At 59.0% G+C, this 56,495-nt stretch carries 53 protein-coding genes, 1 other RNA gene and 3 pseudogenes (1 of these 57 running past the window's edge); 37 read left to right on the top strand and 20 right to left on the bottom strand.

Annotation, left to right across the window (positions count from 1 at the left end):
- Positions 1 to 424: the start of an NADPH:quinone oxidoreductase family protein gene (locus BK658_RS03095; RefSeq protein WP_123581014.1), read on the bottom strand. It extends 554 nt beyond the left edge of the window; 424 of the gene's 978 nt are visible here — the first part of the coding sequence; it begins with the start codon at positions 422 to 424; its stop codon lies beyond the left edge, outside the window.
- Positions 425 to 575: 151 nt separating this feature from the next.
- On the opposite strand from BK658_RS03095, the gene BK658_RS03090 reads away from it, so the two are divergent.
- Positions 576 to 983, top strand: coding sequence for a flagellar basal body-associated protein FliL (locus BK658_RS03090; RefSeq protein ID WP_054594575.1), 408 nt, complete (start codon positions 576 to 578; stop codon positions 981 to 983).
- 143 nt (positions 984 to 1,126) lie between these two features.
- Here the strand turns inward: BK658_RS03090 and BK658_RS03085 are convergent, their stop codons facing one another.
- Positions 1,127 to 1,579 (bottom strand): EVE domain-containing protein, encoded by a 453-nt coding sequence (locus BK658_RS03085; protein ID WP_123581013.1) that lies wholly within the window; start codon positions 1,577 to 1,579, stop codon positions 1,127 to 1,129.
- A gap of 195 nt (positions 1,580 to 1,774) precedes the next feature.
- On the opposite strand from BK658_RS03085, the gene BK658_RS29910 reads away from it, so the two are divergent.
- Positions 1,775 to 1,933, top strand: coding sequence for a hypothetical protein (locus tag BK658_RS29910; RefSeq protein WP_178098566.1), 159 nt, complete (start codon positions 1,775 to 1,777; stop codon positions 1,931 to 1,933).
- 42 nt (positions 1,934 to 1,975) lie between these two features.
- Here the strand turns inward: BK658_RS29910 and BK658_RS03080 are convergent, their stop codons facing one another.
- The 4 genes from BK658_RS03080 to BK658_RS03065 form a co-directional block, all read right to left on the bottom strand.
- On the bottom strand, positions 1,976 to 2,581 hold the full coding sequence (locus BK658_RS03080; protein ID WP_054598197.1) for a 5-formyltetrahydrofolate cyclo-ligase: 606 nt from the start codon (positions 2,579 to 2,581) through the stop codon (positions 1,976 to 1,978).
- Between the two features lie 87 nt (positions 2,582 to 2,668).
- Positions 2,669 to 2,847, bottom strand: a non-coding RNA gene (ssrS, locus tag BK658_RS03075) — 6S RNA.
- A gap of 30 nt (positions 2,848 to 2,877) precedes the next feature.
- Entirely contained in the window at positions 2,878 to 3,195 is a 318-nt protein-coding gene (locus BK658_RS03070) for a cell division protein ZapA (protein WP_123581012.1), read from the bottom strand.
- The gene (locus BK658_RS03065) at positions 3,192 to 3,401 is read right to left on the bottom strand and encodes a TIGR02449 family protein (RefSeq protein ID WP_007982902.1); all 210 of its coding nucleotides are present in this window, start codon (positions 3,399 to 3,401) and stop codon (positions 3,192 to 3,194) included. Before BK658_RS03065 ends, BK658_RS03070 begins: the two co-directional genes overlap by 4 nt.
- 128 nt (positions 3,402 to 3,529) lie before the next feature.
- Between BK658_RS03065 and BK658_RS03060 the strand changes: the two genes are divergently transcribed.
- The 9 genes and pseudogenes from BK658_RS03060 to gcvH all read left to right on the top strand — a co-directional run bounded on the left by BK658_RS03060 (position 3,530) and on the right by gcvH (position 12,627).
- The gene (locus BK658_RS03060; RefSeq protein WP_123581011.1) at positions 3,530 to 4,090 is read left to right on the top strand and encodes a YecA/YgfB family protein; all 561 of its coding nucleotides are present in this window, start codon (positions 3,530 to 3,532) and stop codon (positions 4,088 to 4,090) included.
- 27 nt (positions 4,091 to 4,117) lie between these two features.
- On the top strand, positions 4,118 to 5,452 hold the full coding sequence (pepP, locus tag BK658_RS03055) for a Xaa-Pro aminopeptidase (RefSeq protein ID WP_123581010.1): 1,335 nt from the start codon (positions 4,118 to 4,120) through the stop codon (positions 5,450 to 5,452).
- The gene (gene ubiH / locus BK658_RS03050; protein WP_123581009.1) at positions 5,449 to 6,636 is read left to right on the top strand and encodes a 2-octaprenyl-6-methoxyphenyl hydroxylase; all 1,188 of its coding nucleotides are present in this window, start codon (positions 5,449 to 5,451) and stop codon (positions 6,634 to 6,636) included. The genes pepP and ubiH overlap by 4 nt, the downstream gene beginning before the upstream one ends.
- Positions 6,635 to 6,733, top strand: a pseudogene (locus BK658_RS30235) (tetrameric acyl-CoA thioesterase); the annotation flags it as partial. The gene ubiH and the pseudogene BK658_RS30235, both read left to right, overlap by 2 nt.
- Before the next feature lie 9 nt (positions 6,734 to 6,742).
- Positions 6,743 to 7,960, top strand: a complete 1,218-nt coding sequence (locus BK658_RS03040; protein ID WP_185019773.1) for a 2-octaprenyl-3-methyl-6-methoxy-1,4-benzoquinol hydroxylase — start codon at positions 6,743 to 6,745, stop codon at positions 7,958 to 7,960.
- Positions 7,961 to 8,180: 220 nt separating this feature from the next.
- Complete coding sequence (locus tag BK658_RS03035) at positions 8,181 to 9,182, top strand: extracellular solute-binding protein (RefSeq protein WP_123581007.1); 1,002 nt, start codon at positions 8,181 to 8,183, stop codon at positions 9,180 to 9,182.
- A 155-nt stretch (positions 9,183 to 9,337) separates the two neighbouring features.
- On the top strand, positions 9,338 to 10,954 hold the full coding sequence (locus BK658_RS03030; RefSeq protein ID WP_123581006.1) for an ABC transporter permease: 1,617 nt from the start codon (positions 9,338 to 9,340) through the stop codon (positions 10,952 to 10,954).
- A gap of 155 nt (positions 10,955 to 11,109) precedes the next feature.
- Entirely contained in the window at positions 11,110 to 12,192 is a 1,083-nt protein-coding gene (gene gcvT, locus BK658_RS03025) for a glycine cleavage system aminomethyltransferase GcvT (RefSeq protein ID WP_123581005.1), read from the top strand.
- A gap of 51 nt (positions 12,193 to 12,243) precedes the next feature.
- Positions 12,244 to 12,627, top strand: coding sequence for a glycine cleavage system protein GcvH (gcvH, locus tag BK658_RS03020; RefSeq protein ID WP_123581004.1), 384 nt, complete (start codon positions 12,244 to 12,246; stop codon positions 12,625 to 12,627).
- Between the two features lie 97 nt (positions 12,628 to 12,724).
- On the opposite strand, the gene BK658_RS03015 is transcribed toward gcvH, so the two are convergent.
- The 3 genes from BK658_RS03015 to BK658_RS03005 all read right to left on the bottom strand — a co-directional run bounded on the left by BK658_RS03015 (position 12,725) and on the right by BK658_RS03005 (position 15,833).
- Positions 12,725 to 13,444 (bottom strand): hypothetical protein, encoded by a 720-nt coding sequence (locus tag BK658_RS03015; protein ID WP_123581157.1) that lies wholly within the window; start codon positions 13,442 to 13,444, stop codon positions 12,725 to 12,727.
- A 179-nt stretch (positions 13,445 to 13,623) separates the two neighbouring features.
- On the bottom strand, positions 13,624 to 14,313 hold the full coding sequence (locus tag BK658_RS03010) for a hypothetical protein (RefSeq protein WP_123581003.1): 690 nt from the start codon (positions 14,311 to 14,313) through the stop codon (positions 13,624 to 13,626).
- A 377-nt stretch (positions 14,314 to 14,690) separates the two neighbouring features.
- Positions 14,691 to 15,833, bottom strand: coding sequence for a DegT/DnrJ/EryC1/StrS family aminotransferase (locus tag BK658_RS03005; protein WP_123581002.1), 1,143 nt, complete (start codon positions 15,831 to 15,833; stop codon positions 14,691 to 14,693).
- Between the two features lie 154 nt (positions 15,834 to 15,987).
- Here BK658_RS03005 and gcvP point away from each other — a divergent pair, with 154 nt between their 5' ends.
- A complete protein-coding gene (gene gcvP, locus BK658_RS03000) occupies positions 15,988 to 18,861 on the top strand; it encodes an aminomethyl-transferring glycine dehydrogenase (RefSeq protein WP_123581001.1) in 2,874 nt (957 codons plus the stop codon).
- Between the two features lie 173 nt (positions 18,862 to 19,034).
- Here gcvP and BK658_RS02995 read toward each other — a convergent pair whose 3' ends face one another.
- The 3 genes from BK658_RS02995 to BK658_RS02985 all read right to left on the bottom strand — a co-directional run bounded on the left by BK658_RS02995 (position 19,035) and on the right by BK658_RS02985 (position 21,725).
- Positions 19,035 to 19,367 carry a DUF2388 domain-containing protein gene (locus BK658_RS02995; protein WP_123581000.1) on the bottom strand — a complete coding sequence of 111 codons (333 nt, stop codon included), beginning with the start codon at positions 19,365 to 19,367 and terminating at the stop codon, positions 19,035 to 19,037.
- Positions 19,368 to 19,464: 97 nt separating this feature from the next.
- Entirely contained in the window at positions 19,465 to 21,246 is a 1,782-nt protein-coding gene (gene tfpB, locus BK658_RS02990) for a type IV pilus assembly ATPase TfpB (RefSeq protein ID WP_123580999.1), read from the bottom strand.
- A 140-nt stretch (positions 21,247 to 21,386) separates the two neighbouring features.
- A complete protein-coding gene (locus BK658_RS02985) occupies positions 21,387 to 21,725 on the bottom strand; it encodes a hypothetical protein (protein ID WP_123580998.1) in 339 nt (112 codons plus the stop codon).
- A gap of 125 nt (positions 21,726 to 21,850) precedes the next feature.
- Here BK658_RS02985 and BK658_RS02980 point away from each other — a divergent pair, with 125 nt between their 5' ends.
- The gene (locus tag BK658_RS02980) at positions 21,851 to 22,321 is read left to right on the top strand and encodes an Lrp/AsnC family transcriptional regulator (RefSeq protein ID WP_123580997.1); all 471 of its coding nucleotides are present in this window, start codon (positions 21,851 to 21,853) and stop codon (positions 22,319 to 22,321) included.
- Between the two features lie 126 nt (positions 22,322 to 22,447).
- On the opposite strand, the gene BK658_RS02975 is transcribed toward BK658_RS02980, so the two are convergent.
- Positions 22,448 to 23,815: a CYTH domain-containing protein gene (locus tag BK658_RS02975; protein ID WP_123580996.1), complete on the bottom strand. Its 1,368-nt coding sequence runs from the start codon at positions 23,813 to 23,815 to the stop codon at positions 22,448 to 22,450.
- A gap of 158 nt (positions 23,816 to 23,973) precedes the next feature.
- Between BK658_RS02975 and argE the strand changes: the two genes are divergently transcribed.
- The 10 genes from argE (at position 23,974) to BK658_RS02925 (ending at position 34,440) form a co-directional block, all read left to right on the top strand.
- Complete coding sequence (gene argE, locus BK658_RS02970) at positions 23,974 to 25,122, top strand: acetylornithine deacetylase (RefSeq protein ID WP_123580995.1); 1,149 nt, start codon at positions 23,974 to 23,976, stop codon at positions 25,120 to 25,122.
- Between the two features lie 138 nt (positions 25,123 to 25,260).
- Complete coding sequence (gene argA / locus BK658_RS02965; RefSeq protein ID WP_123580994.1) at positions 25,261 to 26,559, top strand: amino-acid N-acetyltransferase; 1,299 nt, start codon at positions 25,261 to 25,263, stop codon at positions 26,557 to 26,559.
- 533 nt (positions 26,560 to 27,092) lie between these two features.
- Positions 27,093 to 28,481, top strand: a complete 1,389-nt coding sequence (locus tag BK658_RS02960) for an OprD family porin (protein WP_123580993.1) — start codon at positions 27,093 to 27,095, stop codon at positions 28,479 to 28,481.
- Between the two features lie 290 nt (positions 28,482 to 28,771).
- Entirely contained in the window at positions 28,772 to 29,410 is a 639-nt protein-coding gene (locus tag BK658_RS02955) for a peroxiredoxin (protein WP_123580992.1), read from the top strand.
- A 355-nt stretch (positions 29,411 to 29,765) separates the two neighbouring features.
- Positions 29,766 to 30,359, top strand: a complete 594-nt coding sequence (gene ssuE / locus BK658_RS02950) for an NADPH-dependent FMN reductase (RefSeq protein WP_054594551.1) — start codon at positions 29,766 to 29,768, stop codon at positions 30,357 to 30,359.
- Positions 30,360 to 30,448: 89 nt separating this feature from the next.
- A complete protein-coding gene (locus BK658_RS02945) occupies positions 30,449 to 31,417 on the top strand; it encodes a sulfonate ABC transporter substrate-binding protein (protein ID WP_123580991.1) in 969 nt (322 codons plus the stop codon).
- A 25-nt stretch (positions 31,418 to 31,442) separates the two neighbouring features.
- Entirely contained in the window at positions 31,443 to 32,591 is a 1,149-nt protein-coding gene (gene ssuD, locus BK658_RS02940) for an FMNH2-dependent alkanesulfonate monooxygenase (RefSeq protein ID WP_123580990.1), read from the top strand.
- Positions 32,592 to 32,599: 8 nt separating this feature from the next.
- Entirely contained in the window at positions 32,600 to 33,388 is a 789-nt protein-coding gene (gene ssuC / locus BK658_RS02935; protein WP_123580989.1) for an aliphatic sulfonate ABC transporter permease SsuC, read from the top strand.
- Positions 33,385 to 34,191 carry an aliphatic sulfonates ABC transporter ATP-binding protein gene (ssuB, locus tag BK658_RS02930; protein WP_123580988.1) on the top strand — a complete coding sequence of 269 codons (807 nt, stop codon included), beginning with the start codon at positions 33,385 to 33,387 and terminating at the stop codon, positions 34,189 to 34,191. The genes ssuC and ssuB overlap by 4 nt, the downstream gene beginning before the upstream one ends.
- A 33-nt stretch (positions 34,192 to 34,224) precedes the next feature.
- Positions 34,225 to 34,440 (top strand): TOBE domain-containing protein, encoded by a 216-nt coding sequence (locus tag BK658_RS02925; protein ID WP_003177394.1) that lies wholly within the window; start codon positions 34,225 to 34,227, stop codon positions 34,438 to 34,440.
- 144 nt (positions 34,441 to 34,584) lie between these two features.
- Here BK658_RS02925 and BK658_RS02915 read toward each other — a convergent pair whose 3' ends face one another.
- Together BK658_RS02915 and BK658_RS02910 are read right to left on the bottom strand one after the other, a co-directional pair.
- Positions 34,585 to 35,223 (bottom strand): TetR/AcrR family transcriptional regulator, encoded by a 639-nt coding sequence (locus BK658_RS02915; protein WP_123580986.1) that lies wholly within the window; start codon positions 35,221 to 35,223, stop codon positions 34,585 to 34,587.
- A gap of 227 nt (positions 35,224 to 35,450) precedes the next feature.
- A complete protein-coding gene (locus BK658_RS02910) occupies positions 35,451 to 36,827 on the bottom strand; it encodes a glutamine synthetase family protein (protein ID WP_010466681.1) in 1,377 nt (458 codons plus the stop codon).
- Between the two features lie 278 nt (positions 36,828 to 37,105).
- On the opposite strand from BK658_RS02910, the pseudogene BK658_RS02905 reads away from it, so the two are divergent.
- The 8 genes and pseudogenes from BK658_RS02905 to BK658_RS02870 form a co-directional block, all read left to right on the top strand.
- Positions 37,106 to 37,420: pseudogene (locus BK658_RS02905) on the top strand (gamma-glutamyl-gamma-aminobutyrate hydrolase family protein); the annotation flags it as partial.
- 74 nt (positions 37,421 to 37,494) lie between these two features.
- Complete coding sequence (locus BK658_RS02900; protein WP_123580984.1) at positions 37,495 to 38,853, top strand: glutamine synthetase family protein; 1,359 nt, start codon at positions 37,495 to 37,497, stop codon at positions 38,851 to 38,853.
- A gap of 53 nt (positions 38,854 to 38,906) precedes the next feature.
- Positions 38,907 to 40,271, top strand: coding sequence for an aspartate aminotransferase family protein (locus tag BK658_RS02895; protein WP_123580983.1), 1,365 nt, complete (start codon positions 38,907 to 38,909; stop codon positions 40,269 to 40,271).
- A 200-nt stretch (positions 40,272 to 40,471) separates the two neighbouring features.
- Positions 40,472 to 41,566 carry a polyamine ABC transporter substrate-binding protein gene (locus BK658_RS02890; RefSeq protein ID WP_123581156.1) on the top strand — a complete coding sequence of 365 codons (1,095 nt, stop codon included), beginning with the start codon at positions 40,472 to 40,474 and terminating at the stop codon, positions 41,564 to 41,566.
- Positions 41,567 to 41,753: 187 nt separating this feature from the next.
- On the top strand, positions 41,754 to 42,848 hold the full coding sequence (locus tag BK658_RS02885) for a polyamine ABC transporter substrate-binding protein (protein ID WP_123580982.1): 1,095 nt from the start codon (positions 41,754 to 41,756) through the stop codon (positions 42,846 to 42,848).
- Between the two features lie 71 nt (positions 42,849 to 42,919).
- Entirely contained in the window at positions 42,920 to 44,062 is a 1,143-nt protein-coding gene (locus BK658_RS02880) for an ABC transporter ATP-binding protein (RefSeq protein WP_123580981.1), read from the top strand.
- A 35-nt stretch (positions 44,063 to 44,097) separates the two neighbouring features.
- Entirely contained in the window at positions 44,098 to 44,979 is an 882-nt protein-coding gene (locus tag BK658_RS02875; protein WP_185019772.1) for an ABC transporter permease subunit, read from the top strand.
- The gene (locus BK658_RS02870; protein ID WP_123580979.1) at positions 44,976 to 45,866 is read left to right on the top strand and encodes an ABC transporter permease subunit; all 891 of its coding nucleotides are present in this window, start codon (positions 44,976 to 44,978) and stop codon (positions 45,864 to 45,866) included. Before BK658_RS02875 ends, BK658_RS02870 begins: the two co-directional genes overlap by 4 nt.
- 123 nt (positions 45,867 to 45,989) lie before the next feature.
- Here the strand turns inward: BK658_RS02870 and BK658_RS02860 are convergent, their stop codons facing one another.
- Positions 45,990 to 46,631, bottom strand: a complete 642-nt coding sequence (locus tag BK658_RS02860) for an HD domain-containing protein (protein ID WP_123580978.1) — start codon at positions 46,629 to 46,631, stop codon at positions 45,990 to 45,992.
- Positions 46,632 to 46,845: 214 nt separating this feature from the next.
- Between BK658_RS02860 and BK658_RS02855 the strand changes: the two are divergent.
- Positions 46,846 to 47,805, top strand: a pseudogene (locus BK658_RS02855) (GlxA family transcriptional regulator); the annotation flags it as partial.
- 40 nt (positions 47,806 to 47,845) lie between these two features.
- Here BK658_RS02855 and BK658_RS02850 read toward each other — a convergent pair.
- Both BK658_RS02850 and BK658_RS02845 read right to left on the bottom strand, forming a co-directional pair.
- Positions 47,846 to 50,257 carry a penicillin acylase family protein gene (locus tag BK658_RS02850; protein WP_123580976.1) on the bottom strand — a complete coding sequence of 804 codons (2,412 nt, stop codon included), beginning with the start codon at positions 50,255 to 50,257 and terminating at the stop codon, positions 47,846 to 47,848.
- Positions 50,258 to 50,360: 103 nt separating this feature from the next.
- Complete coding sequence (locus BK658_RS02845) at positions 50,361 to 50,945, bottom strand: DUF6436 domain-containing protein (protein WP_123580975.1); 585 nt, start codon at positions 50,943 to 50,945, stop codon at positions 50,361 to 50,363.
- A 109-nt stretch (positions 50,946 to 51,054) separates the two neighbouring features.
- On the opposite strand from BK658_RS02845, the gene bipL reads away from it, so the two are divergent.
- Positions 51,055 to 52,008 carry a phospholipase BipL gene (gene bipL / locus BK658_RS02840; RefSeq protein WP_123580974.1) on the top strand — a complete coding sequence of 318 codons (954 nt, stop codon included), beginning with the start codon at positions 51,055 to 51,057 and terminating at the stop codon, positions 52,006 to 52,008.
- A gap of 128 nt (positions 52,009 to 52,136) precedes the next feature.
- On the opposite strand, the gene BK658_RS02835 is transcribed toward bipL, so the two are convergent.
- Complete coding sequence (locus tag BK658_RS02835; protein ID WP_123580973.1) at positions 52,137 to 52,889, bottom strand: DUF2059 domain-containing protein; 753 nt, start codon at positions 52,887 to 52,889, stop codon at positions 52,137 to 52,139.
- A 132-nt stretch (positions 52,890 to 53,021) separates the two neighbouring features.
- Here BK658_RS02835 and BK658_RS02830 point away from each other — a divergent pair, with 132 nt between their 5' ends.
- Positions 53,022 to 53,654 (top strand): 2OG-Fe(II) oxygenase, encoded by a 633-nt coding sequence (locus BK658_RS02830; RefSeq protein WP_123580972.1) that lies wholly within the window; start codon positions 53,022 to 53,024, stop codon positions 53,652 to 53,654.
- Between the two features lie 2 nt (positions 53,655 to 53,656).
- Positions 53,657 to 54,160 (top strand): 2-thiouracil desulfurase family protein, encoded by a 504-nt coding sequence (locus tag BK658_RS02825; RefSeq protein WP_123580971.1) that lies wholly within the window; start codon positions 53,657 to 53,659, stop codon positions 54,158 to 54,160.
- Positions 54,161 to 54,266: 106 nt separating this feature from the next.
- Here BK658_RS02825 and BK658_RS02820 read toward each other — a convergent pair whose 3' ends face one another.
- A complete protein-coding gene (locus BK658_RS02820; protein ID WP_123580970.1) occupies positions 54,267 to 55,040 on the bottom strand; it encodes a transporter substrate-binding domain-containing protein in 774 nt (257 codons plus the stop codon).
- Positions 55,041 to 55,172: 132 nt separating this feature from the next.
- Between BK658_RS02820 and BK658_RS02815 the strand changes: the two genes are divergently transcribed.
- Together BK658_RS02815 and BK658_RS02810 are read left to right on the top strand one after the other, a co-directional pair.
- Positions 55,173 to 55,610, top strand: coding sequence for a DUF4399 domain-containing protein (locus BK658_RS02815; protein ID WP_123580969.1), 438 nt, complete (start codon positions 55,173 to 55,175; stop codon positions 55,608 to 55,610).
- A 270-nt stretch (positions 55,611 to 55,880) separates the two neighbouring features.
- Positions 55,881 to 56,348, top strand: coding sequence for a hypothetical protein (locus BK658_RS02810; RefSeq protein WP_123580968.1), 468 nt, complete (start codon positions 55,881 to 55,883; stop codon positions 56,346 to 56,348).
- Positions 56,349 to 56,495: the final 147 nt, after the last annotated feature.

The following is a 56,495-nucleotide window of genomic DNA, read 5'->3' as shown; positions in this document are numbered from 1 at the left end:
TTTCCCCCGGTTGCAGGTTGCCGCGCTGTTTCAGCGCGTGCATCGAAGTGCCGTAGGTCATGCTGAAGGCTGCGGCGGTGTTGAAGTCCATCGACGGCGGGATAGGCAGCACGTTGTAGCCCGGCACCGCGACTTGCTCGGCAAAACTGCCCCATCCGGTCAGTGCCATGACCCGGTCACCCACCTTGAGGTGGCTGACTTTTTCGCCCACCGCGCTCACCACTCCGGCCGCTTCACCGCCCGGCGAAAACGGGAAGGGCGGCTTGAACTGGTATTTGCCCTCGATGATCAGCGTGTCCGGGAAGTTCACCCCGGCCGCATGCACGTCCAGCAGGATTTCGTTCTTCTTGGCGACAGGACTCGCGACTTCTTCCAGCACCAGCGATTCGGCAGGGCCGAAGGCTTTGCACAGCACGGCTTTCATCAGGGCTATTCCTTTGGGAGTGATGGCCGATAAGTGTAGGTGTGTGAGTCAACGGGTCAACGAGCATGCCCGACCCTGATAGGCAGCCATAAGCTTTGTGCTTGGGCTGCGGGTCGTTATGCTAGGCCGCAAACCGGATGAGGAGCGAATTGTGAAAGCGTGGATCATGTTGATGCTGGCCCTGTCTCTGCCTGTGGCAGCGATGGCCGAAGAAGCCAAAGAAGGCGAAGCGCCGAAAGTCAGCTATATCAGCTTGAGCCCACCGTTCGTGGGTAACTATGGGCTCGATGGCACCCAGAAGCTCAAGGTCTACAAGGCTGATGTGGCGTTGCGGGTCACCGGCGAGGACGCGGTCAAGGCTGTGAAGGCCAATGAACCATTGATTCGCAATCAGCTGGTGGCGCTGTTTTCTCAGCAGACCACTGAGGCCATGAACAACGTCGAAGCGAAAGAGAAGCTGCGTCAGGAAGCCTTGAAGCAGACCCAGCAAGTGATGAATGACGAGACCGGCAAGCCGATGGTTGACGATCTGTTGTTCAATAACCTGATTATTCAATAAACCTTCCGTTATCCGGGCGGGCCTCATCGCGAGCAAGCTCGCTCCCACAGGGGTTAGTGCCGTTCACGATTATTGTGGACGGACACCGATTCAGTGTGGGAGCGAGCTTGCTCGCGATAGCATTCGTGCAGTAGCCGCATTGCTCACGAGCGTAAGGCGATCACCGCGGCCCACTGCTCAGCCGTCACCGGCATCACCGACAGTCGCGAGCCTTTCTGTACCAGTGGCATCTCTGCCAGCGCCGTCTGTTGTTTCAGATAGTCGAGCTTCAGCACGTTGGGAAATGTCTCGACGTGACCAACGTTGATCGCGCTCCAGGCATTTTTCTCAGGCGTGGCCTTCGGGTCGAAGTAAACACTCTCGGGTTCCAGCGCCGTCGGGTCCGGGTACGCCGCTTCGATGATTCGGCCGATCCCGGCGATGCCCGGTTCAGGGCAGCTGGAGTGGTAAAAGAAAAACTCGTCGCCGACTGCCATGGCCCGCAGGAAGTTGCGTGCCTGATAGTTGCGAACGCCGTCCCAGCGGGCTTCGCCGAGCTTCTCCAGGCCTTTGATCGAGAGCTCGTCGGGCTCGGATTTCATAAGCCAGTAGGCCATCTTTTTTGCTCCGAAAGCGGTGGTCGGGAACGTTGTCCGGCGATTTTATGACAAACCGACGGTCGGTTGACGCCAGCGTTTGCGTGTCGCTTCACGTTACCGCAAAATGCCGGACTTTTAAGCGAGACGCGGCAAGCACGGCCTATTTCGGCCGTTGCTGTCATCGTGTGCGACATGCCTTGAGGGGGGCAATCGATGAAACGCAAACCGGATTTACTGTGGATTTTAGTGATTGTGTTCGGCCTGGGCGTCGTAACCACGGGTTATGCGCAAAGCCTGTGGGCGAACAAGACTGATGCACCGATCGAAGTCGCGCAACAACAGAAACAACCTCTAAAGCCGCACAAGCGCTAAAACCGCTGCAAGCGACGCCGCTGATGGCAGTGGCGTCCAGATCTAGTCCGCGAAATACCACTTCCTGTCAGTCACCGTTCCCTGCATCGGCACATCCCAGCTCGCTTGATCCAGCTTTTCGACTTTCTGGCATTCATGGGCCAGTCCCAGCAGCGTCGGCTTGCGCCAGGTCTTGCGGCGCGCCAGATAGGCCAGGCTGCGATCGTAGAAGCCGCCCCCCATCCCCAGGCGTCCGCCGTGTTCGTCAAAACCGACCAGCGGCAACAACACCAGATCCAGTGCCCAGACCTTGCGTTGCTTAGCCTGGTTGACCCGTGGTTCGAGAATGCGAAAGCGGTTAGGCCGCAGCTTTTCACCGGGGTGAATGCGCTGAAAGACCATCTTGGTTCGCGGCCAGGCGCTGAGTACGGGCAGGTAAGTCGCCTTGCCCCGGCGTTGAGCGGCGCGCAGCAACAGGCGCGGATCGATTTCACCGTCAGTAGGCAGGTACAGGGAGATGTGTTTTGCGCGGCGGAACAACGGATGTTGCGCCAATTGCCGATACAGCCCGCGAGCGGCCTGGCGCTGCTCACTGTTGCTCAGTGCGCGACGGGCCTGGCGCAGCATGCGTCGAAGTTGCGGGCGGGATAGCGGCGCAGGTTCGGTCATCGTCATGGGCTGTTCGAGTGTCGAGGGCACCAGGGCGGTGACGTCGTAAAAAGCCGATGCCGGCAAAAACCGGCATCGGCTTGAATCAGGCTCCCCGGATGAACCGCTGTCGACTTAGCCCTTGAACCCGAAAGTTCAAGGTGGAAGATGCAGTAGGCTTTAAGGCTTTCCGTCTAGCGGACATGCACACCAGCCCAACGTGCAACTTCCAGGGTAGTGCGAATCGGCTCAGGGACATCGTCAACTGGCAAGCACCCCAGGGAGTGGCGCGAGTATACCGCAACCACCTTCGGGAATCAGCCCTTGCTGACATCCGGATCGGTGGCAAGCACCAGATCAACGCGATCAAGCAGGTCACGCACCTGCTCGCGGGTCGAGCCACTGGCCTGCACATCAGGACGTTCCCGTGTGTGCAGCAGATCGTGGGTGATGTTCAGCGCGGCCATCACGGCGATGCGATCGGCGCCGATGACTTTGCCGCTGCTGCGAATTTCGCGCATTTTGCTGTCCAGGTAACGGGCGGCGCTCACCAGATTGCTGCGCTCTTCCTGGGGGCAAATGATCGAGTACTCTTTATCGAGGATCTGCACGGTAACGCTATTGCTTGAACTCATGAGTCTTGCTCCAGGGCCTTGAGGCGCGAAATCATCGATTCGACCTTACGCCGGGCGATTTCGTTTTTTTCAATGAGGTGCGCGCGTTCCTCGCGCCAGGTCTTTTCCTGAGCTAATAAGAGTCCGTTTTGGCTCTTAAGTTGCTCGACTCGGGTAATTAGCAGTTCGAGTCTGGCCATCAGCGCTTGCAAGTCGGTGTCTTCCATACGTGTTCCACAGGATTTGTCTGATGGGCGGTAACTGGCGGAAAGCCTTTAATAGTCTTGGCGAGTCTGTCGATGTAGGATACAAGGCCTTCATTCTAGACATAGCGCCGTCTGGCGCCTAGCTGCCCATGCCCATTCAGAATTCTCCGTATCAAGCCTTCGCCACCCTGCTGAGCACCAGCGGCCATCCTGTCTCGCCTGCCGAACTGCACGGCCTGCTGCTCGGCCGCAGCTGCGCTGGCGCAGGCTTTGAAGTCGACGGCTGGCTGGTCGACGCCGCCGAGCTGCTCGAAGGCGAGCCACAAGACAACGTCCGCAATGCCCTGATCGGCCTGCAAGAGATGGTCAAGGGCGAGCTGACCAGCGACGACATGACCGTCGTTCTACTGCTGCCGACCGATGACGCGCCGCTGACCGAACGTGCTGTCGCACTGGGCCAGTGGTGTCAGGGCTTCCTCAGCGGTTTCGGCCTGAACTGCCGTGACAGCAGCATGTTGAGCACTGAAGCCACCGAAGTCCTGCAGGATCTCGCGGCTATCGCTCAGGTGCAAGATGCGCTGGAAGAATCCGACGACGGCGAAAGTGACTATATGGAAGTCATGGAGTACCTGCGGGTCGCGCCATTGCTGCTGTTCACCGAGACCAAAAAACCGGCGCAAGCCGCAGCTGCCAAACCTTCTCTGCACTGATCGTTTGCAAGGGACTTCCATCTGCCCATGATTCATATCCCTAAATCGGAATACACCCGCCGCCGAAAGGCGTTGATGGCGCAGATGGAACCCAACAGCATTGCAATCCTGCCGGCCGCCGCCGTGGCGATCCGCAATCGCGACGTCGAGCACGTTTACCGACAGGAGAGTAACTTCCAGTACCTCAGCGGTTTCCCCGAGCCTCAGGCCGTCATCGTGCTGATACCCGGTCGTGAGCATGGTGAATACATCCTGTTCTGCCGTGAACGCAATGCCGAACGTGAACTGTGGGACGGCCTGCGTGCCGGGCAGGAAGGTGCGATCCGAGATTTCGGTGCTGACGATGCCTTTCCGATCACCGACATCGACGACATCCTGCCGGGCCTGATCGAAGGCCGTGACCGGGTGTATTCAGCCATGGGCAGCAACCCGGAGTTCGACCGCCACCTGATGGACTGGATCAACGTGATTCGTTCCAAGGCGAACCTGGGCGCCCAGCCGCCGAACGAATTCGTTGCGCTGGATCATTTGCTGCACGACATGCGCCTGTATAAATCGGCGGCAGAAGTGAAGGTGATGCGCGAAGCCGCACGGATCTCCGCGCAGGCTCACATTCGTGCGATGCAGGCCTGCCGTGTCGGCTTGCATGAGTTCAGCCTGGAAGCCGAGCTCGATTACGAGTTCCGCAAAGGCGGGGCGAAAATGCCGGCTTATGGTTCGATCGTCGCCGCCGGACGCAACAGCTGCATCCTGCATTACCAGCAGAATGACGCGCAGCTCAAGGACGGCGATCTGGTGCTGATCGACGCCGGTTGCGAAATCGACTGCTACGCCAGTGACATCACCCGCACCTGGCCGGTCAATGGCAAGTATTCGCCGGAACAGAAGGCGATCTACGAATTGGTGCTGGAATCGCAAGCTGCCGCGTTTGCCCAGATCGCTCCCAACAAGCACTGGAACCAGGCGCACGAGGCGACGGTTCAAGTGATTACTGCCGGTCTGGTGAAGCTCGGTTTGTTGCAGGGCGATGTCGATGAGTTGATCGCCAGCGAAGCCTACAAGGCGTTTTACATGCACCGTGCCGGTCATTGGCTGGGCATGGATGTGCATGACGTCGGCGAGTACAAGGTCGGCGGTGAATGGCGGGTGCTGGAAGTCGGCATGACGCTGACCGTCGAGCCGGGTATCTACATTGCCCCGGGCAATCTGAACGTGGCGAAGAAATGGCGCGGCATTGGCGTGCGCATCGAGGATGACGTGGTGGTAACCAAGCAGGGCTGTGAAATTCTGACCAACGGTGTGCCGAGAACGGTCGCCGAGATCGAGGCCTTGATGGCCGCTGCACGGACCCAGGCGGCATGAGTCGAGTCAATCTGGCAATCATCGGTGGCGGTCTGGTGGGCGCCAGTCTGGCGTTGGCGTTGCAAGCCGGTGCCCGCGCCCGTGGCTGGAAAATCGTGCTGATCGAACCGTTCGCCCCCGGCGAAAGCTACCAGCCAAGCTACGACGCGCGCTCTTCGGCGCTGTCCTTCGGCGCTCGGCAGATTTATCAGCGGTTGGGCCTGTGGCAGGAAATTTCCCGCCGCGCTGAGCCGATCAAACAGATTCATGTTTCCGACCGTGGGCGTTTCTCTACCGCGCGTCTATCGGCCATGGAAGAGGGCGTTCCTGCCCTGGGTTACGTGGTGGAAAACGCCTGGCTGGGTCAATGCCTCTGGCAGGGCCTGGACAAGGACGTGATCAGCTGGCGCTGCCCGGCCGAAGTCACGCGCATGGAACCGTTGGAAGACGGCTACCGCCTGACCCTCAACGACGAAACCAGCCTTGAATGCGACCTTGCGGTGCTGGCCGATGGCGGCCGTTCGGGCTTGCGCGAGCAGTTGGGGATCGGCATCAAAAAGCGTCCGTACAATCAAAGTGCATTGATCGCCAACATCACCCCGAGCGAAGCCCACAACGGCATGGCGTTCGAGCGTTTCACCGATGACGGCCCGATGGCTTTGCTGCCGCTACCGGAAAACCGCTGCGCGCTGGTCTGGACTCGCTTAGGCATGGACGCGCAGCGTCTGGCGGCACTCGATGAGCGCAGCTTCCTCAGCGAGTTGCAGGGGGTGTTCGGCTATCGTCTCGGCACCCTCAAGCAGGTGGGCGCGCGCAATCTATACCCGTTGTCGTTGATCGAAGCCGAAGAGCAGGTACGTCCGCATCTGGTCGTGCTGGGCAACGCTGCCCACAGCTTGCACCCGATTGCCGGTCAGGGCTTCAACCTGTCGCTACGCGACGCCCAGGCCTTGGCCGAAGCGCTGCTCGCCAGTCCTAGTGCGCCGGGCGACTTCGCCACTTTGCAGGCTTACCGCGAACGCCAGCGTCTGGATCAAAGCCTCACCGTGGGCTTCTCCGATCAGGTCACCCGATTGTTCGGCAGTACCCAGCCACTGGTTTCGCTGGGACGCAACATCGGCCTGTTGGGCCTCGATCTGTTGCCGCCGGCCAAACGCTGGTTCGCCCGGCAAGCCATGGGGTTGGGAACACGCTCCGATGGTTGAGTGGTTACCCCAGCGTTTCGATACTCACGACGGCGCTGGCAGCGTGGTCGATAAAACCCTTTACGTGCGGCTTAAGCCGCAAGCGAGACAGGCTTAAAGCATGGAAATGCGCGCAGATCTGCTGATTGTCGGGGCCGGAATGGTCGGGAGCGCGTTGGCGCTGGCGTTACAGAACAGCGGGCTGGAAGTCCTGCTGCTCGACGGCAGCCCCATGAGCGTCAAACCCTTCGATGCGCAGTCGGCATTCGAGCCTCGAGTGAGCGCCTTGTCGGCCGCCAGTCAGCGGATTCTGGAGCGCCTGGGGGTGTGGGAAGGCGTTGTCAGCCGGCGTAGCAGCCCTTATTCCGACATGCATGTCTGGGACGGCAGCGGTACCGGGCAGGTTCATTTCTCGGCCACCAGCGTCCACGCCGAGGCACTCGGGCACATCGTCGAAAACCGGGTGGTGCAGGATGCATTGCTCGATCGCCTGCATGATTGCGACCTCGGCCTGCTGGCCAACGCGCGTCTGGAGCAGATGCGCCGTTCCGGCGATGACTGGTTGTTGACCCTGGCCGATGGCCGCACGTTGCGCGCACCGCTGGTGATCGCGGCGGACGGCGCCAACTCGGCGGTGCGTCGCCTCACCGGTGTCGCGACTCGTGAGTGGGATTATCTGCATCACGCCATCGTCACCAGCGTTCGCAGCTCTCTGCCACATCAAATGACCGCCTGGCAGCGTTTTACCGACCACGGCCCGCTGGCATTCCTGCCCTTGGAGCGGGATGGTCAGCAGGACTGGTGCTCGATCGTCTGGTCGACCACCCCGAGCGAAGCCGAACGCCTGATGGCGCTGGATGACGAAGGTTTCTGCCGTGAGCTGGAGCGCGCCTTCGAAGGGCGTTTGGGCAAGGTGCTGAGTGTCGACCCGCGACTTTGCGTGCCGTTGCGTCAGCGCCACGCCAAGCGCTATGTGGCCGAAGGCCTGGCCCTGATCGGCGATGCGGCTCATACCATTCACCCGTTGGCCGGGCAGGGCGTCAACCTCGGTTTCCTCGATGCCGCAGTGTTGGCTGAAGTGCTGCTGCAGGCGGCCAGCCGTGGTGAGCGCCTGGCGGACGTGAAAGTCCTCAGCCGCTACGAGCGTCGGCGCATGCCGCACAACCTGGTGTTGATGGCGGCGATGGAAGGCTTTGAGCGCTTGTTCCAGGCCGATCCGTTGCCACTGCGCTGGTTGCGTAATACCGGGTTGAAAATGGTCGACCAAATGCCCGAAGCCAAGGCGTTGTTCATACGCGAAGCACTTGGATTGATCGGGGATCTGCCGGAGCTGGCCAAGGCCTGAAGTCTTTGGTGAGGCTGATGACCTCTTCGCGAGCAGGCTCGCTCCCACATTGGAATGCAACCCCTTGTGGGAGCAAGCCTGCTCGCGATGGCGGCGGCACATCCACCATCAATCCCCGGTGGTGCAACATCTCGTAACTCCTCCAGGGCGGGATCGGTTGAGAAGCTAAATGTGAGTCCTTATCATTTCGACTCATTTTTGATTTCGAGAGACCGCTCCCATGTTGGCACCGAAGCGTCTACTGACAGCCCTCGCCCTGATCCTGATCGGCACCACTGCCCAGGCCGCTGACGAGGTGGTGGTCTACTCCTCGCGTATCGACGAGCTGATCAAACCGGTCTTCGATGCCTACACCCAAAAAACCGGCGTAAAGGTGAAATTCATCACCGACAAGGAAGCGCCGCTGATGCAGCGCATCAAGGCCGAAGGCGAAAACGCCACCGCCGACCTGCTGCTGACCGTCGATGCGGGCAACCTTTGGCAGGCCGAGCAAATGGGCATCCTGCAGCCGTTCACCTCCAAGGTGATCGACACCAATATCCCGCTGCAATACCGCGCCGCGTCTCACGCCTGGACCGGCCTGAGCCTGCGGGCGCGGACCATCGCCTATTCCACCGACCGGGTAAAACCCTCGGACCTGAGCACTTACGAAGCGCTGGCTGACAAGCAGTGGGAAGGCCGGTTGTGCCTGCGTACCGCGAGAAAGGTCTATAACCAGTCGTTGACTGCAACCCTGATTGAAACCCACGGTGCCGAAAAAACCGAAGATATCCTCAAGGGTTGGGTGCGCAACCTGTCCACTGACGTGTTCTCTGACGACATCGCCGTACTGCAAGCGATCAGCGCCGGGCAATGCGACGTCGGTATCGTCAACACGTACTACTACGGCCGTCTGCACCAGCAGAAGCCGGACCTGCCGGTCAAACTGTTCTGGCCGAACCAGGCTGACCGAGGCGTACACGTGAACCTGTCGGGCATTGGCCTGACCAAACACGCCCCGCACCCGGAAGCCGCCAAGGCTCTGGTGGAATGGATGACCACACCTGAAGCGCAAAAGATCTTCGCCGACGCTAACCAGGAATTCCCGGCCAACCCGGCGGTGAAACCGTCTGCTGAAGTCGAGGCCTGGGGCACGTTTATCCCGGACACCCTGCCGGTTGAAGTGGCGGGTCTGCGTCAGGCTGAAGCCATTCGCCTGATGGACCGCGCCGGCTGGAACTGACTCACCGGTATGCCGCACCCCGCTGATCGTTCCCATGCTCTGCGTGGGAATGCAGCCCCAGACGCTCCGCGTCTGACCCTTTCAAGCGTGACGCGGAGCGTCACAGGCTATGTGCCCACGCAGAGCGTGGGCACAATCATTTGAGAGAGATTTTTTTGGCCCATCCCGCCCAACGCCGCTGGTATCCGCTGGTTTTCGTCGTTGCCGCCCTGGTGCTGCTGCCACTGAGTGTGTTGCTGCTGTCGTGGCAAACCGTCGATATGCAGATCTGGTCGCACCTGTGGCAAACCCAGATGCCGCGCTTGCTGGGCAACACCCTGACGCTGATCCTCGGCGTCGGGGTTGGCGTAACGCTGTTGGGCGTCAGCCTGGCGTGGCTGACCAGCCTCTGCGAATTTCCCGGACGTCGTTGGCTGGATTGGGCGCTGATGTTGCCGTTTGCGATCCCGGCCTATGTGCTGGCGTTCGTTTTCGTCGGATTGCTGGATTTCGCAGGCCCTGTGCAAACCCTGCTTCGCGAGTGGTTCGGCAGTGGTTTGCGGCTGCCGCGCGTCCGTTCTACGGGCGGGGTGATTCTGGTATTGGTGCTGGTGTTCTATCCCTACGTCTACTTGCTGGCGCGCACGGCGTTTCTAGCCCAGGGCAAAGGCCTGATGGAGGCTGCGCGCGTGCTCGGCCAGTCACCCTGGCAAGCATTCTGGCGCGTGGCCTTGCCGATGGCCCGGCCGGCGATTGGTGCCGGTGTGGCCTTGGCATTGATGGAGACACTGGCGGATTTCGGCGCAGTATCGGTGTTCAACTTCGACACGTTCACCACGGCGATCTACAAAACCTGGTACGGCTTTTTCAGCCTGTCGAGCGCCGCACAACTGGCCAGCCTGTTACTGCTGGTGGTGATGTTGCTGCTGTACGGCGAGCGGCGTGCGCGTGGCGCCAGCCGGGCGAGTAACGAGCGGCCCCGGGGCAAGGCGCTTTATCACCTGCGCGGGTTCAAGGCTGTGGCCGCCAGCAGCTGGTGCGGGCTGGTGTTCGCCTGCGCATTTGTCATTCCATTGCTGCAACTGATGACATGGTTCTGGCAGCGCGGGCGCTTCGACCTGGATGAGCGTTACGCCGGGCTGATCGTCCACACGTTGTACCTGGGTGCCATGGCTGCGCTGATCACCGTCAGCGTCGCGCTGGTGTTGGCATTCGCCCGGCGCCTGGCACCGACCCGGACGATTCGTTCCGGGGTCAGCCTGGCCAACATCGGCTACGCCTTGCCCGGATCGGTGCTGGCGGTATCGATCATGCTGGCGTTCAGTTACCTGGACCGTGAACTGGTGGTGCCGCTGTCGGGCTGGCTTGGCGGCGCGGGCAAACCGTTGCTGCTGGGCAGCCTGTCGGCGTTGTTGCTGGCGTATCTGGTGCGCTTTATCGCGGTGGCCTACGGGCCGTTGGAAAATAGCCTGGCGCGGATCCGTCCGTCGTTGCCAGAAGCTGCACGTTGTTTGGGTGTCAGTGGGCCACGACTGTTTTTCAAGGTATATCTGCCGTTGCTGCTGCCCGGCACGTTGAGCGCGGCGCTGCTGGTGTTCGTCGATGTGCTCAAGGAAATGCCCGCGACCTTGCTGATGCGCCCGTTTGGCTGGGACACGCTGGCGGTGCGGATCTTCGAAATGACCAGCGAAGGCGAGTGGGCCCGGGCGTCGTTGCCTGCGCTGACAATGATTCTGGTAGGCCTGTTACCCGTCATCGGGTTGATTCGCCGTTCGGCACATCAAAACGGCTAGGTGCCAGTCCTACACCTTGCGGCTACAATGCGCGGCATTCGGTGCGGATCGTCCTTCAGACCGGGTCGCTGAAATAGGCTGAAAGCCTTCTACTTCAAGGCTTTCAACCATACAGCGCCTGTCCGTACCTTCGCCACGCCCGGAAGGAGAAACCCATGGGACAGCGCACGCCTCTGTATGACCTTCATCTCGCACTTGGCGCGAAGATGGTCGATTTTGGCGGTTGGGATATGCCATTGCATTACGGCTCACAGGTTGAGGAACACCATCAGGTGCGCCGCGACTGTGGGGTTTTCGATGTTTCCCATATGACCGTAATCGATGTCAGCGGCCCTCAGGCCAAAGCCTGGCTCCAGCATTTGCTGGCCAATGATGTCGAACGTCTGCACAGCGTCGGCCGTGCCTTGTACAGCACCATGCTCAATAAGCGGGGCGGGGTGGTCGACGACATGATTGTCTATCGCCTGGAAGATGCTTACCGCCTGGTGGTGAACGCCGCCACCCGTGATCAGGACATGGCCTGGATGCAGGCCCAACTCGGCGACTATCAGGTGCAACTGCACGAGCGCAGCGAGTTGGCGATGTTGGCGATTCAAGGTCCGCAGGCGCGGCAAAAGATCGCCGAACTGGTGACCCAGTCCCGTGGCACGCTGATCCAGCAACTCAAACCGTTCGAAGGTCAATGTGACGGTGACTGGTTCATCGCCCGTACCGGTTACACCGGCGAAGACGGTCTGGAGATTGCCTTGCCGGCCGATCAGGCGCCGGGATTCTTCAATGATCTGGTCGGTGCGGGCATATCGCCTATTGGCCTCGGCGCTCGCGACACGCTGCGTCTTGAGGCCGGAATGAACCTATACGGTCAGGACATTCATCAGGACGTCTCTCCGCTGGCTTCCAATATGGCCTGGAGCATTGCCTGGGAACCGGCCACTCGCCAGTTCATCGGCCGGGCTGCGCTTGAGGCTGAACGGGCAGCAGGGGTGAAGCAAAAACTGGTTGGTCTGGTGCTCGAAGAGCGTGGGGTTTTACGCGCCCATCAGGTGGTTCGCATCGCTGATGTTGGCGAAGGTGAGATCACCAGTGGTAGTTTCTCTCCTACGCTTAGCAAATCGATTGCCTTGGCGCGGGTGCCGATGGCGACCGCCGACCGGGCTGAAGTGGAAATTCGTGGCAAGTGGTACCCGGTTCGGGTGGTCAAACCGACTTTCGTGCGTCACGGCAAAACCCTGATCTAACTTTCTCTGGCGGGCCAGCACCGCTGATATTTCTTCTTGAGGATACAGAACATGAGCGATATCCCTACCGACCTGCGTTTTGCCGAAAGTCACGAGTGGGCGCGTCTGGATGAAGATGGCGGCGTAAAAGTCGGTATTTCAGACCATGCTCAGGAAGCCTTGGGCGATGTGGTGTTCGTCGAGCTGCCGGAAATCGGCAAAGTCTTCGCTGCCGGTGAAGCTGCGGGCGTAGTCGAGTCGGTCAAGGCCGCTTCGGATATCTACTCACCGGTCTCCGGTACAGTCATCGCCGTTAACGAAGAGCTGGCCAACAGCCCGGAGCTGGTTAACAGCGCGCCATACGACAGCTGGTTCTTCAAACTCGAGCCGAGTGATACCTCTGAGCTGAACAACCTGCTCGACGCAATGGCCTACAAGGCCGCCATCGGCGAGTAATCACCGCCAGAAGCGAATCCGCTGCAAGAACGCCGCGTTTCCCTTATCGGGGGGTGCGGCGTTTTTCGTTGAGCGCCGTGTGTAAGCTCTAAATAGCTTAGTTGCTAGTTCGACGGGCAGTTAACGTGGCCTGCATCACCGCTTTATTTACCCTGGCATGAAGTTCCGTTACTTCTATTGTTGTCAGGCGCTTTGCCGGTTCGCCAGAAACCCAGGCACCACTGTTATTGTAAGTGATCGTTTGCGTTTCTCCGTCGTTTATGGTGAGGACGTAAGGGTTGGATAGACTGCCGGGGATTAACGAACCCGCTATCTGGGCTGGGCCGAACCATAACTGAAACTCGTTTTTTGGTGTCATGATGACTGTGCCGATACTCATGCCACCTGAACAGTTCACCCAAATACTACGACCTGTGGAGTCCAGTAATATTTCACGAGGATTGGCCGGCAGTTGGTTGTAAATTGTAACATCTCCCTGAGTACCATTATTCTTTGCGGTGCTGAACACGCCATATATATCTAATGTCGTTGTTTGGCCGGTGTTGATGGGCAGGTTTTTTCCTCCTGAGGTGAAGGTGATATCGCCTTCTTGTAGTGGCGTCGTTGTAAAGTTAACCATGTAGGAGTTGTTGGCAATGTCGAATCTGTTTTGGTATTGATAAGCGGGTTGGTTTGGCGTGGCAAGTGGGGTTTTCAAAAACCAGATAACGGTGAAGGTGTTGTTTACTTTTTTTGCCAGATAGAGGCTATAGTTATTGGTCTTTTGTGCAATCAATTGAGCCTCTTCAATATAAACGATAATGGTTTGAGTGCTCACGGCTGATCTCCCATTCATCCTGTGGGTGATTTCATGGCGGAGTTCCGAATCCACCAGACCCAATATGACTACGGCCTCGGTGCTCTCAATAAAAAACCCTGTAGATCCAGGATATACAGGGTTTTCATTGACCTAAGAAACGCCTGCGTTTCGCAGGTGATGCTTGATCAGCCCGCTTGCTAGGCTGGTTCTTTGATCCCGACTCTGGCGTGAAGCTCCTGGATTTGTTTGGCGCTCAGGCGGTTGGCTGGCTCGCCATTCACCCAGGTGCCGCTGTTGGTATAGGTGATGACAATGCTATCCCCATCGACCAATTTCTGTTGCGTCGGGTTAGACAGGTTTTGGGCAATTAATGAGCCTGTTTCTTGAATATTGCCGAACCATAGTTGGTATTCACTTTTTGGTGTCAGCGTCGCGGTGCCAATGTTCATGCCGCTCTGACGGTTTACCCAGATATTTTTTCCTGCGGCATCCAGTAAGATTTCATGTGGGTTGGCTTGTAATTGGTTGATGATTACAACATCCGATGGCTTGGCATCCTTATTTGCCGGCTGTGAAAACATTCCGTTTGCATCCAGGATGGTTGACTGACCTGTGCTGATTGCCCGGTTTTTTCCACCGGAGGTGAAAGTGACATTGCCGGTTGTTACGGGGTCGTTTGTATAGTTGACCATGAACGACGGAGTCGTAATGTCAAAGGTGTTTTTGTATTGATAGCTAGGGTTGCCGACACTGGCTACGGGTCCTTTCGATTGCCAGATAACAGTGAAGTCGTTGTTTACCTTTTTTGCCAGGTAGAGACTGTAGTTGTTGTCTTTTTGTGCTTTCAATTGTTCTTCTTCAATAAACAAAATAATTTGTTGGCTCATTTTTTGAACTCCATTTCAGCGTAGGTTTTGTAACTGTGCAGGGGCTTTGTTATCGCCGCTGTCCAGCCCTAGACAAACATAGCATGCAGATTTTTGATCTATAGATTTATTGGCTATTGCCGGATTTTATCTATCGCGATTGAATTTTTCAAAAAAGTGAATTTGTTGATTAATGCAGATTTAACACCGGGTTGCGGGTGCTATCAAAATTGGGCCAGTTGAAAGTCTGGTTTTTGGCGCAAACAGTCGGGTAAGTGAAGGCATATATATAGCTATCCGTAACTATGTTCATAGCCAGAATAAAAAACGCCCAATGCAGTGCATTGGGCGTTTTGAGTGTTACAAGTGTCAGCCTGTTCAAAGGCTGGACAGGTGACTCAGGCGTTTTGCAAGACAGCCTTCACCGCCGCTACTGAACGCTCGACATCGCTTTTGCTCATGGCCGTGAACATCGGCAGCGAGACGATCAGGCGACCGACGCGTTCGGACACCGGGAACATGCCTTCCTTGAAACCGCGTTCGCGGTAAAGGCTCAGCAGGTGGATCGGCGGGTAGTGGTAGCCGATGCCGACGCCCAGTTCCTGCATTTGCTCCATGAAGGTCGCGCGGGCCGGTTTGCCGTCCTTGCGCTCTGGCAGTACCAGCTGGAACAAGTGCCAGTTGCTGTTGGTGAAGTCTGCCGGTGGCAGCTGCGCACCATATTTGGCTTCGAAATCGCTGCCGAAGCAGGCGAAGTAATGCTTGGCCAATTCGCGGCGGTGAGCGGTGATGGCGTCGATGTGAGCGAATTGGCCCAGGCCAATGGCTGCTGCCACGTCGGTCATGTTGAACTTGCCACCCAGCACATCGACGTCCAGGCCGTCGAAGCCGGTACGGGTCACGCCTTGCAGGCGATATTTCTCGGCCAGGCGCACTTCTTCAGCGTTGTTCAATACCAGGCAGCCACCTTCCGAGGAGGTGACGTTCTTGTTCGCCTGGAAGCTGAACGACACGAAGTCGCCCGTGGCGCCGATGCGCTGACCATTCCAGCTCGAACCCAATGCCTGGGCGGCGTCTTCGACAATGCGCAGGCCGTGTTTCTTGGCGATCGCATACAGGCGGCTCATGTCCACCGGCAAACCGGCGAGGAACACCGGGATAATGGCCTTGGTGCGCGGGGTAATGGCTGCTTCGAGCTGGTCCAGGTCGATGTTGCGGGTGATCGGGTCGATGTCGGCAAACACCGGGGTGGCGCCCACTTCGAGAATCACGTTGGCCGTGGCGACCCAGGAAATCGGCGTGGTGATGACTTCGTCACCGGCACCGATCCCGGCGATGCGCAGCGCGATCTCCATGGTGCAGGTCCCGGAGTTGAACGTGCGCACCGGACGGCCGCCAAAAAACTCCGAGAGCTGGGCTTCGAACGCCTGAACCTTGGGCCCGCTGGTGATCCAGCCGGAGCGCAAGACATCGCCGACAGCGGCAATTGTGGCTTCATCGATAGTAGGTTTGGAAAACGGCAGAAAAGGCAGTTGGCTCATGACGATCAGTGCACCCGATTGGCTGACGGTAGATATATGCGCCGCACATGATGAGCCTGATTGAGCAAAGACGCCATGCCGAGTGCACAGGGGGAGCTATGCTGCTTTGATCGAGTTGCATCGACGTTGAGCGCCATTCAAGAGAGAGCCCGTCATGTCCCAGTTGCCATCCTTGAGCCAGTTACGAGACCCGAATGCCTTTCTGCGGCGCCACTTGGGGCCGGACACCACCGAGCAGCAGGCGATGCTCGACAGCCTCGGGCTTGGCAGCCGTGTTGAACTGATCGAGCAGACGGTGCCGCCGGGAATTCGCCTCAATCGCGTACTGGACTTGCCGCCTGCGCTCGATGAAGAGGCCGCGCTGGCAAAGCTGCGCGGCTATGCCGAACAGAATCAGGTCTGGACCAGCCTGATCGGCATGGGTTACCACGGCACCCTTCTGCCCGCGGTGATCTTGCGCAACGTGCTGGAAAATCCCGGTTGGTACACCGCTTACACGCCCTATCAACCCGAAATCGCTCAGGGGCGACTCGAAGCGCTGCTCAATTTCCAGCAATTAACCATCGACCTGACGGGCCTGGAACTGGCCAACGCCTCATTGCTTGACGAGGCCACGGCGGCGGCCGAAGCCATGGCGCTGGCCAAGCGTGTCGCGAAGTCGAAAAGCAATCTGTTCTTCGTCGACGAAAACTGCCATCCACAGACCCTCTCCGTGGTGCGGACCCGCGCTGAAGGCTTTGGTTTCGAGCTGATCGTCGACACTGTGGATAACCTGAAACAGCATCAGGTATTCGGCGCGCTGCTGCAGTATCCCGATACCCATGGCGAAATCCGCGACCTGCGCCCGCTGATCGATCACTTGCATGCGCAGCAGGCGCTGGCCTGCGTTGCAGCTGATCTGCTGAGCCTTTTGTTGCTGACGCCGCCAGGTGAAATGGGCGCTGACGTGGTATTCGGCTCATCCCAGCGCTTTGGCGTGCCGATGGGTTATGGCGGCCCGCACGCAGCGTTCTTCGCCAGTCGCGATGAATACAAACGAGCGATTCCGGGGCGGATCATCGGCGTTTCGAAAGATGCTCGCGGCAACGTTGCGCTGCGTATGGCCCTGCAAACCCGCGAGCAACACATCCGCCGCGAGAAGGCCAATTCGAACATCTGCACGTCCCAGGTGTTACTGGCCAATATCGCCAGTTTTTACGCGGTCTACCATGGCCCTCAGGGGCTCAAACGCATTGCGCAACGGGTGCACCGGCTAACGTGCGTTCTCGCCGCCGGGCTTGAGCGCAACGGAATCACCCGGCTCAACCAGCACTTCTTCGACACCTTGACCCTTGAAGTCGGCGGCAGCCAGACCGCAATCATCGACAGCGCCAAAGCAGCGCAGATCAATTTGCGGATTCTTGGGCGCGGGCAGGTTGGTTTGAGTCTCGACGAGAGCTGCGATGAACGCACGGTGGCGAAGCTGTTTGATGTGTTCCTGGGCGCCGATCACGGGCTTGATGTCGCCGAGCTGGATGGAGAACAGCTGATCTGCGGGGTTCCCGACGGCTTGTTGCGGACCACGCCGTATTTGCGTCATCCGGTGTTCAACGCCCATCACAGCGAAACCGAAATGCTGCGTTACCTCAAGCAACTGGAGAACAAGGACCTGGCGCTCAACCAGTCGATGATTCCGCTGGGCTCCTGCACCATGAAGCTCAATGCCAGCAGCGAAATGATCCCGATCACCTGGCCAGCGTTCGCCAACCTGCACCCCTTTGCGCCGAAAGAGCAGGCGGTGGGTTATTCGCTGATGATCAGCGAACTGGAAAGCTGGCTCTGCGCGATCACCGGTTTTGATGCGATCTGCATGCAGCCCAACTCCGGCGCCCAAGGTGAATACGCCGGGTTGCTGGCGATCCGCAAATACCATGAAAGCCGTCAGCAAGGCGCACGTGACATCTGCTTGATTCCCGCGTCTGCCCACGGCACCAACCCGGCCTCGGCGCAAATGGCCGGGATGCGGGTGATGATCGTCGACTGCGACGATGCCGGTAACGTTGATCTCGATGACCTGAAAGCCAAGGCGACGGCCGCCGGCGACAAGCTCTCCTGCCTGATGGCCACTTACCCTTCGACCCATGGGGTGTATGAAGAGGGCATCAGCGAAATCTGCGAAGTTATCCACAGCCATGGCGGTCAGGTGTACATGGACGGCGCCAACCTCAATGCACAGGTCGGGCTGGCTCGCCCGGCGGATATCGGCGCCGATGTCTCACACATGAACCTGCACAAGACCTTCTGCATTCCCCATGGCGGAGGCGGACCGGGGATGGGGCCGATTGGTGTGCGGGCGCATTTGGCGCCGTTCGTTGCCAATCACCCGGTGGTGCCGATCGAGGGACCCCATCCGCAGAATGGCGCAGTCAGCGCAGCGCCCTGGGGCAGTGCGAGTATTTTGCCGATCAGCTGGATGTACATCGCGATGATGGGGCCGCAATTGGCGGATGCCAGCGAAGTGGCGATTCTTTCGGCCAATTACCTGGCAAAACATTTGTCCGGTGCGTTCCCGGTGCTCTATACCGGGCGCAACGAGCGGGTGGCGCACGAATGCATCCTCGACTTGCGACCGCTCAAGGCGCAAACCGGTATCAGCGAAGAAGACGTCGCCAAGCGACTGATGGATTACGGTTTCCATGCGCCGACCATGTCTTTCCCGGTGCCGGGTACGTTGATGGTCGAGCCTACTGAAAGCGAATCCAAGGCGGAACTGGATCGCTTTATCAGCGCGATGCTGAGTATTCGCGCGGAAATTGCCGAGGTGCAGAATGGCAATTGGTCTGCCGAGGACAATCCGCTGAAACGCTCGCCGCATACGTTGGCGGACATTACCGGCGTCTGGGATCGGCCCTACAGCATCGAACAAGCGGTGACCCCGGACGCGCACACCAGGCTGCATAAGTATTGGCCGACGGTGAACCGCGTGGACAACGTTTACGGGGATCGCAACCTGTTCTGCGCCTGCGTGCCGGTGGACGAATACCGCTGACATGTACGGGGTTGATCGTTCCCACGCTCTGCGTGGGAATGCATCCCGTGACGCTCCGCGTCACAGGAGTGGACGCAGAGCGTCCATGGCGGCGCTACCACGCAGAGCGTGGGAGCGATCATCAAAAAAAATGCCGCTCGATTGAGCGGCACTTTATTCGCGGCACTAACGGATCACTGTTCGGCGACCGCGTTCTTGGCCAGGATTGCGTTGGCCAATTCCATGTCGGTAGCCTTCAAACCTGGGTTGTCCGCACGGACTTTCTGCATGGCGGATTCCAGATACGGACCACGGATATTGCCGTCACTGGCTACGAAACTACTGGCGTCGTCCTGAGCGGCAACGACCAGCTTGTGATCCCTGGAGGTCAGGTAGGTGGACGCGGTGGTCGCACCTGAGGAAATAACTTCTTGCAAGATGCCGTCATGGTCATGGTCATGGGCCATTGCTGAACCTACAGAGAGGGAAAGCAAGGCAAACGTAGCGGCAGCAAGTTTAAAACGCATAGTGGGTGACTCCAGTGGGATTTCTGGCAGCTTGGATTGCCAATACCCCAAACGAGTTCCGTAGCGTTCATCGGCATGTTCGACCAGGATAATCCCCCTATTTTTGCTCACTCTGCGGCGTCACTCGCAGCACCTCTTCAATTGTCGTCAGCCCCGCCGCCACTTTTTGTGCGCCCGACAGCCGCAGGCTGCGCATGCCTTCCTTGAACGCCTGGCGACGGACGGCGAGCAGGTCGGTGTCGGGGTTGATCAGGGCTTTGACGCTGTCGGTCATTTGCATGATTTCGTAGACGCCAGCGCGTCCGCGATAACCGGTGTCGCGGCATTCCAGGCAGCCAATCGCGCGTTGGGCGTTGCCTGGCAGCGGTGCTTGCCAGGGACGGGTCAAGGTTTGCCAGTCGTCTTCGCCCAGCGTCAGCGGTGCTTTGCAGTGCGGGCAAAGTGTACGGACCAGACGTTGCGCCATGACTCCCAGCAGGGTGGCTTTGATCAGGTAATGCGGTACGCCGAGTTCCAGTAAGCGGCTGATGGCGCTCGGTGCGTCGTTGGTGTGCAGGGTCGACAACACCAGGTGCCCGGTGAGTGCCGCTTGAATGGCCATTTCGGCGGTTTCGAGGTCGCGGATCTCGCCGATCATGATGATGTCCGGATCTTGTCGCATCAGTGCGCGCACGCCGCTGGCAAAGGTCAGGTCGATGTTGTGCTGGACCTGCATCTGATTGAACGCCGGCTCAACCATTTCGATCGGGTCTTCGATGGTGCAGAGGTTGATCTCTGGCGTCGCGAGTTTTTTCAGCGTGGTGTAGAGCGTACTGGTCTTGCCCGAACCGGTTGGCCCGGTGACCAGAATGATGCCGTTGGGCTGGCGGGTCATGTCCTGCCAGCGGCGCAGATCATCGGCGGAAAACCCGAGCTGGTCGAAGTCCTTGAGCAGCACTTCCGGATCGAAGATCCGCATGACCATTTTTTCCCCGAACGCCGTGGGTAGCGTCGACAGCCGCAACTCCACTTCGCCGCCGTCCGGAGTCTTGGTCTTGACCCGGCCATCCTGGGGTTTGCGCTTTTCTGCAACGTTCATCCGCCCCAGGCTCTTCAGGCGACTGACGATTGCCATGGTCACCTGCGGTGGAAATTGATAGACGTTGTGCAACACGCCGTCGATGCGAAAGCGCACGGTGCCTTGCTCGCGCCGTGGTTCGATGTGGATATCACTGGCGCGTTGCTGGAAAGCGTACTGGAACAACCAGTCGACGATGTTGACGATGTGCGCGTCGTTGGCGTCCGGTTCCTGATCGCTGGCGCCGAGGTTGAGCAACTGTTCGAAGTTGCCCAGGGTGTTCATATGCTGATCGGCATTGGTCGCGCCGCTGACCGATTTGGCCAGGCGGAAGAATTCCACGCTGAAGCGCTGGATGTCCGCCGGGTTGGCCACTACCCGCTTGATCGGCAACTGTAGAACGTGGGTCAGGTCGGCTTCCCAGCTGCGCACATAAGGCTGCGCGCTGGCGACGGTGACGGCGTCGCGGTCGATCGCAACCGCGAGGATTTTGTGGCGCTGGGCAAAGGCGTAAGACATCAACGAGGTAATTTGCGCGACGTTTATTTTCAGCGGGTCGATGCGCAAGTAAGGCTGGCCGGCCTGTTGCGAGAGCCACAAGGTCAGGCTTTCCAGATCCAGGCGTTTACCGGGGCGGCTGAGGTCGTCGAGGTGTTGGCTGGCAAGGAACTCCAGCGGGTGCAACTGGCTGTTGCTGGCATTGCGGCGCGTGGTCAGCGCGTGTTCGGCCGAGTCCTGGCTGATGAAGCCTTGGGCGACCAGTTCGCGCAGCAGGTCATTGAGATCCAGCCAGCGATCCTGAGTGGCGAGTTGAACGGGCATCCGGGCTCCTTATGGAAACGATCCTGCACGTGCGGTGTAGACAGGTGCGTCTCTGACCACAGATGCCAAGAATAGTCCCCACAAGGGTCGGCGGTTCGGTCATCGACCGATTCATCGTTGCGAGTCTTTACCGGGGCGCTTCAGCCGGCGGCCTGTGCAGGCTGAACCCATTGCGAATCAGCCGCTTGCAGTTCCACCGAGCCGACACTGATCAGGTTACGTAATTTTTCCGCGATGACCTGGGCGCGGTGCCAGCTCAGGCCGTCCATGACGATATCGATCGACAGCAGATCGTCGTCGCGCAGCACATTGACCTGCTGCGGTACCAGAAACTGCAACGCGAACAGATTCAGCGCACGACACAATACGTCCGGTTCGGCCTCGGCCAGCAGTTGGTAGTGCACGCGACAATGGGCATTACTGACGTTCCACACATCGGCGCGGGTAGAGGGGGTACTGACGGCTTCGAGCGGGGGCATGGTCGATCTCCAAATCACTGGAGAAATTTTTACATTCGGTGCCGGGTATTTCTTATCTATGATGGGATTAATTGGCGTTAAATCGACTTGTTCAATTCTCGGATAATGTCTTTACGGGTTTTTCTATGCATAGCGAACTTGACACGTATGACCGACGAATTCTGGCGTTGCTGCAAGAGGATGCCTCGCTTTCCAGTGCGCAGATTGCCGAGCAGGTCGGGTTATCGCAGTCGCCGTGCTGGCGGCGCATTCAACGAATGAAGGAGGAGGGGGTTATTCGTGGGCAGGTGACCTTGCTCGATCGCAAGAAAATCGGCCTCAACACGCAAATCTTCGCCGAGATCAAACTCAACGCCCATGGGCGTTCGAACTTCACGGAGTTCACCGAGGCGATTCGCGGCTTTCCGGAGGTGCTGGAGTGTTATGTGCTGATGGGCGCGGTGGATTTTCTGTTGCGGATCGTCACGGCAGACATCGAAGCCTATGAGCGCTTCTTCTTCGAGAAGCTGTCGATGGTGCCGGGGATTCAGGAGGTCAACTCGATCGTGGCCTTGTCGGAGATCAAGTCCACGACGAGTTTGCCGGTGTTGCGTTGATCTCACACTGATCGTTCCCTCGCTCTGCGTGGGAATGCAGCCGGTGACGCTCCGCGTCACCTGGACGCAGAGCGTCCCTTGAGACATTCCCACGCGGGAGCATGGGAACGATCAGGTTTAGCGGTGTTACATACGCAGCAACATCTTCCACGCGCGGTTCTGATACACCGCAATCGCCTGCTGCTTGCGTGCATCCAGCACTTCGTCGGTGATCGGCTCGTTGGCCAGTTGCGCGAGTTTGTTCAGCTCACCGTACAGGCGATCCATTTCCGGGATGTCCAGCACGTTGCGGGCATGGTGCAGCCAGGCCTGGATGCGTTCGATACGCGGCAGTTGCTCGGCCAGGTCTTCCGGCTGTTGTTGATAGCGCTGCAATTGCAGGGACGTCGCTTCTTCGCCTAGCAGGCGCGGCAGCCAGTTGCCCAGTTGTGCAGCACCTTGGCGATTGCCGCGAACGTTGCGATCGGCAGCCCAGGTGCGGGCCAGTAACCAGCGCGAGGTGTTCAGCGAGAACAGGCCCCAGCGCGGGTCTTCCAATTCTTCGAGGAACTGCTCCGGCGCGGCTTTGCGCACGTCTTCGTCGTCCAGACCAGCCTGAACCAACGGACGCCAGTCTTCCAGCAAGGCATCCAGCGCCACGCGCAAGTCGTGAGTCGACTGACGTGGTGCGGCTTGACCCAGGCTGCTGAGCAGCGCGCGCAATTCAGCCAGGTTTTCGACCCAGTCCTGCAGCAGGCGCCAGTGGCCGTTGAAGCGATATTGCTCGGCCAGACGCTGGCTGCTGCCCAACAAGTGCCAGCTCAATGCGGCGAACGCGTCGTCCAGCGGCAGTTCGAAGGTCAACTCCGGCGCCGGCAGGCTCAACGAATAGCTATTGGCGTCGAACAGGCGGTAGCCGCGCTCGGCCTTGCTGATATCGCACGGCATCAACGCCAGCGTCGCGGCCAGTTCGGCGGCCAGTTCCAGCAATGCTGCGGGCTCGCCTTCGCGCAGCTCCAGCTCCAGTTCGCAGATCTCTTCTTTCTGCTTGCCGGCAATCACCTGGCCCAGGTCCAGCGCGGCTTCGATGACCACTTTGGTCTTGCCACGGCCCCAGGCGATTTCTGCGCGTTCACGCACGAAGTCGGTGGTGAAAATGGCCTTCAGGGTTTTCTTGTCCAGTTCGGCCAGCTCTTCGGGCCAGCATTCGCCGTCGAGTTTTTTCACGTCGAGCTTGGCTTTGGGCAGGTTCCAGTCGTATTCGTTACGCTCGGACAGACCGGCGACACTGTGGCCACGGGTCTTGAGCGTTTGAATGACTTCTTCGCCATCGCGGCGCAGGCGCAGGGCGACCTTGGCGCGGGCCAGGTCACGCTCTGGCGTGTCGAAGTACTGGTTCATCAACTCACGGCGTTCCCAGCCACTTTTGTTGCGTTTTTTCAGTAGCGGGTGCTCGCGCAGGGCGGCGAGGGTTTCGCGGCTGACGCGGAGTTTGATTTCGGTTTCTTTCTGCATGGCCGGAAAATCCAGGATCGGGAGCGCAGCCGGGGGAATGTGTGGCTGCCAAGGCCGTGCAGTGTACAGCACTCATTAAACCTACGCGCCGCGACGGTTTATTCCTGCCGCAGGATGGCTCTATGATGAGGGTTCATCTTGGGAGTTGGGAGTCAGCGATGCCTTTGCCGTCCATGAAAGACCAGTTCGCTGCGCTGATCGCCGCACCGTCCGTCAGTTGCACCCAACCCAGCCTCGATCAATCCAATCGCGCGGTCATTGATTTGCTGGCGACCTGGCTCGGTGACCTGGGCTTTTCGTGTGATATCCAGCAAGTCAGCTCCGGCAAATTCAACTTGCTCGCCAGTTTTGGCAGCGGTCCCGGCGGGCTGGTACTGGCCGGGCACAGCGACACGGTACCGTTCGACGGCGCGCTGTGGCAGACCGATCCGCTGAAACTGACCGAAGTCGACGGTCGCTGGGTCGGCCTCGGCAGTTGCGACATGAAGGGCTTTTTCGCGCTGGCCATCGAAGCCGTGTTGCCGCTGCTGGACAAACCGTTCAAGCAGCCACTGATGATCCTCGCCACCTGTGACGAAGAAAGCTCCATGGCTGGTGCCCGGGCGTTGGCGGCTGCCGGCCGGCCATTGGGCAGGGTAGCGGTGATCGGTGAGCCAACAGGCCTGAAACCGATCCGTCTGCATAAAGGCGTGATGATGGAACGCATCGATATTCTCGGTCAGAGCGGCCATTCGTCCGACCCGCGCCTGGGCCATAGCGCCCTGGAGGCCATGCACGATGCGATGGGCGAGCTACGCGGCTTGCGCCTGCAATGGCAGCGCGAGTTTCGCAATCCGCAGTTCAGCGTGCCGCAACCGACACTGAATTTCGGCTGCATCCACGGTGGCGACAACCCGAATCGGATCTGCGGTCAATGCTCGCTGGAATTCGACCTGCGGCCCTTGCCGGGCATGGACCCGAACGCATTGCGTGCGGCGATCCGGCAGAAACTCGAACCGGTCGCCGAGCTCCATCAGGTAAAGATCGACTACGCTCCGCTGTTCCCTGAAGTGCCGCCTTTCGAGCAGTCGGCCGACTCGGAACTGGTGCAGGTCGCCGAAAGACTCACCGGCCACCGTGCCGAAGCAGTAGCGTTCGGCACTGAAGCGCCTTATCTTCAGCGTCTTGGCTGCGAGACATTGGTGCTTGGCCCAGGCGATATCGCCTGCGCCCACCAACCAGGGGAATACCTTGAAATGTCACGTTTGCAGCCTACCGTGCATCTATTACGTCAACTGATCGAACACTACTGCCTGACCCCGGCTTGATAAATCCCGGGGCACCCAACCCGTATTCATGAGGAGAACGCGCGTGTCGCCAAGCCTGTTCCGACGATAACCACCAGCCCGCTGTGCGTTTTGCTTCGTCCTTTTTATCGGCTGCTATTTGTTACAGGCGCAGGTGTTATGCCCGAATACGTTAACTGGCTTCGTCATGCTTCCCCTTACATCAACGCTCACCGCGATTGCACCTTCGTCGTCATGCTGCCCGGCGACGGCGTCGAGCATCCGAACTTCGGCAATATCGTTCACGACCTGGTGCTGCTGCACAGCCTGGGTGTGCGGCTGGTATTGGTTCACGGCTCGCGTCCGCAAATTGAAACCCGTCTTGCCGCACGTGGCCTGACCCCGCATTACCACCACGGGATGCGCATCACCGATGCGGCGACCCTGGAGTGCGTGATCGATGCGGTGGGGCAACTGCGCATTGCCATCGAGGCGCGCTTGTCGATGGACATGGCGTCTTCGCCGATGCAGGGCTCGCGTCTGCGGGTGGCCAGCGGCAACCTGGTGACCGCACGGCCGATTGGTGTGCTCGAAGGTGTCGACTATCACCACACCGGCGAAGTGCGCCGGGTCGACCGCAAGGGCATCAACCGTCTGCTGGACGAGCGCTCTATCGTATTGCTGTCACCGCTGGGCTACTCGCCGACCGGAGAAATCTTCAACCTGGCGTGCGAAGACGTCGCCACTCGCGCCGCCATCGATCTGGGCGCCGACAAGCTGCTGCTGTTCGGCGCGGACCTGGGGCTGATCGATGAAAACGGCCGTCTGGTCCGCGAGCTGCGTCCACAACAGGTGCCGGCGCACTTGCAGCGTCTGGGCTCCAACTATCAGGCCGAGTTGCTGGATGCGGCGGCTGAAGCCTGCCGTGGCGGTGTGGGCCGTAGCCATATTGTCAGTTATGCCGAAGACGGCGCGCTGCTGACCGAACTCTTCACTCGTGACGGTGGCGGGACGCTGGTGGCCCAGGAGCAGTTCGAGGTAGTGCGCGAAGCGGCTATCGAAGACGTCGGTGGTTTGCTGGACCTGATCAGCCCGCTGGAAGAGCAGGGGATCCTGGTGCGTCGTTCTCGCGAAGTGCTGGAGCGCGAAATCGAGCAGTTCAGCGTGGTTGAGCGTGAAGGCATGATCATCGCCTGTGCGGCGCTGTATCAGATCGCTGACTCGGATGCCGGGGAACTGGCCTGTCTGGCGGTGAACCCGGAGTACCGCCACGGCGGCCGTGGTGATGAACTGCTGGAGCGGATCGAGACCCGGGCTCGTGCTCAAGGGCTCAAAACCCTGTTCGTCCTCACTACCCGTACTGCACACTGGTTCCGCGAGCGTGGCTTTGTGCCCAGCAGCGTCGAGCGCCTGCCGTCGGCCCGGGCGTCGCTGTACAACTATCAGCGTAATTCGAAGATCTTCGAAAAGACTCTGTAACCTACGGCGTCTAGACTTCGCCCCAGGTACTAACCGATCAGGGTAATGAGTCGATCGTTCTTGCCGTTTTGCTGCCCGTTACGGTGCTCGCCCGACGGGCGGTAAAAAATTACAACGGTATACAAACTGTAACAATTTGACGGGAAGATGTACGTTTCGCCATGATGGCGTCGCTTATTTGATCGTGATTGACGTAAGAGGAATTACGTGAGCACGAATGGAATTAAAGAAGCGTTTGTAAATACCATTTAGGAATTAGTTCATGGGCCGATACCTCTGCATCCGGTTCGGTAGAGACGTGTTGAGCTATATTCCCGAATCGTATGAAAAATGAATAAATAATTCTTTTTGGGTTTATGAGAAATTCACTAACCTGAACGGACCAAACACGGCGATTAGACCAAGGTCGTAGACGTGACTGCTTACGATTGACTTATCGGTCACGGTCTTGCGCTAATCGCGCATCGATGGGAACCGGGGCGTCAGATCCTGGACCAGAGTGCACAAAAATTAGAAACGTAGAGGAGCGAAACATGAATAAGTCCACCTTGGCCCTGGCTGTGGCCGTAGGGGTTTTGGCGCAGCAGGCAAGCGCCGCCGGTTTCATCGAAGACAGTAAGGCGACCCTGGGTCTGCGTACTTTCTACATCAACACCGATAACCGCGACTCTGACACCAAAGCCGCAAAAGCCCCAAGCAAGATTGAAGAGACTGGGCAAGGCTTCCAGCTCAACTTCACCTCGGGCTTCACCCAAGGTACTGTCGGCTTCGGTATTGATGCCATTGGTCAGTACGGCGTGAAACTGGATTCCAGTCCGGAAAAACACGGTAACTTGTCCGGCACTGCTTCCGGCGGCACCGTGTTCCCGAGCCAGGGCAACGAAGCTGTCAACGACTTCGCCAGCCTGGGCCTGACCGGCAAGGTCAAGGTTTCGCAGACCGTGCTGAAAGTCGGCACCCTGCAGCCTAATAACCCGGTCATCAAGTACAACGATGGTCGTATGCTGGCGCAAACCTTCACCGGCGGCGAGCTGGTCTCGAACGAGATCAAGGACCTGACCCTGACTGCCGGCGAGATCAATGAAGCCAAAGGCCGTAACTCCAGCAACGACGAAGGTCTGTCGATTGCCGGTGCCAACGCTGGCTCCAACTACGATGCAGGCAAGTTCTCCAACAAGTTCTACTACGCGGGTGCTGACTACAAGATCACCAAGGATCTGACCGCGTCGTACTACTACGGCGAGCTGAAGGACTTCTACTCGCAGAACTTCCTGGGTCTGGTGCACAACTGGTCCATCGGTCCTGGCGTGCTGAAAAGTGACCTGCGCTACTACCGTAGCCGTGACAACGGTTCCAACGGCAACGACAAGAACTTCTTCACCACCGGCTACTACCCGGACAACACTCCCCTGGCTAACACTACCAAGGGCAAAGTCGACAACAACCTGTACAGCTACCTGGCCCTGTACTCGGTTGAAGGTCACACCTTTGGTGCTGGTTACCAGTACAGCAACGGCGAAAGCGATTTCCCTTGGCTGAACCAGGGTGACGGTTCGTCCAACAGCACCATCACCGACATGCAGATCCAGAAGTTCGCCCGTGCTGGCGAACGTACCTGGCAAGCTCGCTACGCCTACGACTTCGCTAAAGTCGGTGTTCCAGGCTTGACCGCCGGTATCATCTACCTGCGTGGCAACAACATCGACACCGCTGGTAAAGTCGGTAGCACTCAGACTCTGACTGGCGGCTACGGCACCACCGAGTGGGAACGTGACCTGACCCTGGCTTACGTTGTTCCACAAGGCCCGCTGAAGAACCTGGGCGTGGCGTGGAAAAACGCAATGTGGCGCAACGACATCCCTGGTCAGCGCGACCAGGACGAAAACCGTGTGATCGTCAGCTACTCGATCCCGCTGTTGTAATACCCAGGCGTTTGTAAGCCTGTATAAAAAGCCCCGCTCGGCGCAAGCCTGGCGGGGCTTTTGTGTTTCAAGTCGGGCCCACCCCCGCAGGCTCGCCTTCACTTCCCTCTTTACAGCAACTCAAGGCCTTCTCGAACCCTGGTTCCAAGAGTGGTCTTTGCTCGGGTATGCGTCCAGTGAACAGATGTTTAATATTCATTTTGGATCTAAATAAATCGATATTTATTCTTTTTAATTGCTGACGGCAATAGGCACAGTAGGCTCATCACGCACTCACCAGGAGCAGCACCATGAGCCTCAGACTGGGCGACATTGCCCCCGATTTCGAACAGGATTCCAGCGCCGGCACTATTCGTTTTCACGAGTGGCTGGGCGATAGCTGGGGCGTGCTGTTTTCCCATCCGGCGGACTTCACGCCGGTGTGCACCACAGAGCTGGGGTTTACCGCCAGGCTCAAGGATGAATTCACCCAGCGCGGCGTCAAGGCCATTGCACTCTCGGTCGACCCGGTGGACTCGCACCACAAGTGGATCGAAGACATCAACGAAACCCAGAACACCCTCGTCAACTTCCCGATCCTCGCCGACGCCGACCGCAAGGTCTCCGACCTCTATGACCTGATCCACCCGAATGCCAACGACACCCTGACCGTGCGTTCGCTGTTCGTCATCGATCCGAACAAGAAGGTTCGCCTGACCATCACGTATCCGGCCAGTACCGGACGCAACTTCCACGAGATCCTGCGGGTGATCGACTCGTTGCAACTCACCGACAACTACAAAGTGGCCACCCCGGCTAATTGGCAGGACGGAGATGAAGTGGTGATCGTGCCGTCGTTGAAGGATGAAGAGGAAATCAGCAAACGCTTCCCTAAAGGCTACCGCGCAGTGAAACCGTATCTGCGCCTGACACCACAGCCCAATAAGTAAGTCATTGACGTTTTGCGGCGTGGCTTAAATCGCTATCGCGAGCAGGCTCGCTCCCACAGAGTTTTATGTCTGGCTCGAAATCTGTGGTCAGGCTAAATCCACTGTGGGAGCGAGCTTGCTCGCGATAGCGGTCTGCCAAGCGCAACAGCTCCAAAGGTATCCACAAAGCAGGGGAATTTCAGGCCGTTTCGACGGCGTTTTTTTTTCGCCAGGAAAACGTTCTCCTGCATATTCATTTAAAGAATAAACACATAAATAAATATGATTTATGGATATATTAATCAACTGATAAGGTCTGTCCATTGTCGCGAGATCGCACACTGCGAATCGCCGGAAACGCTTAAGGAATAGCCGCATGCTGGTCGTCTCACTCGGAGGAAGTCCCAGCCAACGCTCCCGCTCCGGGGTGCTGCTGGATCGCTCCCAACGCTGGTTGCAGCAACAAGGCGTAGAGGTGGTGAGTTATCAGGTGCGGGACTTCCCGGCCGAAGACTTGCTGCATGCACGCTTCGACAGCCCGAAGGTGGTCGACCTGTTGCAACAAATTGAAAACGCGGATGGCTTGCTGATTGCCACGCCGGTCTACAAGGCGTCGTTTTCCGGCGCACTGAAAACCGTGCTGGATCTGCTGCCGGAGCGCGCCTTGAGCCACAAGGTTGTACTGCCCATGGCCACTGGCGGCAGCATCGCCCACATGCTGGCCGTGGATTACGCGCTCAAACCCGTGCTTTCGGCACTGAAAGCCCAGGAAATGCTCCACGGAATTTTCGCCGAAGACAGCCAGATCGCTTACGGCGAAGGCAGTGCGCAGGCGCAGTTGTCGCCGGCACTGGAGCAGCGCTTGGTTGAGGCGCTGGAGCAGTTCTTCAGTGCCATGGCCCGTCGGCCAAAACCGCTGGACCCAAACCTGTTGAATGAACGTTTGTTGAGTGCTCGCTGGAGCATTTAAGCCTTACCCGAATTTGATGTACTGGCCTTACTCGCCCGCTAACGGGCAAGCAGGTGCAGCCAAAACCCTACTGCAAAAAGGAGAGCGCTATGCGCACTGTCATTTTGCGTCGTGGTCTGGTCGCTCTGTTTGCTGCGGCTGTGTCCTTCGGCGTCATTGTTCAAGCTCAAGCGGCCGAGACCTTGCGAATCGGCTATCAAAAGTACGGCACCCTGGTGCTGCTCAAAGCCCGCGGCTCGCTGGAGAAACGCCTCGCCGCCCAAGGCATCAGCGTGCAATGGACGGAATTCCCCGGCGGCCCGCAACTGCTCGAAGGGCTGAACGTCGGCTCGATCGATTTCGGCGTGACCGGCGAAACTCCACCGGTGTTCGCTCAGGCGGCCGGTGCCGATCTGCTCTACGTCGCTTACGAGCCACCCGCGCCAACCAGCGAAGCGATCCTGGTGCCAAAAGACTCGGCGATCAAATCGGTGCAGGACCTCAAGGGCAAGAAAGTCGTCCTCAACAAAGGTTCCAACGTGCACTACCTGCTGGTGCGCGCACTGGAAGACGCCGGCCTCAAGTACACCGATATCCAAACCGTATTCCTGCCGCCGGCCGATGCCCGCGCGGCGTTCGAGCGCGGCAGCGTCGATGCCTGGGTGATCTGGGACCCGTACCAGGCCGCCGCCGAACAGCAACTGCACGCGCGCACCCTGCGCGACGGCAGCGGCATCGTCGACAACCATCAGTTCTACCTGGCGACCAAGCCTTACGCCGAACAACATCCGGACGTGATCAAGGCTCTGGTGGAGGAAGTCCGCACCATCGGCGAATGGTCCAAAGCCAACCCTGAAGAAGTCACCCAACAAGTCTCGCCGCTGCTCGGCTTGCCGGCAGACATCACCCTGACCGCGGTGAAACGCCAGGGCTTCGGCGCGCATCTCCTCACGCCGCCAGTGATCGCGGCCCAGCAGAAAATCGCCGACAGCTTCTACCAGCTCAAATTGATTCCGAAACCCTTGAGCATCAAAGACGTGATCTGGACGCCACCGGCAGCCGTTGCCACTGCGCCGTAATTCGATTTCCTTAGGAGACCACTCCATGAGCCTTAATATTTTCTGGTTCCTGCCTACCCACGGCGACGGCCATTACCTTGGCACCGCCGAAGGCGCTCGCGCCGTCGATCACGGTTATTTGCAGCAAGTCGCCCAAGCGGCGGATCGTCTGGGTTTTGGCGGGGTGCTGATTCCCACCGGCCGCTCCTGCGAAGACTCGTGGCTGGTGGCTGCGTCGCTGATCCCGGTGACCCAGCGTTTGAAGTTTCTGGTCGCGTTACGCCCCGGGATCATTTCCCCGACGGTGGCCGCGCGCCAGGCGGCGACCCTGGATCGCTTGTCCGGTGGGCGTGCGCTGTTCAACCTGGTGACCGGTGGCGATCCGGAAGAACTGGCCGGCGATGGATTGTTCCTCAGTCACGAAGAGCGCTATCAGGCCTCGGTGGAATTTACCCGGATCTGGCGTCGGGTGCTGGAAGGCGAGACGGTCGACTACGACGGTCAGCACATCAGCGTAAAGGGCGCGAAATTGCTCTATCCGCCGATCCAGCAACCGCGTCCGCCGCTGTACTTTGGTGGCTCTTCTGAAGCGGCTCAGGATCTGGCTGCCGAGCAGGTCGAAATGGTCCTGACCTGGGGCGAGCCACCGGCCGCCGTCGCCGAGAAAATCGAACAGGTACGCGCCAAGGCCGCGAAGCTTGGACGCACCGTGCGTTTCGGTATTCGTTTGCATGTGATTGTCCGCAAAACCAACGCCGAAGCCTGGCAAGCAGCGGATCGATTGATCTCCCTTCTGGACGACGACACCATCGCCCGCGCCCAGGCCTCGTTGGCGCGTTTTGACTCGGTCGGCCAGCAGCGCATGGCCGCGCTGCACGGCGGTAGCCGCGACAACCTGGAAGTCAGCCCGAACCTCTGGGCCGGCGTCGGTCTGGTGCGTGGCGGTGCCGGTACTGCATTGGTCGGTGACGGCCCGACCGTGGCAGCGCGGGTCAAGGAATACGCGGACCTGGGCATCGATACCTTTATCTTCTCGGGCTACCCGCATCTGGAGGAATCGTATCGGGTCGCGGAGTTGTTGTTCCCGCACCTCGACATCGAGCGTCCCGAGTTGCCGAAAAGCGCCGGTTACGTCAGCCCGTTCGGCGAGATGGTGGCCAACGACATTCTTCCCAAAGCCGTGTCCCAGAGCTGAGGCGCGCCATGAAAAGGGAAAAGCTTATCCACAGCCTCGCGCCGTGGGCCTTGCCGGTGCTGCTACTGGCTGTGTGGCAGTTGTCGGTGTCGGCGGGCTGGTTGTCGACACGGATTTTGCCGGCCCCCAGCGCGGTGATCGAGGCGGGCGTGAGCCTGGTGCGCAGCGGTGAAATCTGGAAGCACCTGGCGATCAGCGGCTGGCGCGCCGGCATTGGTTTTGTGATTGGCGGTGGTATCGGTCTGGCATTGGGTTTCATCACCGGCCTGTCGAAGTGGGGCGAGCGCCTGCTCGACAGTTCGGTGCAGATGATCCGCAACGTGCCGCATCTGGCGCTGATTCCGCTGGTGATCCTCTGGTTCGGCATTGATGAGTCGGCGAAGATTTTTCTGGTGGCGCTGGGGACGTTGTTCCCGATCTACCTCAACACCTACCACGGTATTCGCAACGTCGACCCGGCCTTGGTGGAGATGGCGCGCAGTTACGGATTGTCCGGTTTCAGCCTGTTCCGTCAGGTAATTCTGCCGGGCGCGCTGCCTTCGATACTGGTGGGCGTGCGCTTTGCCCTGGGCTTCATGTGGCTGACCCTGATCGTCGCTGAAACCATCTCTGCCAGCTCCGGCATCGGCTACCTGGCGATGAATGCCCGGGAGTTCTTGCAGACGGATGTGGTGGTGCTGGCGATTGTGCTGTACGCGGTGCTCGGCAAATTGGCCGACCTCGCGGCCCGTGGTCTGGAACGGGTCTGGTTGCGCTGGCACCCGGCCTATCAAGTGGCCAAGGGCGGTGCAGCATGACGGCCCAACAACCTCCACGCTTGCTGCGCGGAATTCCGCTGGTGGTGCGCAAGCTGCAAAAAACCTTTGGCGCGCGGCAGGTGCTGCACGAGATCGATCTGCACATTCCGACCGGTCAATTCGTGGCCGTGGTCGGTCGCAGCGGCTGTGGCAAAAGTACCTTGCTGCGCTTGCTGGCGGGCCTTGATCAACCCTCGGACGGTGAGCTGTTGGCCGGTTCCGCGCCACTCGACGAGGCGCGCGAAGACACCCGTTTGATGTTCCAGGAGGCGCGTTTGCTGCCATGGAAAAAGGTCATCGACAACGTCGGCCTCGGGCTCAAGGGCGATTGGCGCCAGCAGGCGCTGGACGCACTGGATGCCGTGGGCCTGGCAGATCGCGCGGATGAATGGCCGGCGGCGTTGTCCGGCGGGCAGAAGCAGCGGGTGGCCTTGGCGCGGGCGCTGATCCATCAGCCGCGCTTGCTGTTACTCGATGAGCCGTTGGGCGCACTGGATGCGCTGACCCGGATTGAAATGCAGCAACTGATCGAACGCCTTTGGCAACAGCACGGTTTTACCGTGTTGCTGGTGACCCACGACGTCAGCGAAGCGGTGGCAATCGCCGACCGGGTGTTGCTGATCGAAGAGGGCGAAATCGGCCTCGACCTGCAGGTCGAACTGCCTCGCCCTCGGGTCCGTGGTTCCCATCGGCTGGCAGCGCTGGAAACCGAAGTGCTTAACCGCGTGCTGTCACTGCCGGGTTCACCGCCAGAGCCGGAGCCTGTTTCACCCTTGCCCACGCAATTGCGCTGGGCTCACTGACTCAATGTTCTCCCAACGACAGGAATCAACCTCATGACGATCAAAGCCATCAACGTTCGCAACCAGTTCAAAGGCACCATCAAGGAAATCGTCGAGGGCGACGTGCTCTCGGAAATCGATGTTCAGACAGCGTCTGGCATCGTCACTTCGGTCATCACCACGCGGTCGGTCAAAGAGCTGGAACTGGCGATCGGCAGCGAAGTGATCGCCTTCGTGAAATCCACCGAGGTGTCGATCGCCAAGTTGTAAGTTCTTTGAGGCTTGATCGTTCCCACGCTCTGCGTGGGAATGCCTCTACGGACGCTCTGCGTTCGGCTTTTGATGTGACGCGGAGCGTCACGGGCTGCATTCCCACGCGGAGCATGGGAACGATCGTCATCGTCAGCAAAGGAATCAGGCTGAAATCGCGCGCTTCGGCAAATACGGCGGCAGGTACAGCCCCAGATAAGCGTCGAACACCCGCATGCCTTCCTCGGCCATGCGTGGGGTGATCTGCCCGTGTTGTTGCACTGAGCGTGCGTAGACGCGGTCGCCCAACTCCATGGCCAGGGCAAACACATCGACATCCTTGGGCAATGTCGGCAGTTCGAAATGCTGATCGAAGAGTTTGTGCATCAGGTCGCCGAGTTCGAGGTCGTGCTGGCGGTCGGCCTGGGTGACTTCAGTCAGACCGTGCTGAGCGAGGATCAACTGGCGCGCGGCGGCGTCTTCGCTGTAGATGGCGAGCATGCGTTGCTCGACCAGTCGCGACAGATCACGCCAGCCATTGAGCGAGTCGACGTCGATCGGTTCTTGCAGGCACGCGCGAAAAGCGCTGTGGACGTCGGCGGTCAGGGCTTCGAGCAGGGCTGGGACGCTGGCGAAGAAGTGGTAGACCGATGACGGCGGGATCTCGGCGCGTTCGGCCACGCTGTAGATTGACAGGCTGGCCACGCCCTCGGCGGCAAGCAGCGTGCGGGCGGCGTCGAGTATCGAGTCGATCCGGGCCTGGCTGCGTGCGCGGGGTTTGCGAAGGGGGGCGGGGCGGGTCATTGAAGTCTCCTGCAGGGCAGCGGGCATTGTACGAGGCGAGTTGTGTGTTGTCTTCTCGGCCGCTATCGCGAGCAAGCTCGCTCCCACAATTGATCTCCAGTGAGCAAAAATTTGTGTCCGACACCGATCCAGTGTGGGAGCGAGCTTGCTCGCGATCCGCCGAAGGCGGCCATAAAAAAACGCCGTGGGCGTTGAAACCCACGGCGTTGTTTTTTTGCTACAGCCGCTTACACGGTGTGCAGGTACCAGTTGTACTCGAGGTCGGAGATGGAGTGTTCGAACTCCTCCAGCTCGCTCTCTTTACAGGCGACAAAAATATCGATGTATTTCGGATCGATGTACTTGGCCATGACTTCGCTGTCGTCCAGCTCGCGCAGTGCGTCACGCAGGTTGTTCGGCAGGCTTTGCTCGTTCTGCTCGTAGCTGTTGCCTTCGACGGGCGCGCCCGGCTCGATCTTGTTGGTCAGGCCGTGATGCACGCCTGCCAGGACCGAAGCCATCAGCAAGTACGGGTTGGCATCGGCGCCAGCCACGCGGTGTTCGATACGTACGGCATCGGAAGAGCCGGTCGGTACGCGAATCGCCACGGTACGGTTGTCCAGGCCCCAGCACGGCGAGTTCGGCACGTAGAACTGCGCGCCGAAACGACGGTACGAGTTGACGTTCGGGCAGAGGAAGGCCATCTGCGCCGGTAGGGTCTCGAGCACACCGCCGATCGCGTGACGCAGTGCGGCGTTCTGCTCGGGATCCTCACTGGCAAAAATATTCTTGCCGTCTTTATCAAGGATCGAGATGTGGACGTGCAGACCGTTACCCGCCTGGCCTGGGTAAGGCTTGGCCATGAAGGTGGTGTCCATCTCATGGTCGTAGGCGATGTTTTTGATCAGACGCTTGAGCAGTACTGCGTAATCGCAGGCCTTGATCGGGTCGGCAACGTGGTGCAGGTTCACTTCGAACTGCGCCGGAGCACTTTCCTTGACGATCGCGTCGGCAGGGATGCCTTGCTCTTTCGCACCTTCCAGAATGTCCTGGAGGCAGTCGACGTATTCGTCGAGGTCGTCGATCAGGTAAACCTGGGTCGAGTGCGGACGTTTGCCGGAAATCGGCGAGCGTGGAGGTTGTGGCCGGCCATTCACGTTCTCCTGGTCGATCAGGTAGAACTCAAGCTCGAATGCGGCGCAGATGGTCAGGCCCATCTCATCGAACTTGGTCACGACTTGACGCAGGACTTCACGTGGGTCGGCGAAGAAAGGTTCACCTTCCAGTTCGTGCATGGTCATCAACAGTTGCGCGGTAGGGCGCTTCTGCCAGGGTTCATTGCACAGGGTGTCGGGGATTGGATAGCAGATTCGGTCAGCATCACCGATGTCCAGGCCCAGGCCGGTGCTTTCCACCGTCGAGCCATTGATATCCAGGGCAAATAGAGAGGCCGGCAGGTTGATGCCTTTCTCGTAAACCTTGTGGAGGCTGGTGCGTTCGATGCGCTTGCCGCGCACCACACCATTCATATCCGCAATCAGAAGGTCAACGTACAGAACCTCAGGATGTTCCTTAAGGAACGCGTTCGCTTCGTTAAGCTGAACGGCACGCGGGGGTACCGACATGATGCAACACCTTTGTTGTTAAAAATATCAATCATTGATCTTTTCGGATTCCAGTCAACCCGAACGGCATGCCGAAGTCAAGCGAGGCCTTTTTTGCCCTAAAAAAGCGCTTCAAGGGCATTTCTGAGGCGCTTTGGGGCATTTTTATGCCTTCGGGGTCATTGGTGGCCGAAGGCTTGAGCGGGGCGTGTTGTATTTTTTACGGGGGTGTTGTGTAAAAAAATGAACAACGCTAAGCTCAAATCAAACCCATAACAGCAATAATACCGGGGTGCTTCATGTCTCGCCTGCCGTTAATCGGCGTCACCGACTGCTCAAGGCAGATCGGTTTGCATGCTTATCACATCACCAGCGATAAGTACGTCCGCGCAGCGGCCACCGCTGCCAAGGGCTTGCCGTCGATGCTTGCGTCACGGGTGGAACTGCTCGATCCGACCGATATTATTGACGGTCTGGATGGCATCCTGTTTACCGGCTCTTCTTCTACTGTAGAACCTTTTCACTATAGCGGTCCTGCCAGCGCGCCGGAAACTGCTCATGATCCTGCACGCGACGCCACCATCCTTTCGTTGATACGCGCCGGCAAGCGTGCAGTACAACGCGACGCGGATGCGTCAAACAACGCCTGACGTTTAAAGACGTCAGGACACTCAGCCCAGAGGCATTTATGAGTAACAACCTCGACCAGCTCACCGATTGGTTGAAAGACCACAAGATCACAGAAGTCGAATGCATGATTGGCGATCTGACCGGGATCACCCGCGGCAAGATCTCGCCGACCAACAAGTTCATTGCCGAAAAAGGCATGCGCCTGCCCGAGAGTGTGCTGTTGCAAACAGTGACGGGCGACTACGTCGAAGACGACATCTATTACGAACTGCTCGACCCGGCCGACATCGACATGATCTGCCGCCCGGACTCGAACGCGGTATTCCTCGTGCCGTGGGCCATCGAGCCGACCGCACAGGTGATTCACGACACCTACGACAAGCAGGGCAACCCGATCGAGCTGTCGCCGCGAAACGTGCTCAAGAAAGTCCTGAAGCTCTATTCCGACAAGGGCTGGCAGCCCATCGTGGCGCCGGAAATGGAGTTCTACCTGACCAAGCGTTGCGAAGACCCGGACTTCCCGTTGCAGCCGCCGATTGGCCGCTCCGGTCGCCCGGAAACCGGACGTCAGTCGTTCTCCATTGAAGCAGCCAACGAATTCGACCCGTTGTTCGAAGACGTCTACGACTGGTGCGAACTGCAAGAGCTGGATCTGGACACGCTGATCCATGAAGACGGCACGGCGCAGATGGAGATCAACTTCCGTCACGGCGACGCGCTGTCCCTGGCCGACCAGATCCTGGTGTTCAAGCGCACCATGCGCGAAGCGGCGCTCAAGCACGACGTGGCCGCAACCTTCATGGCCAAGCCGATGACGGGCGAGCCGGGCAGTGCGATGCACTTGCACCAGAGCATCATCGACATTGAAACCGGCAAAAACGTCTTCTCGAATGAAGACGGAACGATGAGCGAGCTGTTCCTGCATCACATCGGTGGCTTGCAGAAGTTCATCCCCGAGCTGCTGCCGCTGTTCGCGCCCAACGTCAACTCGTTCCGCCGCTTCCTGCCGGACACCTCGGCGCCGGTGAACGTGGAGTGGGGCGAAGAGAACCGCACAGTCGGCCTGCGAGTCCCGGACGCAGGCCCGCAAAACCGTCGGGTGGAAAACCGCCTGCCGGGCGCCGATGCCAACCCTTACCTGGCGATCGCCGCGAGTCTGCTCTGCGGTTACATCGGCATGGTGGAAGGCATCACCCCAAGCGCACCCGTGGTTGGACGGGGTTACGAGCGACGCAATCTGCGTTTGCCGCTGACCATCGAAGACGCACTGGAGCGCATGGAACACAGCTCGACCATCGAGAAGTATCTGGGCAAAAAATTCATCACTGGCTACGTCGCGGTCAAGCGGGCCGAGCATGAAAACTTCAAGCGCGTGATCAGTTCGTGGGAGCGGGAGTTCCTGTTGTTTGCCGTCTGATGCGCCGGGTGCGGTCCTGAACAGCCGCACTCTCACCCAACCAGGAGAGCTTTATGACCAGCAAGAACCCGCAAACCCGTGAATGGCAAACCCTGAGCAACGAACATCACCTGGCGCCTTTCAGCGACTTCAAACAGCTGAAGGAGAAAGGCCCGCGGATCATCACCAACGCCAAGGGCGTTTACCTCTGGGACAGCGAAGGCAACAAGATCCTCGATGGCATGGCCGGTCTGTGGTGCGTGGCCATCGGTTACGGTCGCGATGAGCTGGCCGATGCCGCCAGCAAACAGATGCGTGAGCTGCCTTATTACAACCTGTTCTTCCAGACCGCCCACCCGCCGGTACTGGAGCTGGCCAAGGCCATCTCCGACATTGCACCGGAAGGCATGAACCACGTGTTCTTCACCGGTTCCGGCTCCGAAGGCAACGACACCATGCTGCGCATGGTTCGCCACTACTGGGCGATCAAGGGCCAGCCGAAGAAGAAGGTCATCATCAGCCGTAAAAACGGCTACCACGGCTCGACCGTGGCCGGCGCCAGCCTGGGCGGCATGACTTACATGCACGAACAGGGCGACTTGCCGATCCCGGGCATCGTTCACATCCCGCAGCCGTACTGGTTCGGTGAGGGTGGAGACATGAGCCCCGAAGAGTTCGGTATCTGGGCTGCCAACCAGTTGGAAGAAAAGATTCTCGAACTTGGCGTCGACACCGTCGGTGCGTTTATTGCCGAGCCGATCCAGGGTGCCGGCGGCGTGATCATTCCGCCAGACAGCTACTGGCCGCGCATCAAGGAAATCCTCGCCAAGTACGACATCCTGTTCGTTGCGGATGAGGTGATCTGTGGTTTCGGTCGTACCGGCGAGTGGTTCGGCAGCGATTTCTACGGCCTCAAGCCCGACATGATGACCATCGCCAAAGGCCTGACGTCCGGCTACATCCCGATGGGTGGCCTGATCGTGCGTGATGAAGTGGTCGAGGTGCTGAACGAAGGGGGCGACTTCAACCACGGTTTCACTTATTCCGGGCACCCGGTCGCCGCTGCGGTGGCACTGGAAAACATCCGCATCCTGCGCGACGAGAAAATTATCGAGCACGTTCGTGCAGAAACGGCACCTTATTTGCAAAAGCGTCTACGGGAACTGAACGATCATCCGCTGGTGGGTGAAGTTCGTGGGGTAGGTCTGTTGGGGGCTATCGAACTGGTTCAGGACAAGGCGACCCGTGCGCGGTATGTCGGCAAGGGTGTTGGCATGATCTGCCGGCAGTTCTGCTTCGACAACGGACTGATCATGCGCGCTGTGGGCGACACCATGATCATTGCTCCGCCACTGGTCATCACCAAGGCCGAGATCGACGAACTGGTGACCAAGGCGCGCAAGTGCCTGGACCTGACCCTGAGTGCGCTGCAAAGCTAAGTGCTAGGCTCTGAGCGAGGTCCGTGGCTGGCACTTCGCTCAGGGCGCACAAAGGTTGGGTCTTTCCTTGAAAGCCTGCCTTGTAACTTGCCAGACTATCCGCTGTTTGAGTTGCCAGGGAATCGGCCGCTGGATCTTGGTTCACAAAAAAAATGTGGTTAAAAAGAATAATTGGAGCATTACGCATGAAGGCATTAGGTTTGAAGAAAACTGGCAAGACACTGCTCGCCTTGTCCCTGATGGGCGTGATGGCTGGGGCAGCCCAGGCCGACGATAAAGTACTGCACGTTTACAACTGGTCCGACTACATCGCACCGGACACCATCGCGAACTTTGAAAAAGAGTCCGGGATCAAGGTCGTCTACGATGTGTTCGACAGTAACGAGACCCTCGAGGCCAAGTTGCTGGCCGGCAAGTCCGGTTATGACGTGGTTGTGCCGTCCAACAACTTCCTGGCCAAGCAGATCAAGGCCGGCGTTTACCAGGAGCTGGACAAGTCCAAGCTGTCCAACTACGGCAACCTGAACAAGTCGCTGCTCAAGGCGGTTTCTGTCAGCGACCCGGACAACAAACATGCCTTCCCTTACATGTGGGGCTCGATCGGTATCGGTTACAACGCCGAGAAGGTCAAAGCCGCGCTGGGCATCGACAAGATCGATTCCTGGGATGTCGTGCTCAAGCCGGAGAACATTGCCAAGCTCAAGGGCTGCGGCGTGAGTTTCCTCGATTCGCCGACCGAAATGCTGCCAGTTGCCCTGCATTACCTGGGCCTGCCAACCGACAGCCAGAAAAAGGAAGATCTGAAGAAGGCTGAAGAGCTGTTCCTGAAGATTCGTCCTTCGATCACCTACTTCCACTCGTCCAAGTACATCTCGGACCTGGCCAACGGCAACATCTGCATAGCCGTCGGTTATTCGGGTGACGTGCAGCAGGCCAAAACCCGTGCCGCCGAAGCCGGTGACAAGGTGAAAGTCAGCTACGCCATTCCAAAAGAAGGCGCCGGCAGCTTCTACGACATGGTCGCTATCCCTAAAGATGCGGAAAACGTCGAGGGTGCCTACAAGTTCATGAACTACCTGTTGCAGCCGAAAGTGATGGCTGAAATCACCAACGCCGTGCGTTTCCCTAACGGCAACGCCGAAGCGACTCAGTACGTGAACAAGGAAATCACCTCGGATCCGGGCATCTACCCGACTGCCGATGTGCAGGCCAAGTTGTATGCAATCGCCGATTTGCCAGCCGCTACCCAGCGTGAGCTGACCCGTAGCTGGACCAAGATCAAATCCGGTAAATAAACCGGTTTGAGGCAATAACCTGTTGCCGTCGTCGCTCTGGCGGCGGCAGCAGGAATAATTAAATGCCAGAAAGTTTTGCTGGAAAGGTTTATCGAGGGTAAGTTGCGCGCCGGTTTTGTTGCCAGGCAGCCACAGCTGTCACGTAACGCTGGGCAACTTGGGCCCAACTATTTTAGAGGACCTTCACTTGCCTGTTTCTTTATTTCGCAACGCCATGCTGGTCGGCGTCGGCCTGACGCTTGCCGTCAGCGTTCAAGCTGCGTCCACCGTGCATATTTATAACTGGTCGGATTACATCGGGCAGACCACCCTCATCGATTTCGAAAAAGCCACTGGCGTCAAGCCGGTGTACGACGTGTTCGACTCCAACGAAACCCTGGAAGGCAAGTTGCTGGCCGGGCACACCGGTTATGACGTGGTCGTGCCGTCCAACCATTTCCTGGGCAAGCAGATCAAGGCCGGGGCGTTCCAGAAACTCGACAAGTCGCAGTTGCCGAACTATTCAAACCTCGATCCGGTGCTACTCAAGCGTCTGGAGAAAAACGATCCGGGCAACCAATATGCCGTGCCTTACCTGTGGGGCACCAACGGTATTGGTTACAACGTAGAGAAAGTCAAAGCGGCACTGGGCGTCGACAAGATTGACTCGTGGGCCATGTTGTTCGAGCCGGAGAACATCAAGAAGCTGTCCAGCTGCGGTGTCGCCTTCCTCGACTCGGCGGATGAAATGCTCCCCGCCATGCTGAATTACATGGGCCTGTCGCCCAACAGCCAGAACCCTGAAGACTACAAGAAGGCTGAAGACAAACTGTTGGCGGTGCGGCCTTACGTGACGTACTTCAACTCGTCCAAGTACATTTCCGATCTGGCCAACGGCGAAATTTGTGTCGCGGCCGGTTTCTCCGGTGATGTATTCCAGGCCAAGGCGCGTGCTGCCGAAGCTGGTAAAGGTATCGACATTGCCTATGTGATTCCCAAGGAAGGCGGCAATCTGTGGTTCGACATGCTGGCGATTCCTCGGGATGCCAGCAACGTCAAAGAGGCTCATGCTTTCATCAACTATGTGCTCAAACCGGAAGTGATTGCTCAGGTCAGTGATGCGGTCGGCTATGCCAACCCGAACCCTGGAGCGGGTGAGCTGATGAATCAGGCCGTACGTACAGACGAGGCGGTTTATCCATCGCAAGCCGTCGTCGACAAGCTTTACGTCAACGCTGAGCTACCACCAAAGATTCAACGTTTGATGACCCGCAGCTGGACCAAGGTCAAGTCGGGTAAATAGTGACAAAGGCTCAGACTATCCAAGGTTCGCCTGTATTGGGTGAACTGCAAATTTTGTTGGGAGTTTCGTAAATGGCAGTTGCCTCCGGCGCCTATAAGAAAGCCCTCGAGGGCGACCAGACACCGAAACAGGTGCTGGTCAAAATCGACCGGGTCACGAAGAAGTTCGACGAGACGATTGCCGTGGACGATGTGTCCCTGGAAATCAGGAAAGGCGAGATCTTCGCCTTGCTCGGCGGTTCGGGATCGGGCAAATCGACCTTGCTGCGCATGCTCGCAGGTTTCGAACGGCCCACGGAGGGGCGCATTTTCCTCGATGGCGTAGACATCACCGAGATGCCGCCATACGAGCGTCCGATCAACATGATGTTCCAGTCCTACGCCTTGTTCCCGCACATGACTGTGGCGCAGAACATCGCTTTCGGCCTGAAGCAGGACAAGATCCCGGCGGCTGAAGTCGACGCCCGCGTGACTGAAATGCTCAAGCTGGTGCAGATGAGCCAGTACGCCAAGCGCAAACCGCACCAGCTCTCCGGTGGTCAGCGTCAGCGTGTGGCACTGGCTCGCTCGCTGGCCAAGCGTCCGAAACTGCTGTTGCTCGACGAGCCGATGGGCGCGCTGGACAAGAAACTGCGTTCGCAGATGCAGCTCGAACTGGTGGAAATCATCGAGCGCGTCGGCGTGACCTGCGTCATGGTGACCCACGACCAGGAAGAGGCCATGACCATGGCCGAGCGCATCGCGATCATGCACCTGGGCTGGATCGCGCAGATCGGCAGCCCGATCGACATCTACGAAACCCCGACCAGCCGCCTGGTGTGCGAGTTCATCGGCAACGTCAACATCTTCGAAGGCGAAGTGGTGGACGATGCCGAGGGCCATGCGCTGATTACCTGCAAGGACCTGGACCGCAACATCTACGTTGGCCACGGCATCAGCACCTCGGTGCAAGACAAGTCGGTGACCTACGCGATTCGTCCGGAAAAACTGCTGGTGACAGCAGAAATGCCGACCTGCGAACACAACTGGTCGAGCGGCAAGGTCCACGACATTGCCTACCTCGGTGGCCACTCGGTGTTCTACGTCGAACTGCCGAGCGGCAAGATCGTGCAGTCGTTCGTGGCCAACGCCGAGCGACGTGGCCAGCGCCCTACCTGGGGCGATCAGGTTTACGTCTGGTGGGAGGATGACAGCGGCGTGGTACTGCGCTCATGAACACGCAAAAGCTCAAACGCCAACTCAGTCGAATAATTCCCGGTGGCCGTCATCTGGTCATCGGGGTTCCGTTTATCTGGCTGTTCATGTTCTTCATGCTGCCGTTCTTCATTGTTCTGAAGATCAGCTTCGCCGAAGCTGACGTGGCCATTCCGCCGTACACCGAGATCTACAGCTACGTCGATCAGAAGGTCCAGTTGCTGCTGAACCTGGGCAACTACACGATGCTAGGCGGCGATGAGTTGTACATCGCCGCCTATCTTGGCTCGCTGAAGATGGCGCTGTTCAGCACCATTCTTTGCCTGTTGATCGGTTACCCGATGGCCTACGCCATCGCCAGTGCGCGCAAAGAGATACAGACCGTGCTGGTGCTGCTGATCATGATGCCGACCTGGACCGCCATCCTGATCCGCGTGTATGCGTGGATGGGTATCCTCAGCAACAACGGCCTGCTCAACGGCTTCCTGATGTCGATGGGCTGGATCAACGAGCCGCTGCAGATCCTCAACACCAACCTGGCGGTCTATATCGGCGTGGTCTATTCGTACCTGCCGTTCATGATCCTGCCGCTGTACGCCAACCTAGTGAAGCACGACACCAGCCTGCTGGAAGCCGCGTCGGACCTGGGCTCGAGCACCTTCAACAGCTTCTGGAAGATCACCGTTCCGTTGTCGAAAAACGGCATCATTGCGGGCTGCATGCTGGTGTTCATCCCGGTGGTCGGCGAGTTCGTGATCCCGGAACTGCTCGGCGGTCCGGAAACCCTGATGATCGGTAAAGTGCTCTGGCAAGAGTTCTTCAACAACCGTGACTGGCCGGTGGCGTCTGCCTTGGCGGTGGTGATGCTGGCGATCCTGATTGTGCCGATCATTCTGTTCAACCGCAGTCAGGCAAAGGAAATGGAGGGTAAAGAATGAAGCGCTTCCGTTTCTCCAGCCTGATGCTGGTGCTCGGCCTGTTGTTCATTTATGCGCCGATGCTGATCCTGGTGATCTACTCGTTCAACGCCTCGAAGCTGGTGACGGTCTGGGGCGGCTGGTCGGTGAAGTGGTATGTCGGCCTGCTGGACAATACCCAACTGATGGGCTCGGTAGTGCGCTCGCTGGAAATCGCCTGCTACACCGCGATTGCCGCCGTAGCGCTGGGCACACTGGCCGCTTTCGTGCTGACCCGCGTGACCCGCTTCAAGGGCCGCACGCTGTTCGGTGGCCTGGTCACCGCGCCGTTGGTGATGCCGGAAGTGATCACCGGTCTGTCGCTGTTGCTGCTGTTCGTGGCGATGGCGCAGATGATCGGCTGGCCACAGGAGCGTGGCCTGGTGACTATCTGGATCGCCCACACCACCTTCTGCGCCGCCTATGTGGCGGTGGTGGTGTCGGCGCGCTTGCGTGAGCTGGACCTGTCCATCGAAGAGGCAGCCATGGACCTCGGTGCGCGGCCGTGGAAGGTGTTCTTCCTGATCACCATTCCGATGATCGCGCCGTCGCTGGCAGCCGGCGGCATGATGTCGTTCGCCCTGTCGCTGGACGATCTGGTGCTGGCGAGCTTCGTCTCGGGGCCGGGTTCCACGACGTTGCCGATGGAGGTGTTCTCGGCTGTGCGTCTGGGTGTGAAACCCGAGATCAATGCCGTGGCCAGCCTGATTCTGCTGGCGGTGTCGATCGTGACCTTCTTGGTCTGGTTCTTCAGCCGCCGTGCTGAAGAAAGTCGCAAACGTGTGATCCAGCAAGCCATTGAAGAGGGCGCTGCGGATTCCTGGAAACAACCGGACGTACGCCGCGCACAAGCACCGGAAGCGGCTTAACCCCGATGCCGGGTTAATCCGGATCAACTGTGGGAGCGAGCCTGCTCGCGAAGGGGCCATGTCAGTCGACGCAGATGTCGACTGACACATCGCTTTCGCGAGCAGGCTCGCTACCACAGGTTTTCATGCCACCCAAGGTGATGTGCGAATCACTTCTACGAAGTTCATCGGTTTGAACCCCGGCTCCTGATCCACCAGCACATCGGTTTTCACGTTGCCGAAGGTGGTGTGCGGACGATAGCGCAGGCCGTCGGCAAAGGCGCAGATGATGCATTCCTTGAAACCTTCACCCCGTGGATGCGCATGCACCACGGCTTCACGCTGCACGGTCGAAAATGCCGCGTAGTCCACTCCCAGCACGTCCATCTCCACGCCAGCGGTCACCAGCGCCACGGTCGGCCGCAAATGTTTGGGGATGCCCGGCGTGGTGTGCAGGGCGATCGATAGCCAGACCTGCTCGATATCGTCATCGCTCAACCCGTACGGTTTGAGGAAGGCTGCGGCTGCGTTTGCCCCGTCGACTTCGAAGCGCTCGTCAGTGCTGCGATGACCTTCCACCAAACCCAGGTCATGGAACATCGCACCGACGTACAGCAGCTCCGGGTCGTAGGCCAGTTCCTGGCGTTCACCGCTCAAGGCACCGAACAGAAACACCCGGCGCGAGTGGTGGTAAAGCAGGTCGGACTCGATGTCGCGAATGTAGTCGGTGGTGGCCCGTGCGAGGGCACTGTCGGGGATTTTGATGCCGGCGATGCTGCTGTTCATCGGGTTGCCTCGTGGGGAACGCCATGGCGGCGCTGATGAACCCAGTCTGTTCTTGCCTCCCAAAGTGAACAATCGACACGCGGCTGCGATCCCGGCCAATCAGCGCGCAAATCGTGCCAGTTCGCTTCTTGGGTCGGGTTTCGTTAGGGTTGGCGATCCTCTGTAGGAGCTGCCGCAGGCTGCGATCTTTTCACATTGAAGGTGAATTCGAACCATGCACAAATCCGTTGCCATCGTGGTGTTCTCTGGCGTCCAGTCGCTGGACGTCACCGGTCCCATGGATGTGTTTTTCGAGGCCAATCGGTTCCTTGCGCCGCAGGATCACTATCAGCTGCATGTCATCGGCCTCGATCGCGGGGTGATGTCGTGCTCGAACGGTCTGGCGCTGCACGCCCATCGGCATTTCAGCGAGGCGCTGGAGGCTTACGATTTGCTGTTGGTGGCCGGCGGGCCGCAGTTGCCATTCGAGGATTTCGGCACAGCGTTTCATGGCTGGTTACGTGAAGCGTGCGCGCGTTCGCAGCGCTTTGGCTCCATTTGCAACGGCGCCTTCATTCTGGCCCGCGCGGGGCTGCTAGAGGGGCGTACAGTAACCACGCACTGGAGCGATGCCGCCGCGTTGGCGGCGTTATGTCCCTCGACCCGGGTCGAAGCCGATCGACTCTATGTCGAGGACGCTGAGTTGTTCACCTCGGCGGGCGTGACGGCCGGGATCGATCTGTCGCTGTATTTGCTCGCCAAGGATCACGGCCCACAAGTGGCCTTGAGCGTGGCCAAGCGATTGGTGGTGTTTACCCAGCGCTCCGGCGGGCAATCGCAGTTCAGCCCGTTTCTGACGCCGCACGCTGAAGCGACATCCCCTGTGGCGATGGTTCAGCATTACGTGTTGGCCAATCTGACCGGGGATTTGAGCATTGCCGACCTGGCCACTGCGGCCAACATGAGTGCGCGCAATTTCTCTCGGGTGTTCGCCCGAGAAGCTGGAATCACTCCGGCAGAGTTCGTTGAGCAGGCGCGGGTGGACGCCGCCCGGGTGATGCTCGAAAGCTCTCGGGCACCGCTCAAGACGGTCGCCTACCAATGCGGTTTTCGTGATGCCCAGCATATGCGCAGCGTGTTCAACCGACGGTTGGGCGTGACGCCGCAGCAGTTTCGGCTGAGTTTTTCGGCGATTGCTCGCGATGACGGCACCCCGAACAACAAAAAATCTCAACCTACTGCGCTACCCGCGCCGGCAACAACTTCAAGGTGCTGCGGGTATTGGCCGTGACCTCTTCCTCGTTGAAATGCGCCTCTTGGTAGACGCCTTCGATATAGGCTTCGGCCTGGTCATCGTAGTGTGAATCGAACAGTACGCCGCTTTGGCCGACCGGGTTGATGGTCAGGCCGTGCGCAGGGTCGGCGAAGTCGATGATCCGGCGAGTCGAAGGGCCGTAAGTCACTGGCCATGGCGCCGGGCCGATTTTTGCCGAGAGGTTGTTCGGCACTTCGTGGCTGCCGGGGGCCTCGAACGGGCCGACGTTGAAGATTCGATCCAGCGGCTTTTGCATGCCCAGCGGATGGCCGTGGGTCAGGGTGTGGGCATCGCCCCATAGCCATTGCGCCGGGTCAGGGCCGAGGGTGGTTTTCAGGTGGGCGATACTCGCCTGCCACGCAGCTTTGACGATGTCGGCGCGGGTTTCCTTACCGAGTGTGTTGCGGTTGTCCCACCACGGTGAATCCGGGGATGCGGCCAGGCGGGGCAACGCGGCATCGATCACGCGGGTCGAGAGCAGGGTCTCGAAAAAGCTGTCGCCGAGTTCGTCGTGCAGTGCGCCATCGGCGAGGTTGAACAGGAACTGGTTGAACAGTGTGGCGCTGGTGGAGTTCACCGGGTAATCGCCTTTCCACTTGGCCAGTTGCTCCACCAGTTGCAACTCTTGCGGGTCACTGACCACTTCTCGCAGTACTGGCAACAATGGCGCCAGCAGGCGAGGGCCGTAGTCGGTGGTGGTGCCCAGTTGCAGTTTTTGGCTGGCGTCGATGTTCCACTTCACGCTCTTGTCGCTGAGCTGGCGGTTGAGCTGCTGACCACGATCCGGCAGGTTGTAGTAGCCAGGGATCTCCATGCCTGTCGGCGAAACCGGCTGGAAGTTGGCCGAGACGATGTAGCCGCGAGCCGGGTTTTCTTCCTGCGGGTTGGCGCTGAACGGGTAGAAACCTTCCTTGTCAGCCTGATTGGTACTGCCGTCGAGTATGAACCACGGTTTGACCCCGGCCGGACGTTTGGGCAGTTGTGCCGCCGCCCACCAACCGATGTCACCCTTGGCATTGGCCCAGACGATGTTCAGCCCCGGGGCATGAACCTTGGCCGCCGCGGCGCGGGCCTTGGCCAGGGTGTCGGCACGATTGAGCTGGTAGAAGCCTTCGAGGATCGGGTTCTGGGTTTCGAGGAACGCCCACCACATGGCGATCGGCGTCTTGCCAGCGCTGGCACCGACCACGTCGTTGATGATCGGACCGTGGGGCGATTGACGCAGCATCAACGTGACCGCCGCCTGGCCCTTCACGGCAATCTGCTGCTCGGTGTTGACCATGTCGACCCACTTGCCGTGATACCAGACCTGGTTGGCGTTGTCCGGGTTGACCTTCTCGGCGATCAGATCGAGGTCGTCGTTCTGGAACATGGTCAGGCTCCAGCCGAAGTCCAGGTTGTGGCCGAGGAAGGCAAAAGGCACCAGGGCCTGATGGTGCCCGTAGAGCTCGAAACCCGGCGCCGAGAGTTGCGCTTCGTACCACACCGACGGCGTCGAAAAACGAATGTGCGGATCACCGGCCAGCAGCGGTTTGCCGCTTTGGGTGCGAGTACCGGAAATCACCCAGGCGTTACTGCCCTCGAACTGCGGCAGGCCGTTGTCGGCCAGTGCTTGCTCACTCAGACGCGCAATGGCGTTGAGGTCTTTCCAGTCAGTGGCGGAGAGCACCGGGGTCTTGCTGGACTGACGCTTGGCCAGCACGCCCTTGGGCTGCCAGTCGAGGTCGAAGATATTCAGGTAATCGCTGCCCAGTTGATCGCGCACATAGGTCAGCAACGGTTCGGTGCGAAACGCCGCGGCAAAGCTGTAGGCCATGTAGCCGGCGACACTGACGCTGTCTTCAGCGGTGAACGCGCGTTTGCGGATGCCCAGTACGTCAAACTCCATGGGTGCAGCGTGGGTCTCCTGATACTGGTTGATCCCGTCCAGATAGGCTTGCAGCGCCTTCCACGCCGGAGACTGGCGGTCGAGTGCGGCCACGTAGCTTTCGGCGCGCTCGCGGATGCGCAGGCTGCGGAACAGTTTGTCGGTGTCGATCAGTTTTGGCCCGAGGACTTCGGCCAGCTCGCCACGGGACAGGCGTCGCAGCATTTCCATCTGGAACAGCCGGTCCTGGGCGTGTGCATAGCCGAGGGCGCGATAGAGGTCGGTTTCGTTCTCGGCGCGAATATGCGGCACGCCGCGTTCGTCGTAGCGCACTGTCACCGAGCCTTGCAGGCGTTGCAATTCCACCTGGCCCTGACGCGTCGGTTGCTTGCTGTACACGTACCAGCCAGCGCCCGCCGCGAGGACGACGAGTAGCAGGGCCAGTAGGGTCAGAACGCGTTTCATGGTGACTCCTTGTGCTTTCGAAATCGCCGCCGTCTAAGGCTGCAAACATTTAGCACAGACCCTCTGTGCCGGGCATTACGTTCCTTGAAAAGTCCGGAATGCCCTAGTGAGTTTCATCCGTCTTCGCCCATGGACAGTAGCAGCCCACCGCGAGGGTATGCGTGGCGCTCACCGGGCGCTGTTCGCTCAGTGCCTGGAGGATCGGTTCGATAAAGCTGTTGCTGGAGTTGCAGGTCAGGCCTTCGCTGTAGGGCCCGAAATACGCCAGTTTGCCGCTGCGGTCCCAGATCGCGACCGCCGGGCTTGCAGGGATTTGTTCGGAGCCTGGCAGGGTGTCGAGGGTTTTCAGGCGGCTCAAGGTACTGGGTAACTGACCCAGACTGCCGGGCTTCTGTACCGCATAAAACTCAACGCCTTGCGGCACAAAGCGCTCAAGCAGTTCGGCCAGGTGTTGTTGATTGCCGACGTTACACGGGCAGGCCGGATCCCAGAAGTGCACGACCCGAATCGGGCCGGGGCCTGCCAGATTGGCAGGAAGGTTCAGCCGATCGCCGGAAAACAACGCCGTGTGTGAGCTGAACGCTCGCAGGTAGCGTCCCTGAAACCAGTCGTAGGCGGCCCACAGCACGCCGGCACACACAAGGACGAGCAGACTGGCAAGCAGTGTCGTGCGGTAGTGCGGGCGCATACGGAACCATCCTCGAAGGTCGCGTAGCTTGCCATGCTTGCCGCGACAGATGAATATCGCAGGCCCATAAAGTCTGTTTTGCGCTCCGCGCTTTGCCTGGAAACCCGTGATGCCTGCCACCTTCAACCCCGATCATCTGCGTGCCACCTTGCGGCCTTTGGCCGAGGCGCAGCCGTTGTCGGAGGAAGCGCAGGCTTATCAACATTTTTACGGGCTGGATTTTCCGCAGCGCAGCGTGCCGGTCAAACGCGGGCTTGGCAGCTTCAAGGTCGGTGACTATCAGTTGGTCAGCCAGGTCTGGTGGCCGCAGCGGGCGGTGGCGACGATGTTTGTGTTCCATGGTTTCTACGATCACATGGGCCTGTATCGGCATGTGATCGAATGGGCACTGGATCAGGGGTTCGTGGTGATCGCCTGTGATTTGCCGGGGCATGGGTTATCCAGCGGCGCGCGCGCGAGCATCGAGGATTTCGCCGAGTATCAAGCGGCTCTGCAAGGGTTGTTCGCTGAGGCGCGGTCGCTGGACCTGCCGCAACCGTGGCACCTGTGCGGGCAGAGTACGGGCGGCGCGATTGTCATCGACCATGTGCTGAACGCTGGCGCGGACAGCCCCGCGCAAGGGCAGGTAGTACTGCTTGCGCCGCTGGTTCGGCCGCGCTCCTGGGGCTGGTCGCACTTCAGCTATTACCTGATGAAGCCTTTCGTCAAAGGCATCGCCCGGCGCTTCAGTGAGAACACCAACGACCCGGCGTTCTTGCCATTCCTGCAAGCCGATCCGTTACAACCGCTGCGCTTGCCGACCGCCTGGGTCGGGGCGCTGGCGCGGTGGATCAAGCGTATTGAAGCGGCTCCGCGCAGCAGTCGTCGGCCACTGATCGTCCAGGGGCAAGCGGACATGACAGTGGATTGGGAGCACAACCTTGAAGTGCTGGGGAGCAAGTTCGACCGGCCGCAGGTGTTGAAACTGCCCGAAGCCCGCCATCATCTGGCAAATGAAACCCCGGCGTTGCGCCAGGAGTATTTCGGGTTTTTGACCAAGCGCATTAAAGGGCGAAATCTCTAGCGACTGTTATGAAGCCATCGCGAGCAGGCTCGCTCCCACATTGGTTTTATGTCGTTCACAGATCCAGTGTGGGAGCGAGCTTGCTCCGGGCGGCATTCCGACGATAGCAATCTTCCAGACGCAGAAAATTACTGGCTAAGGCTCGACGTGCTTTGCCCCACCGCCAATCCTGCCCGAATCGCTGCCAACGCCGCCCGGTAATACGCCTTGCCTTCAGCGGACTCGGCAAAGGTAGCGAACTCCTCCAGTTCGTCATCCGATAAGCCGCGATAGACATACAGCAACGTGTTGTTCAGGTCGGAGCCGATCTGATCCATCAAGCGCTGACGCTGGCCGTCCAGCATGCCTTGGGCCTGACCGCCGCCGAGCAGGCCGGGGATCATCTGGCTCAGGCTGTCGGCCGCTACGCCGGCAATCGCCAGGCTGACTTCGGCACCGGCTTCGCGCGCAGGCAGTGCCTGGGCCAAATGGCCAATGATCAACTGACGGGTGTCGCTGGCTTCGATTTTCGGCAGGCCTTTGGCGTTCTTCGCCAACTGGTCGCGGCGGGTCGCCAGCAGTTCGGCGGCGATGATCTTGCGCCCCAGCGGCGACTGGAAAAACGCCAGTGCAGGTTTCGGGTCGGCGAGGTTTTTGCGCAGTTGCGCTTCAGCTCGATGGTCCATGGCTTGCGGGGCAAAGCGCTGGTTGCTGTTACTGACCAGCGCCTGAAACACCGCGGGCGGCAGGCTGCTTTGGTAGCGTTGCTGGGCGGCAGTGAGGGCATCGTTAAAATGCGCGCGTTGGTCTGGCCAACCGGCGACCTTGTACAACTGGTCGTGGCCGTCTGCCCAAGCGGGCAAAGTGCAGAGCATCAACAGTGAAAAAAGCAAACGGCGCATAAGGACTCCTGTCGGCAGGCGACTATTCTCCGGGGCTGAACGCGGGTTGTCGAGAATTCGTATCAGGTTCGTCACCTTATCCGACGATCCTCCGCTACACGGCTCTGTCGGATTTTCTGGCGCAGGAATACTATGCGCGCCATGCAAATACCCTCTGATCACCCGCTGCTGTTACGTATCGTCGACGACCTGGCTACACATGGCTGGTCGCAGCAGAATATTTTCCTGCCCCAGGCTCTGACCCTGGAACTGGCGGCTGAGTGCCGTAAACGTGCAGTCGAGGGTGAATTGGCGCCAGCGGCAGTGGGGCGCGGGCCTTTCTCGGAGATTCGCGAAGGCATTCGTGGCGACCATATTCAGTGGCTTGAGCCCGGGCAAGACGAGGCCTGCGACAGCTATCTGGGGTTGATGGACAGCCTGCGCGAGGCGATGAACCGGGGGCTGTTTCTCGGTCTTGAGGATTTCGAGAGCCATTTCGCGCTTTATCCGCCGGGCGCGTTCTATCTCAAGCACGTCGACCGCTTTCGCGACGATGACCGGCGCATGGTGTCGGCGGTCATCTACCTCAATGACGGTTGGCTGCCGGAGCATGGCGGCCAATTGCGGATGTACCTGGAGGAGGGCAGAGAGCACGATGTGGTGCCCACCGGCGGTTGCCTGGTGGTGTTCCTGTCGGGCGAAGTGCCCCATGAAGTCCTGCCCGCGACCCGCGAGCGCCTGTCATTGACAGGCTGGTTTCGTCGGCGCGGCAACGAGCCATTCTGATCATGCAGAAAATTCTGGTGAGTCGTTGTCTGCTGGGCCACCGCGTGCGTTACGACGGCGGGGCCAGCGGGCCGTTCAATCAGCTGGAACAGTGGATCGCCGAAGGTCGGGTAATCCCTTTGTGCCCGGAAGTCGCCGGCGGTTTGCCAACGCCACGGGCCGCGGCCGAGATTCCGGGTGGGCAAGGCGCTCAGGTGCTCGACGGTACTGCGCGGGTGATGACGACCGAGGGCGAGGACGTCAGTGCCGAGTTTCTCTCGGGTGCCCATCAGGCTCTGGAATTGGTCCGAAAACACGCAATCCGCATCGCCGTGCTCAAGGCCAACAGCCCGTCCTGCGGCAATCGGCTGACCTATGACGGGACCTTCAGCGGGGTCAAAGTCAGTGGCGAGGGCGTCACCGCAGCCTTGCTGACCCGCAATGGGGTGCAAGTGTTCAGCGAGCTGGAGTTGGCTGAGGCTGCGGTCGCGTTGGCTGCACTCATCCAGCAGTCTTCACATAACTAATGTGGGAGCGAGCTTGCTCGCGATTGCGGCCTGACAGCCAACATCATTGTTGAATGAGATGGCCTCATCGCGAGCAAGCTCGCTCCCACATTGGATCTCCATTGGATTACGGTTTCGGCGGCTGACTCGCGTCCATGCCGAACCATTTCTCCGACAGCGTCATCAATCGGCCGTCCGCCTTGATCCGTTGCAGGGCCCGGTCGAGGCTGGCCTGGAATGCCGGGTTACCTTTCTGAAATGGAATCGCCAGGCTCAAGGTCGGACCGACCTTGGCACCTTCTTTTACCGGCAAACGACTGTCGCGAATGGCGTAGGGGATCAGCAAGCGATCGCTGATGGCCGCATCGATCTGTTTGTCTGCCACATCCTTGAGCGGCTGTTGCGCGTCGGGATAGCTGCGCAGGTCAATACCTTCAACACCGCGCGCCTGTTCGACGAACTGGCTGCCTTGCGCTACACCCAGGGACTGGCCCTTGAGCGCCAGCAAAGTGCCGAGCGGGCGTTGTTCTTCCTGGCGCACGATCAATTGTGCGCTTGAATAACTATAAGGTTCGCTGAAGTCGAAACGATCCTTGAGTTCCGGAGTCAGTGCTATGTGGTTGATAGCGACGTCGTACTTGCCGCTCTCGACCCCCGGCAACAGATCGGTTGAGTCGGTGACAACGAAGTCGGCGCGTACATCCAGTTCGTTGGCCAGCAGTTGGCCCAGTTCGACTTCGAAGCCGCTGAGCTTGCCGTCTTCCTTGAAGTTGAACGGTGGCGTGTTGGCTTCAAGCGCAATGCGCAATTCGCCTCGGTCGTTTACATCGTCGATCAGTTCGGCATGAGCAAAAGGGCTCACAAGGGGCAGCAACAGTATCAGGCCAGGCAGAAAGCGCATGGTCACTCCTTGAATTCATTATGTGCGACGCGCTGTTTCGGTGCGCTTTGCTATGGTGTTGAGGTGCTTCGACAACGAATCGCTACGAAGTTGTCACAACCGTAAAGATTAAGTTCAAAACTGGAGAAAAGAATGAAAACCTTTATGTCACGTGCTGTTCTCGCTGGTCTGATGCTCAGCGCTTCGATGCTGGCGAGTGCCGCGGACGTCCCCCGCACCAAGGCCCCCGCGGGTGCGAAGGTGTATATCGTCTCTCCGGCGGACGGTGCGACCGTGGACAAAACCTTCAAGGTCAGATTCGCGGTTGAAGGCATTGCCCTGGCGCCAGCCGGCGACCAGACCGTACACACCGGTCACCACCACCTGCTGGTCGACGTCGACAAATTGCCGGCCGAGAACATGCCGATCCCGTCGGACCCCAACCATCTGCATTTCGGCAAGGCCCAGACCGAAACCGACCTGACCCTGACGCCGGGCAAGCACACTTTGCAACTGGAACTGGGCGACAAGAACCACGTGCCGTTCGACGCGCCGATCGTCTCGAAAAAAATCACCGTGACTGTGAAGTAAGTCGTTTCCAGTGCCTGACCCTGAAACAGGGTTGCACCTGTTTCAGCCCAACGCCCGGCGCCGCATCGGGCGTTTTGTATAGGAAGGAGCCGCTTTAAACTTTAAACCGACAGGCGGTCGTAAAACCTGTCAGATCTGACAGTAGCCGGTGTCAGGAATAGGGCGCCTAATTTCCAGCAGGTCCACAAGGTCACCTCCTGTTATTGAAGAAGGACCGCCAGCAATGTCTGTTCGGGGGGGCATCAATTCAATTGCGATGGAGAGTGTGAAATGACTGCTAAGGAAAACCTGATTGAATTCCCTGCACCTACGGCACCTGTTTTTCTTGTTGGTGGCAAATCGATAGTGAACTGTAGAAGTTTGACGCTTGATGGAGCAAATCGGTGGTTGCCTGTGACCGTCACTATCGAACCTAAGTTCATGCCAAAGGGCACCCATGTCATGGTGCATTCAGTTGGTACTTTTGACGCTGCCGGACTCGAAGAGATCCCGGGTACCAAATTCTCTAAAGAGCACACGGTCACTGGTGTAGAGGTGGATGGGCGGTTCCAGGTGGAGGTACCGTACGTGCCCTATATCAAAAAAATTCAGCCACCGCAGGATTCTGGCCTACCCTCTGGACATGTCAGGATCTGGTACACCTTCGAGATAGATGGCAATCCGATCAAGTCTCATAAGTTTTTTCATGAAGTGAGGTTGCTCGCTTCTGGTGTCTACTGCGAAGGAACGCCAACATAGTTGTTTATTTCGTCCCGAAACAGCTGCAAACCTGCTTCAGGTGCAGGCCTGTTCAGGGCGGGACAGCAGGCATAAAAAAGGGAGACCCGAGGGTCTAATGCCGATCAGTTAAGCCCTATTGCTTGACCTTTGGCCGCAAGAAATCAA

It is taken from the genome of Pseudomonas brassicacearum (assembly GCF_003732175.1).
Lineage (GTDB): Bacteria > Pseudomonadota > Gammaproteobacteria > Pseudomonadales > Pseudomonadaceae > Aquipseudomonas > Aquipseudomonas brassicacearum_G.
The sequence above is the reverse complement of the archived record's forward strand: the minus strand, read 5'-3'. Positions and strand labels throughout refer to the sequence as shown.

Coding starts and splice junctions, on each gene's coding strand:
- ubiH (WP_123581009.1), top strand. CDS start 5,449: ATGAGTCGAGTCAATCTGGCAATCATCGGTGGCGGTCTGGTGGGCGCC.
- BK658_RS03065 (WP_007982902.1), bottom strand. CDS start 3,401: ATGGAAGACACCGACTTGCAAGCGCTGATGGCCAGACTCGAACTGCTA.
- BK658_RS02825 (WP_123580971.1), top strand. CDS start 53,657: ATGCAGAAAATTCTGGTGAGTCGTTGTCTGCTGGGCCACCGCGTGCGT.
- BK658_RS02960 (WP_123580993.1), top strand. CDS start 27,093: ATGAATAAGTCCACCTTGGCCCTGGCTGTGGCCGTAGGGGTTTTGGCG.
- ssuC (WP_123580989.1), top strand. CDS start 32,600: ATGAAAAGGGAAAAGCTTATCCACAGCCTCGCGCCGTGGGCCTTGCCG.
- BK658_RS02945 (WP_123580991.1), top strand. CDS start 30,449: ATGCGCACTGTCATTTTGCGTCGTGGTCTGGTCGCTCTGTTTGCTGCG.
- ssuD (WP_123580990.1), top strand. CDS start 31,443: ATGAGCCTTAATATTTTCTGGTTCCTGCCTACCCACGGCGACGGCCAT.
- BK658_RS03085 (WP_123581013.1), bottom strand. CDS start 1,579: ATGGCCTACTGGCTTATGAAATCCGAGCCCGACGAGCTCTCGATCAAA.
- ssuE (WP_054594551.1), top strand. CDS start 29,766: ATGCTGGTCGTCTCACTCGGAGGAAGTCCCAGCCAACGCTCCCGCTCC.
- BK658_RS02860 (WP_123580978.1), bottom strand. CDS start 46,631: ATGAACAGCAGCATCGCCGGCATCAAAATCCCCGACAGTGCCCTCGCA.
- BK658_RS02895 (WP_123580983.1), top strand. CDS start 38,907: ATGACCAGCAAGAACCCGCAAACCCGTGAATGGCAAACCCTGAGCAAC.
- BK658_RS02980 (WP_123580997.1), top strand. CDS start 21,851: ATGCATAGCGAACTTGACACGTATGACCGACGAATTCTGGCGTTGCTG.
- BK658_RS02995 (WP_123581000.1), bottom strand. CDS start 19,367: ATGCGTTTTAAACTTGCTGCCGCTACGTTTGCCTTGCTTTCCCTCTCT.
- BK658_RS02815 (WP_123580969.1), top strand. CDS start 55,173: ATGAAAACCTTTATGTCACGTGCTGTTCTCGCTGGTCTGATGCTCAGC.
- argA (WP_123580994.1), top strand. CDS start 25,261: ATGCCCGAATACGTTAACTGGCTTCGTCATGCTTCCCCTTACATCAAC.
- BK658_RS03060 (WP_123581011.1), top strand. CDS start 3,530: ATGCCCATTCAGAATTCTCCGTATCAAGCCTTCGCCACCCTGCTGAGC.
- BK658_RS02880 (WP_123580981.1), top strand. CDS start 42,920: ATGGCAGTTGCCTCCGGCGCCTATAAGAAAGCCCTCGAGGGCGACCAG.
- BK658_RS02975 (WP_123580996.1), bottom strand. CDS start 23,815: ATGCAGAAAGAAACCGAAATCAAACTCCGCGTCAGCCGCGAAACCCTC.
- gcvP (WP_123581001.1), top strand. CDS start 15,988: ATGTCCCAGTTGCCATCCTTGAGCCAGTTACGAGACCCGAATGCCTTT.
- argE (WP_123580995.1), top strand. CDS start 23,974: ATGCCTTTGCCGTCCATGAAAGACCAGTTCGCTGCGCTGATCGCCGCA.
- BK658_RS03035 (WP_123581007.1), top strand. CDS start 8,181: ATGTTGGCACCGAAGCGTCTACTGACAGCCCTCGCCCTGATCCTGATC.
- BK658_RS02985 (WP_123580998.1), bottom strand. CDS start 21,725: ATGCCCCCGCTCGAAGCCGTCAGTACCCCCTCTACCCGCGCCGATGTG.
- BK658_RS03070 (WP_123581012.1), bottom strand. CDS start 3,195: ATGAGTTCAAGCAATAGCGTTACCGTGCAGATCCTCGATAAAGAGTAC.
- BK658_RS03040 (WP_185019773.1), top strand. CDS start 6,743: ATGCGCGCAGATCTGCTGATTGTCGGGGCCGGAATGGTCGGGAGCGCG.
- BK658_RS03080 (WP_054598197.1), bottom strand. CDS start 2,581: ATGACCGAACCTGCGCCGCTATCCCGCCCGCAACTTCGACGCATGCTG.
- BK658_RS02830 (WP_123580972.1), top strand. CDS start 53,022: ATGCGCGCCATGCAAATACCCTCTGATCACCCGCTGCTGTTACGTATC.
- pepP (WP_123581010.1), top strand. CDS start 4,118: ATGATTCATATCCCTAAATCGGAATACACCCGCCGCCGAAAGGCGTTG.
- gcvH (WP_123581004.1), top strand. CDS start 12,244: ATGAGCGATATCCCTACCGACCTGCGTTTTGCCGAAAGTCACGAGTGG.
- BK658_RS02915 (WP_123580986.1), bottom strand. CDS start 35,223: ATGACCCGCCCCGCCCCCCTTCGCAAACCCCGCGCACGCAGCCAGGCC.
- gcvT (WP_123581005.1), top strand. CDS start 11,110: ATGGGACAGCGCACGCCTCTGTATGACCTTCATCTCGCACTTGGCGCG.
- BK658_RS03010 (WP_123581003.1), bottom strand. CDS start 14,313: ATGAGCCAACAAATTATTTTGTTTATTGAAGAAGAACAATTGAAAGCA.
- BK658_RS02810 (WP_123580968.1), top strand. CDS start 55,881: ATGACTGCTAAGGAAAACCTGATTGAATTCCCTGCACCTACGGCACCT.
- ssuB (WP_123580988.1), top strand. CDS start 33,385: ATGACGGCCCAACAACCTCCACGCTTGCTGCGCGGAATTCCGCTGGTG.
- BK658_RS02835 (WP_123580973.1), bottom strand. CDS start 52,889: ATGCGCCGTTTGCTTTTTTCACTGTTGATGCTCTGCACTTTGCCCGCT.
- BK658_RS03005 (WP_123581002.1), bottom strand. CDS start 15,833: ATGAGCCAACTGCCTTTTCTGCCGTTTTCCAAACCTACTATCGATGAA.
- BK658_RS02900 (WP_123580984.1), top strand. CDS start 37,495: ATGAGTAACAACCTCGACCAGCTCACCGATTGGTTGAAAGACCACAAG.
- BK658_RS02820 (WP_123580970.1), bottom strand. CDS start 55,040: ATGCGCTTTCTGCCTGGCCTGATACTGTTGCTGCCCCTTGTGAGCCCT.
- BK658_RS29910 (WP_178098566.1), top strand. CDS start 1,775: ATGAAACGCAAACCGGATTTACTGTGGATTTTAGTGATTGTGTTCGGC.
- BK658_RS02845 (WP_123580975.1), bottom strand. CDS start 50,945: ATGCGCCCGCACTACCGCACGACACTGCTTGCCAGTCTGCTCGTCCTT.
- BK658_RS02850 (WP_123580976.1), bottom strand. CDS start 50,257: ATGAAACGCGTTCTGACCCTACTGGCCCTGCTACTCGTCGTCCTCGCG.
- BK658_RS02870 (WP_123580979.1), top strand. CDS start 44,976: ATGAAGCGCTTCCGTTTCTCCAGCCTGATGCTGGTGCTCGGCCTGTTG.
- BK658_RS02955 (WP_123580992.1), top strand. CDS start 28,772: ATGAGCCTCAGACTGGGCGACATTGCCCCCGATTTCGAACAGGATTCC.
- BK658_RS02910 (WP_010466681.1), bottom strand. CDS start 36,827: ATGTCGGTACCCCCGCGTGCCGTTCAGCTTAACGAAGCGAACGCGTTC.
- BK658_RS02925 (WP_003177394.1), top strand. CDS start 34,225: ATGACGATCAAAGCCATCAACGTTCGCAACCAGTTCAAAGGCACCATC.
- bipL (WP_123580974.1), top strand. CDS start 51,055: ATGCCTGCCACCTTCAACCCCGATCATCTGCGTGCCACCTTGCGGCCT.
- tfpB (WP_123580999.1), bottom strand. CDS start 21,246: ATGCCCGTTCAACTCGCCACTCAGGATCGCTGGCTGGATCTCAATGAC.